Source organism: uncultured Pseudoramibacter sp., from assembly GCF_903789625.1.
GTDB classification, from domain to species: domain Bacteria; phylum Bacillota; class Clostridia; order Eubacteriales; family Eubacteriaceae; genus Pseudoramibacter; species Pseudoramibacter fermentans.
This window is the reverse complement of sequence record NZ_CAIFFF010000014.1, coordinates 1-50,584: the sequence shown is the minus strand read 5'-3', so window position 1 is coordinate 50,584 and position 50,584 is coordinate 1. Positions and strand designations below refer to the sequence as shown.

General features: G+C 54.8%; 56 protein-coding genes. 46 read left to right on the top strand and 10 right to left on the bottom strand.

The window, feature by feature from the left end; genetic code table 11:
* Window positions 1-80 precede the first annotated feature (80 nt).
* Window positions 81-272 carry a hypothetical protein gene (locus tag QZX60_RS07940; RefSeq protein WP_295363403.1) on the bottom strand — a complete coding sequence of 64 codons (192 nt, stop codon included), beginning with the start codon at window positions 270-272 and terminating at the stop codon, window positions 81-83.
* Between the two features lie 116 nt (window positions 273-388).
* Between QZX60_RS07940 and QZX60_RS07935 the strand changes: the two genes are divergently transcribed.
* From QZX60_RS07935 to QZX60_RS07905, 7 genes are all read left to right on the top strand, one after another.
* A complete protein-coding gene (locus QZX60_RS07935) occupies window positions 389-826 on the top strand; it encodes a helix-turn-helix domain-containing protein (protein ID WP_295363400.1) in 438 nt (145 codons plus the stop codon).
* Complete coding sequence (locus tag QZX60_RS07930) at window positions 813-2,054, top strand: PBSX family phage terminase large subunit (RefSeq protein WP_295363397.1); 1,242 nt, start codon at window positions 813-815, stop codon at window positions 2,052-2,054. The genes QZX60_RS07935 and QZX60_RS07930 overlap by 14 nt, the downstream gene beginning before the upstream one ends.
* A gap of 48 nt (window positions 2,055-2,102) precedes the next feature.
* Complete coding sequence (locus tag QZX60_RS07925) at window positions 2,103-3,524, top strand: phage portal protein (protein WP_295363394.1); 1,422 nt, start codon at window positions 2,103-2,105, stop codon at window positions 3,522-3,524.
* Window positions 3,524-5,335, top strand: a complete 1,812-nt coding sequence (locus QZX60_RS07920) for a phage minor capsid protein (RefSeq protein ID WP_295363391.1) — start codon at window positions 3,524-3,526, stop codon at window positions 5,333-5,335. The genes QZX60_RS07925 and QZX60_RS07920 overlap by 1 nt, the downstream gene beginning before the upstream one ends.
* Window positions 5,332-5,550 (top strand): hypothetical protein, encoded by a 219-nt coding sequence (locus QZX60_RS07915; protein ID WP_295363388.1) that lies wholly within the window; start codon window positions 5,332-5,334, stop codon window positions 5,548-5,550. Before QZX60_RS07920 ends, QZX60_RS07915 begins: the two co-directional genes overlap by 4 nt.
* A gap of 103 nt (window positions 5,551-5,653) precedes the next feature.
* A complete protein-coding gene (locus QZX60_RS07910; protein ID WP_295363386.1) occupies window positions 5,654-5,839 on the top strand; it encodes a hypothetical protein in 186 nt (61 codons plus the stop codon).
* A gap of 202 nt (window positions 5,840-6,041) precedes the next feature.
* Entirely contained in the window at window positions 6,042-6,233 is a 192-nt protein-coding gene (locus QZX60_RS07905) for a hypothetical protein (RefSeq protein WP_295363382.1), read from the top strand.
* Here QZX60_RS07905 and QZX60_RS07900 read toward each other — a convergent pair.
* Entirely contained in the window at window positions 6,217-6,417 is a 201-nt protein-coding gene (locus QZX60_RS07900; RefSeq protein ID WP_295363413.1) for a KTSC domain-containing protein, read from the bottom strand. The genes QZX60_RS07905 and QZX60_RS07900 overlap by 17 nt on opposite strands.
* 176 nt (window positions 6,418-6,593) lie before the next feature.
* On the opposite strand from QZX60_RS07900, the gene QZX60_RS07895 reads away from it, so the two are divergent.
* The 4 genes from QZX60_RS07895 (at window position 6,594) to QZX60_RS07880 (ending at window position 8,760) form a co-directional block, all read left to right on the top strand.
* Window positions 6,594-6,842: a crAss001_48 related protein gene (locus QZX60_RS07895; RefSeq protein ID WP_295363379.1), complete on the top strand. Its 249-nt coding sequence runs from the start codon at window positions 6,594-6,596 to the stop codon at window positions 6,840-6,842.
* 178 nt (window positions 6,843-7,020) lie between these two features.
* The gene (locus QZX60_RS07890) at window positions 7,021-7,359 is read left to right on the top strand and encodes a hypothetical protein (RefSeq protein WP_295363376.1); all 339 of its coding nucleotides are present in this window, start codon (window positions 7,021-7,023) and stop codon (window positions 7,357-7,359) included.
* A 275-nt stretch (window positions 7,360-7,634) separates the two neighbouring features.
* A complete protein-coding gene (locus QZX60_RS07885; protein WP_295363374.1) occupies window positions 7,635-7,832 on the top strand; it encodes a hypothetical protein in 198 nt (65 codons plus the stop codon).
* A 730-nt stretch (window positions 7,833-8,562) separates the two neighbouring features.
* Window positions 8,563-8,760, top strand: a complete 198-nt coding sequence (locus QZX60_RS07880) for a hypothetical protein (RefSeq protein ID WP_295363371.1) — start codon at window positions 8,563-8,565, stop codon at window positions 8,758-8,760.
* 276 nt (window positions 8,761-9,036) lie between these two features.
* Here the strand turns inward: QZX60_RS07880 and QZX60_RS07875 are convergent, their stop codons facing one another.
* Complete coding sequence (locus QZX60_RS07875; protein ID WP_295363368.1) at window positions 9,037-9,279, bottom strand: hypothetical protein; 243 nt, start codon at window positions 9,277-9,279, stop codon at window positions 9,037-9,039.
* A gap of 106 nt (window positions 9,280-9,385) precedes the next feature.
* Window positions 9,386-9,784, bottom strand: a complete 399-nt coding sequence (locus QZX60_RS07870) for a helix-turn-helix domain-containing protein (RefSeq protein WP_295363366.1) — start codon at window positions 9,782-9,784, stop codon at window positions 9,386-9,388.
* 287 nt (window positions 9,785-10,071) lie between these two features.
* Between QZX60_RS07870 and QZX60_RS07865 the strand changes: the two genes are divergently transcribed.
* The 3 genes from QZX60_RS07865 to QZX60_RS07855 all read left to right on the top strand — a co-directional run bounded on the left by QZX60_RS07865 (window position 10,072) and on the right by QZX60_RS07855 (window position 12,227).
* Window positions 10,072-10,839, top strand: a complete 768-nt coding sequence (locus QZX60_RS07865; protein WP_295363363.1) for a hypothetical protein — start codon at window positions 10,072-10,074, stop codon at window positions 10,837-10,839.
* A 23-nt stretch (window positions 10,840-10,862) separates the two neighbouring features.
* Window positions 10,863-11,357, top strand: coding sequence for a replicative helicase loader/inhibitor (locus QZX60_RS07860; RefSeq protein ID WP_295363361.1), 495 nt, complete (start codon window positions 10,863-10,865; stop codon window positions 11,355-11,357).
* A gap of 84 nt (window positions 11,358-11,441) precedes the next feature.
* Entirely contained in the window at window positions 11,442-12,227 is a 786-nt protein-coding gene (locus tag QZX60_RS07855) for a hypothetical protein (RefSeq protein WP_295363358.1), read from the top strand.
* A 12-nt stretch (window positions 12,228-12,239) separates the two neighbouring features.
* On the opposite strand, the gene QZX60_RS07850 is transcribed toward QZX60_RS07855, so the two are convergent.
* On the bottom strand, window positions 12,240-13,628 hold the full coding sequence (locus tag QZX60_RS07850; RefSeq protein ID WP_295363355.1) for a M48 family metalloprotease: 1,389 nt from the start codon (window positions 13,626-13,628) through the stop codon (window positions 12,240-12,242).
* A gap of 192 nt (window positions 13,629-13,820) precedes the next feature.
* Between QZX60_RS07850 and QZX60_RS07845 the strand changes: the two genes are divergently transcribed.
* The 13 genes from QZX60_RS07845 (at window position 13,821) to QZX60_RS07785 (ending at window position 26,576) form a co-directional block, all read left to right on the top strand.
* On the top strand, window positions 13,821-15,281 hold the full coding sequence (locus tag QZX60_RS07845) for a chromate transporter (protein ID WP_295363352.1): 1,461 nt from the start codon (window positions 13,821-13,823) through the stop codon (window positions 15,279-15,281).
* Between the two features lie 48 nt (window positions 15,282-15,329).
* Window positions 15,330-16,982, top strand: coding sequence for an adenylyl-sulfate reductase subunit alpha (locus QZX60_RS07840; protein ID WP_295363348.1), 1,653 nt, complete (start codon window positions 15,330-15,332; stop codon window positions 16,980-16,982).
* A gap of 3 nt (window positions 16,983-16,985) precedes the next feature.
* On the top strand, window positions 16,986-17,300 hold the full coding sequence (locus QZX60_RS07835; protein ID WP_295363346.1) for a ferredoxin family protein: 315 nt from the start codon (window positions 16,986-16,988) through the stop codon (window positions 17,298-17,300).
* Window positions 17,301-17,322: 22 nt separating this feature from the next.
* On the top strand, window positions 17,323-18,222 hold the full coding sequence (gene cysD, locus QZX60_RS07830) for a sulfate adenylyltransferase subunit CysD (protein ID WP_295363343.1): 900 nt from the start codon (window positions 17,323-17,325) through the stop codon (window positions 18,220-18,222).
* Window position 18,223: 1 nt separating this feature from the next.
* A complete protein-coding gene (locus QZX60_RS07825) occupies window positions 18,224-19,876 on the top strand; it encodes a sulfate adenylyltransferase subunit 1 (RefSeq protein ID WP_295363340.1) in 1,653 nt (550 codons plus the stop codon).
* Window positions 19,877-19,880: 4 nt separating this feature from the next.
* Complete coding sequence (locus QZX60_RS07820) at window positions 19,881-20,798, top strand: LysR family transcriptional regulator (protein ID WP_295363337.1); 918 nt, start codon at window positions 19,881-19,883, stop codon at window positions 20,796-20,798.
* Between the two features lie 306 nt (window positions 20,799-21,104).
* Window positions 21,105-22,121: a 4-hydroxythreonine-4-phosphate dehydrogenase PdxA gene (pdxA, locus tag QZX60_RS07815; protein WP_295363335.1), complete on the top strand. Its 1,017-nt coding sequence runs from the start codon at window positions 21,105-21,107 to the stop codon at window positions 22,119-22,121.
* 27 nt (window positions 22,122-22,148) lie between these two features.
* Window positions 22,149-23,495, top strand: coding sequence for a four-carbon acid sugar kinase family protein (locus tag QZX60_RS07810; protein ID WP_295363332.1), 1,347 nt, complete (start codon window positions 22,149-22,151; stop codon window positions 23,493-23,495).
* A 61-nt stretch (window positions 23,496-23,556) separates the two neighbouring features.
* The gene (locus QZX60_RS07805) at window positions 23,557-24,639 is read left to right on the top strand and encodes a 2-keto-3-deoxygluconate permease (protein WP_363174791.1); all 1,083 of its coding nucleotides are present in this window, start codon (window positions 23,557-23,559) and stop codon (window positions 24,637-24,639) included.
* 26 nt (window positions 24,640-24,665) lie between these two features.
* Window positions 24,666-25,223 (top strand): YcxB family protein, encoded by a 558-nt coding sequence (locus QZX60_RS07800; RefSeq protein ID WP_295363329.1) that lies wholly within the window; start codon window positions 24,666-24,668, stop codon window positions 25,221-25,223.
* A 28-nt stretch (window positions 25,224-25,251) separates the two neighbouring features.
* The gene (locus QZX60_RS07795) at window positions 25,252-26,034 is read left to right on the top strand and encodes a DeoR/GlpR family DNA-binding transcription regulator (RefSeq protein WP_295363326.1); all 783 of its coding nucleotides are present in this window, start codon (window positions 25,252-25,254) and stop codon (window positions 26,032-26,034) included.
* Between the two features lie 90 nt (window positions 26,035-26,124).
* A complete protein-coding gene (locus QZX60_RS07790; RefSeq protein WP_295363323.1) occupies window positions 26,125-26,325 on the top strand; it encodes a hypothetical protein in 201 nt (66 codons plus the stop codon).
* Between the two features lie 74 nt (window positions 26,326-26,399).
* Window positions 26,400-26,576 (top strand): hypothetical protein, encoded by a 177-nt coding sequence (locus QZX60_RS07785; protein ID WP_295363321.1) that lies wholly within the window; start codon window positions 26,400-26,402, stop codon window positions 26,574-26,576.
* Window positions 26,577-26,618: 42 nt separating this feature from the next.
* Here the strand turns inward: QZX60_RS07785 and QZX60_RS07780 are convergent, their stop codons facing one another.
* On the bottom strand, window positions 26,619-26,903 hold the full coding sequence (locus QZX60_RS07780) for a hypothetical protein (RefSeq protein WP_295363318.1): 285 nt from the start codon (window positions 26,901-26,903) through the stop codon (window positions 26,619-26,621).
* Window positions 26,904-27,396: 493 nt separating this feature from the next.
* Here QZX60_RS07780 and QZX60_RS07775 point away from each other — a divergent pair, with 493 nt between their 5' ends.
* From QZX60_RS07775 to QZX60_RS07735, 9 genes are all read left to right on the top strand, one after another.
* Window positions 27,397-28,863, top strand: coding sequence for an anthranilate synthase component I family protein (locus QZX60_RS07775; protein WP_295363315.1), 1,467 nt, complete (start codon window positions 27,397-27,399; stop codon window positions 28,861-28,863).
* Window positions 28,860-29,435 (top strand): aminodeoxychorismate/anthranilate synthase component II, encoded by a 576-nt coding sequence (locus QZX60_RS07770; protein ID WP_295363313.1) that lies wholly within the window; start codon window positions 28,860-28,862, stop codon window positions 29,433-29,435. The genes QZX60_RS07775 and QZX60_RS07770 overlap by 4 nt, the downstream gene beginning before the upstream one ends.
* Window positions 29,436-29,445: 10 nt before the next feature.
* Entirely contained in the window at window positions 29,446-30,465 is a 1,020-nt protein-coding gene (gene trpD / locus QZX60_RS07765) for an anthranilate phosphoribosyltransferase (protein ID WP_295363312.1), read from the top strand.
* 1 nt (window position 30,466) lies between these two features.
* Window positions 30,467-31,252, top strand: a complete 786-nt coding sequence (trpC, locus tag QZX60_RS07760) for an indole-3-glycerol phosphate synthase TrpC (RefSeq protein WP_295363309.1) — start codon at window positions 30,467-30,469, stop codon at window positions 31,250-31,252.
* The gene (locus QZX60_RS07755) at window positions 31,252-31,884 is read left to right on the top strand and encodes a phosphoribosylanthranilate isomerase (RefSeq protein WP_295363306.1); all 633 of its coding nucleotides are present in this window, start codon (window positions 31,252-31,254) and stop codon (window positions 31,882-31,884) included. Before trpC ends, QZX60_RS07755 begins: the two co-directional genes overlap by 1 nt.
* Before the next feature lie 52 nt (window positions 31,885-31,936).
* On the top strand, window positions 31,937-33,127 hold the full coding sequence (gene trpB / locus QZX60_RS07750) for a tryptophan synthase subunit beta (RefSeq protein ID WP_295363303.1): 1,191 nt from the start codon (window positions 31,937-31,939) through the stop codon (window positions 33,125-33,127).
* Window positions 33,120-33,911, top strand: a complete 792-nt coding sequence (trpA, locus tag QZX60_RS07745) for a tryptophan synthase subunit alpha (RefSeq protein ID WP_295363301.1) — start codon at window positions 33,120-33,122, stop codon at window positions 33,909-33,911. Before trpB ends, trpA begins: the two co-directional genes overlap by 8 nt.
* 111 nt (window positions 33,912-34,022) lie before the next feature.
* Window positions 34,023-35,189 carry an Mbeg1-like protein gene (locus tag QZX60_RS07740; protein WP_295363299.1) on the top strand — a complete coding sequence of 389 codons (1,167 nt, stop codon included), beginning with the start codon at window positions 34,023-34,025 and terminating at the stop codon, window positions 35,187-35,189.
* Between the two features lie 109 nt (window positions 35,190-35,298).
* Entirely contained in the window at window positions 35,299-35,574 is a 276-nt protein-coding gene (locus QZX60_RS07735; RefSeq protein WP_295363296.1) for a helix-turn-helix domain-containing protein, read from the top strand.
* An 88-nt stretch (window positions 35,575-35,662) separates the two neighbouring features.
* Here QZX60_RS07735 and QZX60_RS07730 read toward each other — a convergent pair whose 3' ends face one another.
* A complete protein-coding gene (locus QZX60_RS07730) occupies window positions 35,663-35,887 on the bottom strand; it encodes a hypothetical protein (protein ID WP_295363294.1) in 225 nt (74 codons plus the stop codon).
* A gap of 303 nt (window positions 35,888-36,190) precedes the next feature.
* Between QZX60_RS07730 and QZX60_RS07725 the strand changes: the two genes are divergently transcribed.
* The 6 genes from QZX60_RS07725 to QZX60_RS07700 all read left to right on the top strand — a co-directional run bounded on the left by QZX60_RS07725 (window position 36,191) and on the right by QZX60_RS07700 (window position 40,390).
* Window positions 36,191-36,412, top strand: coding sequence for a FeoA family protein (locus tag QZX60_RS07725; RefSeq protein ID WP_295363291.1), 222 nt, complete (start codon window positions 36,191-36,193; stop codon window positions 36,410-36,412).
* Between the two features lie 21 nt (window positions 36,413-36,433).
* Window positions 36,434-38,599 (top strand): ferrous iron transport protein B, encoded by a 2,166-nt coding sequence (gene feoB / locus QZX60_RS07720; RefSeq protein ID WP_295363288.1) that lies wholly within the window; start codon window positions 36,434-36,436, stop codon window positions 38,597-38,599.
* A gap of 46 nt (window positions 38,600-38,645) precedes the next feature.
* The gene (locus tag QZX60_RS07715; RefSeq protein WP_295363285.1) at window positions 38,646-38,858 is read left to right on the top strand and encodes a FeoB-associated Cys-rich membrane protein; all 213 of its coding nucleotides are present in this window, start codon (window positions 38,646-38,648) and stop codon (window positions 38,856-38,858) included.
* A 389-nt stretch (window positions 38,859-39,247) separates the two neighbouring features.
* Window positions 39,248-39,457, top strand: a complete 210-nt coding sequence (locus tag QZX60_RS07710) for a FeoA family protein (RefSeq protein WP_295363283.1) — start codon at window positions 39,248-39,250, stop codon at window positions 39,455-39,457.
* Between the two features lie 39 nt (window positions 39,458-39,496).
* On the top strand, window positions 39,497-39,826 hold the full coding sequence (locus QZX60_RS07705) for a flavodoxin (RefSeq protein ID WP_295363406.1): 330 nt from the start codon (window positions 39,497-39,499) through the stop codon (window positions 39,824-39,826).
* 18 nt (window positions 39,827-39,844) lie between these two features.
* The gene (locus tag QZX60_RS07700) at window positions 39,845-40,390 is read left to right on the top strand and encodes a DUF3793 family protein (protein ID WP_295363280.1); all 546 of its coding nucleotides are present in this window, start codon (window positions 39,845-39,847) and stop codon (window positions 40,388-40,390) included.
* 58 nt (window positions 40,391-40,448) lie between these two features.
* Here QZX60_RS07700 and QZX60_RS07695 read toward each other — a convergent pair whose 3' ends face one another.
* Window positions 40,449-41,906, bottom strand: a complete 1,458-nt coding sequence (locus tag QZX60_RS07695) for a hypothetical protein (protein WP_295363277.1) — start codon at window positions 41,904-41,906, stop codon at window positions 40,449-40,451.
* Window positions 41,907-42,074: 168 nt separating this feature from the next.
* Here QZX60_RS07695 and QZX60_RS07690 point away from each other — a divergent pair, with 168 nt between their 5' ends.
* Window positions 42,075-43,073 carry a glycosyltransferase family 2 protein gene (locus QZX60_RS07690; RefSeq protein ID WP_295363275.1) on the top strand — a complete coding sequence of 333 codons (999 nt, stop codon included), beginning with the start codon at window positions 42,075-42,077 and terminating at the stop codon, window positions 43,071-43,073.
* Window positions 43,074-43,125: 52 nt separating this feature from the next.
* Here the strand turns inward: QZX60_RS07690 and QZX60_RS07685 are convergent, their stop codons facing one another.
* Entirely contained in the window at window positions 43,126-44,727 is a 1,602-nt protein-coding gene (locus tag QZX60_RS07685) for an LCP family protein (RefSeq protein ID WP_295363272.1), read from the bottom strand.
* Between the two features lie 169 nt (window positions 44,728-44,896).
* Here QZX60_RS07685 and QZX60_RS07680 point away from each other — a divergent pair, with 169 nt between their 5' ends.
* Window positions 44,897-46,396: a hypothetical protein gene (locus QZX60_RS07680; RefSeq protein ID WP_295363268.1), complete on the top strand. Its 1,500-nt coding sequence runs from the start codon at window positions 44,897-44,899 to the stop codon at window positions 46,394-46,396.
* Between the two features lie 167 nt (window positions 46,397-46,563).
* On the opposite strand, the gene QZX60_RS07675 is transcribed toward QZX60_RS07680, so the two are convergent.
* Window positions 46,564-47,841, bottom strand: a complete 1,278-nt coding sequence (locus QZX60_RS07675; protein WP_295363266.1) for a glycosyltransferase family 2 protein — start codon at window positions 47,839-47,841, stop codon at window positions 46,564-46,566.
* Window positions 47,842-48,081: 240 nt separating this feature from the next.
* Here QZX60_RS07675 and QZX60_RS07670 point away from each other — a divergent pair, with 240 nt between their 5' ends.
* On the top strand, window positions 48,082-48,717 hold the full coding sequence (locus QZX60_RS07670) for an ECF transporter S component (RefSeq protein WP_295363263.1): 636 nt from the start codon (window positions 48,082-48,084) through the stop codon (window positions 48,715-48,717).
* Between the two features lie 68 nt (window positions 48,718-48,785).
* Window positions 48,786-50,516 (top strand): DEAD/DEAH box helicase, encoded by a 1,731-nt coding sequence (locus tag QZX60_RS07665; RefSeq protein ID WP_295363260.1) that lies wholly within the window; start codon window positions 48,786-48,788, stop codon window positions 50,514-50,516.
* Window positions 50,517-50,584: the final 68 nt, after the last annotated feature.

Here is a 50,584-nt window from a genome sequence, read left to right as displayed (position 1 = left end):
GCAGCAGGATGAAAGAATTTCTTCTCTGTCTTGCTACACTTTTATGGTACTAAAAGCCGCCCGTTAAGGCGGCGAAAGCGTTATAGAAGTGTTATGAGACGATGGATATATTCAGAGTCTTCAACGGCAATCACATTGTTTCGTTCTAGTGAATCGAGCGCTTTGTCAAAAGACTGTGGATTAGCACCAATGGCGGACATACAGTTCACATCTAACGCTTCATTGCCGTGCGATTTGAGATAATCGCAGATCAGTTGTTCGGTATGGTTCATAACCTTCTCCTTTCCATTTGGTTTCACTATGGGGATAGTGATGAAATCATTGTAGCACAGGAGAAATTCAAGCACTCGGGAACGGGTGCTTTTTTGTATTCAAAAATGGGTGAAATATGGCCAAATCAATCATGAAAGAATGGACAGACGAAGCCCATTTAACACTTTTAAAAGAGTGCAAACGTAAGGGCATGACGGATGCCCAAATTGCAAAAGAGATTATTGGGATCAGTAACACGACTTTATACAGTTGGAAAAAGAAGAATGTGAAGATTCTGAATGCCTTAAAAAAGGGCAAAGACTTTTACGAAGCCGAAGCGGTTTTCACGCTGATCGACACCTTCAAAGGGCATTACGTCGACGAAGAGCGCGAAGAAATCTGGGCAGACGGCGAGGGCAAGCTTACATCCAAACATAAAGTGGTGACCAAGCGATGGATTGAACCCAACATGACCGCCATCATCTTCTATCTCAAAAGTCAGGCCGGGTGGCGGGATAAAGACCTGGTACAAGTAGATGATAATGAGGAGGTGCAGATCGTTGACGATATCTAAGCTGAGACTGAGCGAAATGATCAGCCCCGCTTTTTACGACATGCACCGCGACATCAAGAAACACGGCCATCAGGAGTATGTACTCTATGGCGGCAGAGGATCCACCAAATCATCTTTCATTTCGATCGAAGTGGTCCTGCTGATCAAAAAGTATGAAAACCTGCACGCCGTCATCTTAAGAAAAGTCGGCAGCACCATCAGGACCTCAGTATTTAATCAATACTTGTGGGCCATTGATGAGCTCGGCCTCACATCAGAATTTAAAGTCACTAAAGCCCCGCCGGAGCTTACGCGGCTGAAAACCGGCCAGAAAATTATGTTTTTGGGGTTGGACGATCCGCAGAAACTAAAATCGCTTAAAGTGCCATTCGGGTACGTCGGCATCCTGCACTTTGAAGAACTGGATCAATACGCCGGGCCGGAAGAAGTGAGAAACGTCGAGCAGTCCGTTTTGAGGGGCGGCAATACCTTTTACTCCTTTAAAAGCTTTAACCCGCCCATTACGATGAGCAATTGGGCCAATCAATACGTGCAAACACCAAAACCGGACTGCATGCTCAATCATTCCACCTATCTCACCACACCGGCGCAATGGCTCGGGCAAAAATTCATCGATGACGCGGAATACCTTAAAAAACAAAACGAGCGGGCATACAAGCACGAGTATTTAGGCATCCCGACCGGGACCGGGGGCAATGTGTTTGAAAATGTGGAAATCAAGGCGATTACTGACGACGAGATCAAAGGATTCGACCGCATTTTCAAGGGCATTGACTGGGGATGGTATCCCGATCCAACCGCTTTTGACGAAATGTATTTCTCAAGCGCAAAGCGAGAACTCTATATCTTTAAAGAGCTGCATGTGAATAAGATGCGCTCAACCGATGTAGCAGCTAACCTCGAAAAGATCGGCGTCAACAAGTACGAGCGGATCACAGCCGATAAAGAGATGGAGACCATAGCCGACTTCAGATCGTGGGGGTGGAACATGCGCCCAGCGGTAAAAGGGCCGGGGTCCATCACGTACGGGATGAAATGGCTGCAATCCCTCAATAAAATTGTCATCGATCCGGTAAGATGCCCACACACCAAAGAAGAATTTATTAAGTACGAATACGAGCGCGATCGGAATGGCGACGTCATCTCAGGTTATCCCGATAAGGACAATCACCACATCGACGCCGTCCGCTATGCGCTCGAACAATATTGGAGCAGGCGAGGACAATAGACCATGTTTGACAGGTTAAAATCATTGATACAGGGGGTATTTGGAAATATGATCGGTCGGCAGGATATTAAAGACGCGTTTCATATCGACGCGGCCATGACCACAGAAATGGAAAACGCCATTGCATTATGGGCCGCCGCTTATCGCGGCGAAGCACCTTGGCAGCTGGAAAGCAACGCTAAATCCCTGAACTTACCCGTCAGCATCTCAAAAGAAATCGCGCGGCTTGTCACTGTTGAATTCTCTTCAGAAGTCTCGAATGATCCATGGCTGAACGAACAATATCAAAAGGTCACCGCGCAGCTGAGAAATCGCATTCAGCGCGGCATTGCCTTAGGCGGAATGATTTTCAAGCCTTATCTGGTCGACGGTGAAATCGCCATCGATTATGTGCCGGAAGGCTATTTTGTGCCGACGCGTTACAGATCGACCGGTGAGATCACAGGGCTTGTGCTGCCAGAGTATAAAACCATCGGCGAATATACCTTTACACGGCTTGAACATCACGAATTTGACAAACAAGCCAAAACGTACACCATTGAAAACCGGGCATACAAAAAGTATCAAACCGCAGCAGATCACATTTTAGGGACGCCGTGCCCGTTAACCGACGTTGAAGGCTGGGAAGATTTGCAGCCCAAAAGCACGTATACCAATATTTATGCTCCGTTATTTTCGTACTTCCGGATGCCGGGAGACAACATCATCGACAGCGTAACCCCACTCGGCGTGTCGATTTACGCCGACGCGCTGCCGCTTATTGAAGATGCAGACCAGCAATATTCCAGAATTGATTGGGAATACACCGCAAAAGAAGCCGCCATCGACGTCGACCGTTCAGCGATCATGCAGGATCCAAAAGGACGTCCCATTTATCCTACTGGAAAAGAGCGGCTGTTTAGAACGCTGGACTTTGGAACTGGTATCGGCGATACCTATCACGTATACGATCCGCCGATCCGCGACGCCTCTTTATACAACGGACTCAACGAAATATTAAGACGCATTGAATTTTCCTGCTGCCTGGCTTACGGAACACTTTCAGATCCAAACGACATTGAACGGACGGCGACCGAAATCAACTCCAGCAGACAGCGTTCGTTCTCTCTGGTCAAAGACACACAGATGGCTTTACAGCGCGCACTTGAAGGGCTGATTGAGGCCATCAACTGTTGGGCGCAGATCGGCGGTATTCAACGATACAATCCCAAACCAGAGATCACATTTAACTGGGATGATTCCATTGTCATCGACAAGCAAACCGAATTGGCCGCCATGCAGGCCGATGTCGCCGCGGGGATTTTGAAACCGGAGCTGTATCTCATGAAAAAATATGGCGTCAGCGAAAAAGAAGCCCTCGACATGATGCCGAAAAAAGAAAACCCGATTGAGACCCTCTTACAAGGTGCGGCGGCGGAGCCTGAAGGCAAGCCGCCCGACGAAAACAAAACGAACGGTTCTGAAGCCTGATGTTATACCCAAAAGATTTAGACCGCCTGACCGAAAGCATCTACGATGAGAGCTTTGAGGATTACTGTCTGAAGAAATATGCAAAAGTCCTCTCACAGGCCGACACCATTACAGATGAGCAGATCATGCAGGCTGCCAACGAAGTCAAAGCCGAAGCCGACCGGAGAAAAAGACAAACCGAGCGCAACACATTATCCACCTTGTGTGCGCTTTTTTTGTTGTCCAAAAAACGGGACAAGAAAATCTATCAGGCAGCAGAAAAGGCGGGCACCATCACTAAAGTTGGCGGACAGTACAAGAAAGTCCTGGCACAGGATGAGCTTGTGGGCACCGTCACAGGTGAGACGATCCCTTCAAACTTCAGCCGCATTACTAAACAAGAGCTCAGGACGGTTATCGCCCCTTCATATAAAACCGCCCAAAAAGGGATTGAAGCTGCATATCAAAACGTGGGGTATCAATCCCATGTGCGTTATGGGAAGGTGGAATATAAGCCCGTATACAAGGCATACGCGGACGCCGTAGCCATTGCCAGAAGACAGGTACAATCCGGGGCGAAGGCGTACGAGCAGGCCATCAGCGAGGCGATCGATGCGTGTGAAGGACTTAAGGCTATTCAATACGATTCCGGCGTGAATACATCCATCGAAGCGGCGGTGCGCCGGGCTGTCATGACCGGCGCCAATCAAATGGCCCAGGACATGAATGACAAGAGCATTGAAGCCCTTGGCGCGGAGTACGTTGAAGTGTCCGCCCACGAAGGCGCAAGACCGTCCCACGCTGAATGGCAGGGGAAAGTTTACAAGATTCACGGACGGGACAAGAAGCATAGGAACCTCTATGAGGCCACCGGCCTCGGCACCGTCACCGGTTTGCTCGGTGCTAATTGCCGGCACACCTATTATCCGTTCTTTCCAGGCATTTCGGAGCCGGCATACTCTAAAGAAGAATTAGCGAGTCTTGATCCGCCACCGGTTACATATAACGGCAAAACCTACTCTTATTACGAAGTCACCCAGCGCCAGCGGGCCTATGAGCGTGCGATCCGCAAGACCCGCAAGCGGATCATGATGAAAGAAGAAGCCGGGCTCGATCTGACAAAAGATAAAGCGCTGCTGCAGAAGCAGATGAAAAATTATAAAGTCTTCTCCAAGGCCACAGGGCAGTGGGCGAAATGGGGAAGGACGAGGGTAGGGAAGAACAATACAAAGAACACTATAAGTGTGAATATGCCAGCTTATTTAAATCAAGTCAGAGGATCGAAGAAATTCCAAGGCGATTTCACGCAGTATTTTAAAAGCGAATTGAGCAAAATTCCAAAATTACATGCCGATGCGCTTCAGAATTATGTCAAGGAGATTCAAGTTGTCGACGGCGTTGATCAGCATTCGTGCTATAATAGAGCCACAAGGGTTATTCAAATCAAATCAACCGCAGGAGAAGGCGAATTGATTCATGAAATGGGCCATGCACTTGAAACAATGCTCGAACTTTATTACGACCCTGAATATCAGAATGTTAGAAATCAGGGCCTTGAAAAAATAAGTGTTTTCTCGAAGAATATTGTAAGGGAAAAACGCGAAGGGCTTGTTAATTCATATTTGAGAAATGATAAATTTGTTTCGGATTATCAGGGCTATATCAGCGAGTTTGACGCTTACGGAAAAGGCGAAATGTCTAAGGATGGTTATTTAAATACAAATTCTTTAATTGAGTACTTTTCAGAAGGATATCGTTGTTATTGTATTGAACCAAACAAGCTAAAGAATAAGGATAAAAAATTATTTGATTTTATTGAGAGGTTGTTTTGAAAAAGGAAATGATTGAAAAGGTGTTAGAAGCTGATACAGCTTTTGACATATACAAAATCATGCACAAAGAAGGTTATGAGTGTACCGAAGAAGGGATAAGCAAATGGCCCAAGGAAGCAAGAGAAAAGTTGGAACAATTACATGCTGAAGCATCAGCACGTGCTGACTTTAATATAGCAGTTGATGATTTTGATCTGTGGCGGGATTTGATGTGATTTTTGAACGGGATGTACGTTTTTATGATCAAACATTATATTACAAAGTACTGGGAAAAGGACAAAGCATTATTTGATTATATTGAGAAGTTGGCGTAATTCTATGAAAAAAGAAGTATATGAAAAAGCATTGCAGATTGATTCCGGATTAGAACTTGCGCGTTTTATGTTTAGGAATGGATATAAGCTGTCAGAAATTAATAAATGGCCAGAAGATCTGCGAAAGAAGTATTATGATTTAAGCGGAGACGATGAATTCGATTTTGACATTTGTGTTGATTATTTTTAAGATACACGATAAAGGCCAAGTCATAAAGATATTTAGTTGAATTTGAGGAGAAAAGGTTATGTTGATTATAGACGAATAAAAGTATAATCCGAGGCGATTGAGCTTGATAAAAAAGCAGAAAGTGACGGCAAGCATCTGAATGGCGGTGGTGGTCCATTTAACGATTTGTCTAAAAAATATATTGAGAAGGTGCGAGAAGTCATTGAAAAATACAAATGATAACATGCGGGGCGAAAGCTTTTTCCCGCCGGAAAGCAGAAAGATTTTAGAATTGTCCCGGCAAATCGCGGCGGAACTTAGGAAAAATTATCATCCACATATGGCGGTCGTGATTGAATCAGACCGTATGTGGATGACAGAAATGATATTATACGACATTATAGACGATGAGTAATATAATGGCCTTTGATAAATCGGCTAAAATGTTTACCCTTGGATGGTGCATTTAATAACGCGTAGTAGACAGATTCAGGGACATTATCATAATCGTACGTGCCGTTATGGAATTGAACGCGCAATGTTCTTCTCTGCGAATCATAACCAACGGCCACAATATTGCTTGAGGTAACAGAAATCATATTCATAAAGCGGTCTCCTTTCTAAATATTTCATCTGTGGAGGATGATATTTTATTATAGCATGGAGATGGTTTTCAGCATCGCTTAGGCGGTGCTTTTTTAGTGCTTGAAAGGGCTTACTAAGGGCTTACTAAGGGCTTGGCAAGGGGTTAGTAAGAGGTTGAAAGGAAGGATCCATGAAAGAATTAAAAGAAACAATTGCGGACATGACCAGCACAGATTATAAGAGACGCATGGCAGCAGAATACAATCAGTTGAAAATCCGAGTAGAGAAGCTTGAGAACATGCTTGATGATTTGGACGCTGGGACACTGCCATTTATGCCAAGATGTCCACGCAGTCTGTTAGACTGTCAGTACCGCGCTATGTTGAAATATCTGAACGCACTGGAACTCCGCGCAGCGATAGAAGGCATTATGCTATAACAAGGCAGGATAACAGGAGAATCATGAAACTATTCTTTACAATTGTCGGCGCAATTCTAGCGGCCGACGCGATTAAATCGCTCGTTGCGCTGGCTATTGCCGCAATTGTCGCATTAAAAGATTGAAATTTCACAACGCTGAAAGGCGTTTTTTTATTGTTTACAAATAAGGAGACAACATGATGAAATTGAGCCCAGGCCGAATTTGTGCTGCTATGAGTTGTTTTTCGTTCAAAGGATTAACCGATGGCATGAGAGGATATGCTTTAGAGCAGAAACAAGCCAATACTCGATTAAAAAATGTATTTGATGAAGGAAAGATCGTAAAGCCGCGTACAGTAAAAAAGATCAAGAGGCAAAATGTATATCAAAAGTCTTGCGAGAGAAAACGTGAGAATAAGGTATTTGACACCATCACAGATTATACACGACTAAAGAAGGAGCGGGAATATGGGTACCTAAAAGAAGCCGGGTTAGGAGACTTGGCAGACTATTTTGATTGTGATCCACGGCGATAAGGAACTCAGTAAGAAAAATGATAGAGAAGTAAACATAACCATCTTAACCCTGACGATTTTAATTAAATCGTCACAGTTACGAATTTAACCACGACGAAATTAACCAAAAAGTCGTGGTTTTTTATTGCCCCGAGCATGGCGGTTAAAAGGCTTCGTCCTGTCGCATGACGTTAAACCGTGTCACATTTTCGGCTTGGCGCAAGCCGGTTAACATGCGCTCCGATAAGTTGTGGAGTGAACCACGTTTAAAAAATCGATTCGGGAAAGGAAGATTTATGGCATTAAAGGACATCTTAACTAAAGCATTTGACGGCCAGGCATTGACGCAGGATCAGTTTGAAAAGGCACTCGAAAAACAGCATGCGAAGCTGTTTGATTTGAATGACGGTGAATTTATCGCAAAAGATAAATACGATCGCAAAGTCAATGAGCTGAAAGACACGCAGAAAGAAACACAAGTACCCTCGCCGTAAAGCTCAGCCAGGCGGAAACCCGCGCCCTTTCAGAAGGGTCGGTCTTCATCCAAGCCAAGATCAAGATGGATTCAGACAATGTCTTGGTGACTGATATTGTCAAGCAGAGAATCGGAGAAGACATTGACGGAAAGGAAATCTGATGAGTGTAAAGCCTGGCATAAAAACAGAGCGGCCGGTAAAGCTTAAAGTGGGTTTTACGATCGGCTCCACAACTGTTTTTCGATGCACCAGCGAGCGGGATGCGAAGCGTCATCATCTGTTTGAATAGCTTTGATCGGTGTTGGTTCTGGATTCAGATCGCCGCTTTCTTAAGCCTCCTAAAACCAAAGATTTAATACGTATATATTTGTTGAACAAGCTTAATAAACTATTGATATATCCTTGATATCATGCTGTAATATATACAGAAGTTGAGATAAGACTTCTAAATCAAAAGAAAGGAGGAATCACATGAGTAAGAAAAAGAAAAAGCCAATTCCGAAATGGCTTGAAGTCACAATTCAAGCCGGAATTGACTTAATCATTGGTCTGCTAGTCGCATGGCTGAGCAGAAAGTTTTAATTCAGAGGGGCCTTGCCCCTCTTGTTAAGACCATTATATAACCTTACTCATGAAAAAGCAATGAAAGAATTTTTGTTAATGATTGCGGCGGTACTTATCGCCCTCGGTATTGATCACGGTATTAAAGCCCTGATTTTGTGGGCAAGAAACAGAAAGGGAGAATAACATGGCCGAAGAACTTATCAGCCTCACAGAATACGCGAAACTTCACGGCAAATCTCCCAGGACGATTCGGCAGAAAGCGCAGGCGGGCGGCTTCAAAACCGCCCGCAAGATCGGCCGAAACTGGGTGATCGACAAGAACGAACCCTACACGGATTTGAGAGTAAAATCTGGGAAGTACAGGGATTGGCGGAAGAAATAGGCGGGATTCATTCGTATATTTTTCGCAAATTGAAAAAATAGCCTATAATGTGGGTGTTCTCGAATCCTCGGTATCTTTATAGGAATAGATGATTCTAAAATTGCGGTTTGAAGTCTTTAGCTTAATACGGAATGATGCCTTATTATCTTTTTTAATAATATAACTTATAGGTGGTAGACGTCAATCTAATACGACAAATTTTAGATTTAGTCTTTAATAACTTATTCTTTGTTTCTGCAAAATAAGAGGATTTTCGCGCAAAGAAAAAAGGCGGCGTCATACCGCCGCCTCGTGCCGTTCCCGTTCGATTCGGTCCGCGGAGCCCGCGGCCCCGTAGTCCAAATCCCCGCGCCTGAAGTGGTTAAGCTCGTGCTCCAGGCACGCCCGCTTCATCTCGAGGGACAGGGCCTCGTTGATGAAAATCGCCACGTCGCCCTCGTCGTTCTTTGAAATCAAGCTGTGAATCCGCGGCGGCAGGGCCACCACGTGCACAGGAATATCTTCTTCCCAAATCGTCATGCATCTCATGTCCTTTCGTGAAAAAATTGATCTATATTCAAGGGCAGGGGCGGATCGTGGGACATCCTTTGGCCCGTATTTGACTTGATTAAAATTCTACTTGATATTATTTCTTTTTGTTGCGTTCGGTCAGCCGGCGGATCATCTCGGCAGCCATCTGAATGTCTTCGGGGGCCGCGCCGCGGCTCGCGTCGAAGAGCATCCGCAGGTTGTCGTCCTCGTAGACCTGCTGGGCGATCTTCCGGGTGCCCGGGTCGATGTAGTACACGTCGTCGTCGGGTTCGTTGTTTTCCGGATCGGCGAAATCGTGGCTGATCAGGTCGTCCAGCGTGACGCCGAAGATGTCGGCCAGGCCCTCGAGGGTGCGCACGTTGGGCTCCGAGTCGCCGGATTCCCATTTTTGCACCGTCGTGAAGGAACGGTAGCCGAGCATATCGGCGATATCGTCCTGAGTCAGGCCGCATTCGTGGCGCAGAAACCGTATGTTTTTGGATAAGGTGGACATGGTCACCACTCACTTTCTAGGTTCTTATTTTTTGAGTTGCACTTATTTTACACTATTTCAGATCGCCTTTCAAGCCAAATTTTGAAATTTTTTCGAAAAAACTTCAAGAAAAGTCTTGACACATGAATTGTATTCTCGTATAATGAACGATGTTAAACTGCATTTGTCTGAGACATTGAATATTCTGCAAGTCCAACTTGCTGAAAGGGGGGCGCGATTTTTTTTGGCTGACGGCTTGAATGGTTATCAAGTCATAATAGGAAAAGTACATGATAAGGAGGCATTTTTTGGCAAATAAACGCGGGAGGCCCCGGAAAATGGGGCTGGATTGGTTTCCCTTCGACGTGACCCTGCTCACCGACCGCAAGCTCAGGCGGCCCCGGGCGGAGTTCGGCAGCGCGGCGGTGCTGACCAGCCGCCGCATCCAGCGGACGTATTACAACGCGGTTTCCAGACGAAAATGCGCGTGCATCGACTGGGACATCTGGCTTTTATCCGAGGATGAAATGCGGGAAATCAAGCCCAGTCACGAGATATTATCCGCCTATCTGAAACGTCAATCTCATGGAGACATTTCTGCAACATTAAGTCCAATTAATGCGGAAAAAAATACACAGAGTAGAGTAGAGAAGAGTAGAGTAGAAAAGAGTAGAGAAGAGGAGACTCTCTCCCCGGCTGACGCCGGGGCCTGCCGCGCTGACGCGCCGAGGGAGGATCTCAAAATGTACGCGGATGACTGGAATCACCATGTGGCTGAGCCCAACGGCCTGCCGAAGGTTCGTGAGTGCTCGAAATGGAGCGCGGCTCGCAAGAAAAATCTGCGGGCGCGCATTCGCGAAGAGGGCGCTCAGGGCGTCCTCGATGTGTTCGGCAAAGTCGCCCGTTCGGATTATCTCTGCGGTAAAGTCGACAACTGGCACGCGGATTTCGACTGGGTGATCGTGAATAAAAATTTTCAGAAAATTGCCGAAGGCCGCTTCGACAACTACAAATCGAAGGCCAAGGAAGCATCCAGTATGACGTATTACGAAAAATTAGCGAGAGGTGAAATATGAATCTAAACGATACAGCGCGGATTATGCAAATGATTAAAGCGGCTTACCCGAATTTTGACAAGAACGGTGACGCCAAGGACATCGCGGCGCTGTGGGCGTGGCGCTTCAAGGAGACCGATTTCAAGACCGTCCTCGAGGCCGTGGGCGCCTACATCGATGGCGATCACGCCTTCGCGCCTACGGTGGGGCAGATCAAGGCGGTGATCCGCGCTGCCCAGCCCAAGCTCTCCGCCGCCGACGGCTGGGCTGAGATCGCCCGCGCCTTGAAGGATTCCCTGGCCAACGCCGAGGCCGAGTTTAAGAAGCTCTCGCCGCCGGTGCGCGACTACGTGAAAAGCCCCCAGACCCTCAGGAGCCTGGCCGGCTGCGACATGGCCAGCCGGTTCTTCACCGACTACCAGGCGCAGTTTTTCGCGCGCTTCGCCGCCGCCCAGGCCGACGAGACGGAGGACTTCGCCGCCCTTAATTCCCCGGGAAATAATCAGAAGGCAATCGAAAGCGGGGAAGATAAGGGGTGAAATCCGATTGATTTGCGGCGTGAATTCCGTTATAATGAGACAAATTTAAGATAGATGAACGAATTGATACAGAATTAACACATTATGATAGAAAGGAACGCTATGAAACACAACAAAATCCTGATGCACATCGCCATCGCCCTGTTCGCCCTGTCGGCGGCGATCTACGCGGCCCAGATTCTGATCTTCCGCGACCCACGCACCGCCTTCTACATCTTTCAGGACTTCGCCTTCCTGCCGGCGTCCATCGCCATCGCCACCGTCGCCGTCGGGGCCATCCTCGACGAGCACGACCGCCAGGAGGCCCTGGCCTCGACCCGGATGCTTAGGAGCCAGTTCTTCACCAGCGTCGGCGCCCCGATGCTCAAGGCAATCACGTACTGCGCCAAATGCGGGACAAATATGGGCCAGCTCACGGCCATCGACGGGCCCGTCGACACGATCCGCCAGCGCCGTAAGCTTCAGCGGGAAATCGAAGCCCGCCAGGAGCAGATCGAGGGCGTCGACCTGCGGGTCAACCTGACAAAATCCGCCTACGACGGCATCCGGGACATCCTGATGGCAAACCGCCTGGACCTGCTCATCCTCGGCTCGACCCACAATTTGAACGAGGCCGAGCGCTTCTCCGAGATGCTCTGGGGGATCTTCCACCTGATGGACGAGTACCGGCTCCGGGGCGACTGGGAACAGCTCAGTCCCGCGGACATCGCCCACCTCGAGGCGGATTTCGCCGAGGTGCTCAGGCTGATGCTCGCCAACAGCGTCGCCAACAATTTCTACCGGAAGACCACCTACCCGAATTTCTACGGCGCCGCCCAGGAGAAACTCCTGGCCCACCGCGCCGAAAATCGGGAGGACGACGGGGAATAAGCATTAAAAGAATTAAAATGATTGGACTGATTTGAATAACCTGCGGTTCGCCCGCGGGTTTTTATTTTTATTAGAAGGCATTGATTTCGGGTTGATTTTTTGACCTAAATGATCCGCCTGATCCGCCATCGCTTTCTCAATATAGGCGATCCGGGCGGCCATGCCCGGGTGGTCGTAGGTCAGGGCCTCCACCGTCGGGTCGGGGTTGACGTCCACCAGCTGATCCCGGGAAAGCCGCTTGAAGGTCGCGATGAGCTCGGCGCCGTAGCCGTTGCCCACCGCCTCCATGTCCGCCTCTTTTTCCTCGCGGCGGCTCCGGAAATTGTGCCAGACCGAAAGGGCCGCGGCCGCAGGGCTCGCGACGAGCTTAATCAGCGCGAAATCCAACATCAAATTGGTGTGGGCGAGGCCGTAGCAGCGCCGGGCCCAGAAGTCGAAGGCGCGGGGCAGGCCAGGCCTCGCGCAGCAGAGCGCCAGCAGCAGCACGCCCGCCGCCGCCAGTATCGCGGGCACGAAATTGGCCAGCGTGCGCTTGTGCTTCAAATGGCCGATCTCGTGGCTGAGCACCGCCAGGAGCTCCCGCTCCGAATTGCCCGACAGGAAATTGTCGGCGATGCCGAAGGCCTTGAAGCCGAAAAACCGGAACATGAAGGCGTTCTTCCGGGTCGATTTGGCCGACTCGTTGTACACCAAAATGCGGGTGATCGGCCGCTTGACCCCGGCCTGGAGGGCCATGATCTGATCCCGAAGGGGTCCCTCGGGCAGGGGCGTGAGCCTGTACTGCCGGGTGAGGACGAAGAGCTCCAGCCCCGCCGCGGCGAGCATCCCGGCGAAGAGGATGGCCGCGACGATCCCGGCGGCGAGCACCGCCCGGCCAGCGCTTAGGCCGCCGCCGGTCCAGGCGGAAAGGCGCGAGAGCAGCCAGGTGGTAAACATCAGCCCGCCCCCTCCGACCGCCAGGGATTCCGCGGCGTCCAGGGCCGTGTCCTTGGCGAAGGCCCGCCGGGTGCGCCGGTTCTGACCGTAGCGCGCCTCGATCACAAAGACGTCGTAATAAGAAAAAATCGTCTCCGCGGTGGTTTTCACCACCCAAATGAGCGCGTAAGACCAAAAGGCCAGGGCGTAGGGGCGGGCGCCGAGGGCCTGATCCATCCATTTAAAATAGGGCGCGACCAGCGCGGCCAGGGTGATGGCCACCCCCGCCAGCGCCGACGCCCGGGACAAGCGCTCGTGCTCGGCGTGGTAGGCGCGGAAGTCGGCGTAGCGGTCCCGGTCGTAGACGTCCGCCACCGCCGGCGGCAGCGGCCTGTGGAACTGACGCTCGCTGCGCCGGGACAGCCAGGCGTCCCAGGCGAGCCCAGCGGCGGTGAGAACAATGACAATGAGTTGTGCGGTGTGCATGGCAGCCTCCTAAAATGCGTGTTGAGATTGGCTTTATTGTAGCACGGCTATAATCTTTCGGCATAACCGATTCTATCAAATCCATATAACCTATTTTATAAATAGGAATTGACAGCATTGTCCTTCGGCGTTAAAATGGGGACATAATCATACTAAACATACAGACACACTATGTATTCAAAGGAGTTCACCATGAAAAATCGCACCCAGTCACCATCGGCTCACACCGCCCGCCAAGCGGGGAAAGGGGCGTTTTTCATGTGTATGCTCAAGATCGGCGCCATCGGCTTCGGCGGGGGCACGGCCCTCATCCCGGTGATCGAGGACGCCGTCACCCGGGAACACCCCTTCGTCTCCAAAGAAGACTACGACCGGGATGTGGTCGCCGCGGCGATCACCCCGGGCGCCCTGCCGGTGGAAATCGCGGCGGGCCTGGGTAAATCCGTCGCCGGCCCCGGGGGGATGCTCCTCTCGGCGCTTTTAATGGCCCTGCCCGGCTGCCTGCTGACTTTAGTGATCCTGGCCGTCCTCTCCGGCGTCAACAAAGCGGTGCTGACCCTGACCGACTGCCTGTCCATCGGGATCACTGCCTTCATCCTCACATTGCTGATCGCCTACGTCGTCCGGACCTATCGGGAAGGCGGGGGGGACCGCCGCACCGCCGCGGTCATCGCCGGGGTCTTCGCGCTGACCTGCGGGAAAAACCTGTTCACAATCTTTGGGATTAAAGGCGTCCCGGCCGTGTCCCTCGACACGCTGTCCGTCCTGGGGCTGGCCTTCTTCGTGATCTTCTTCACAAAAGGCAAATTCGATTTAAAGAAGGGATTGGCCGTCGCCGGCGTCGCCGCCACCTTTTTATTCGGCAAAGGGGCCCTGCGCCTCATCGCTATCGCTGCGATGGCCGCTCTCGGCGGCTGGGGCCTGATCTCGGATATCCGATCGGCTAAGGGCGCGATCGCCAAGCCCGGCCAGTTCGGCCGCAAATGGGCCATGGAAATGGCCATCTGGGGCAGCCTGATCGCCGTCGCCGCGGCCCTGACCTTCATCGTCACCGGCCGCTCGCCCCTCTTTGTGCTCCGGGGGCTGCTCTCGTCGCTGATCTCCTTCGGCGGCGGCGACGCCTACCTGTCGGTGGCCGAGGGGATGTTCGTCCAGACAGGGACCCTCTCCGCCGGCCATTTCTACGGCAATTTGATCCCGGTGGCCAACCTGCTGCCCGGGTCGATCCTCTGCAAAGTCCTCGCCGGCACCGGCTACTACGTCGGCTGGGGCGTGCGCCACTCGCTGCTCGACGCGGGGCTCCTCTGGCTCGCCGGCTTTCTCGTCGCGGTGGCCGGCAGCGGCATGACCTTCGGCACCGTCCGCCTGATTTACGACGCCCTGGAACGGCTGGACACCTTCGCCTGCCTGTCCCGGTGGATTAGACCCATCGTCGCCGGGCTGCTGCTCAACATCTGCTTATCACTCATCAGCCAGAATCTGACCACCGGCGTCACTTTGGGCCTCTCCACCGGCGCCGCCGCGGGCATCACCGCCGCGATCCTCGCCGTCAACCTGGTGCTGCTCTACAGCCGCCGGGCCAAATCCGGCGCGATGATCGCCTTCTCGGCCCTGGCCAGCGTCCTCACCGCCGGCTCCCTGGTCTTATTGTAAAAAGGACAACCTGCAATGGCATATGCTTTTAGATAGAAAGGAAAATCGATGACTGAACCCAACCCGATTTCATGGCAGACGCTCACGACCGACGTGCTGATCGTCGGCGGGGGCACCGCCGGCTGCTTCGCGGCCGCCACCCTCGGCGCAAATCCCGACGTGTCGGTGCTGATCGCCGAAAAAGCCAACATCACCCGCAGCGGCTGCCTCGCCGCCGGGGTCAACGCCCTCAACGCCTACATCACCGAGGGCCACGACCCTGAATTTTACGTCGATTACTGCCTGCGCGACGCCGACGGCATCGCCCGGCGCGACCTGCTCACCACGATGGCCGAGCGCCTCAACGCCGTGACCGCCGACCTGGAGGATGCCGGCCTCGTCATTTTAAGGGATGCAGACGGCAAAATCGTCAACCGCGGCCCCCGGAACATTAAAATCAACGGGGAAAACATCAAGCCGCTGCTGGCCGCCCAGGCGGAAGCCCAGCCCAATGTCACAGTACTCAATCACGTGAACATCACCGATTTGATGATCCATGACGGCCGGGTCGTCGGCGCCTACGGCTTCTCGGTTGGCGCGCCGGTGGCCTACGCGATCTGCGCCCGGGCCGTCTTCGTCGCCACCGGCGGCGCCGCCGGGCTCTACCGCCCCAACAACCCGGGCTTCTCCCGGCACAAAATGTGGTACCCGCCCTTTAACACCGGGGCCGGCTACGCGATGGGCATCCGGGCGGGAGCGGAAATGACCACCTTCGAGATGCGCTTCATCGCCCTGCGCTGCAAGGATACCATCGCCCCGACGGGCACCATCGCCCAGGGGGTCGGCGCGCCCCAGCACAACGCGCGCGGCGAGGCATACGAGGCGAAATACGGCCACACCACCTCGGAGCGGCTCTACGGCACGGTCTCGGAAAACCGCGCCGGCCGCGGCCCCTGCGTCCTCGCAACCCGCGGCATCGGGGCAGCTGCCGAGCAGGATCTCTACAAGGCCTACCTGAACATGGCGCCGAGCCAGACCCTGCGCTGGCTGGAAAACGGCCAGGGGCCCGACGCCGAGGACGTCGAGATCGAGGGCACCGAGCCCTACCTCGTCGGCGGCCACACCGCCTCGGGCTACTGGATCGACGCCGGACGCCGCACGACCCTGCCGGGGCTTTACGCCGGCGGCGACGTCGCCGGGGGCGCCCCCCAGAAATACGTCACCGGGGCCCTCGCCGAGGGGCAGATCGCCGCGGAATCGATCCTCAAGGATTTAGATCATCTGGATTTTGCGGATGAAGACGAATCCGCCCGGCCCGACTACGGCGCCTATTTCGCGCGGGGTCCTGAACACGTGGACACCGAGCAGCTCGAGGAAGCGATGCAGAAGGTGATGGACGAGTACGCCGGGGGCATCTCCCAGGGCTACCAGTACAACGAAGCGCGCCTTGAAACCGCGAAACGCCGCATCGCCGAGCTCACCGATCTCTCCGCCACTTTGTCGGCGGAGTCGATGGACGATCTGCTTCGGATCTACGAGCTCACCGACCGGCTCACCGTCTGTCCGGTGCTCATCGCCCATTTGGAAGCCCGGAAGGAAACCCGGTGGCACAGCTTCGCCGAGAACGCCGACTACCCGGACAAAGACGACGCCTACGCCTGCTACATCAATTCCATCACCCGAGACGGCAAGACCCAAATCATCAAACGGAAGCTGAGGTAAATCATGAGCATTGCAATTAACACCAACAAATGCGTCGGCTGCGGCCGGTGCGTCGAGGTCTGCCCGGGCAATCTGATCAAAATGGACGGCGGGGGACACGCCCGCCAGATGCACCCCCGGGACTGCTGGGGCTGCACCGCCTGCCTGAAGGCCTGCCCGGCCGGGGCCGTGGATTTCTTCCTCGGCGCCGACATCGGCGGCCGGGGCGCCACCTTGAGCTATCGGGAGGACGGGCCCATCGTCACCTGGACGGTCCATCAGCCCGACGGCACCACACGCGCCATCACCCTAAACAAGCAAGACGCCAACCGCTACTAGAACAACAGAGAAGGAGAACATTATGGCGAAATTATCACATCTAGACGCCCTCGAGGCGGAAGCCATTTACATCATCCGGGAAGTCGCCGCGGAATGCGAAAACCCGGTGATGCTTTATTCGATTGGAAAGGACAGCTCGGTGATGCTGCATTTGGCCCTCAAAGCCTTTTATCCCGAAAAGCCGCCCTTCCCGTTCCTGCACATCGACACCACGTGGAAATTCCACGAAATGATCGAATTCAGAGACCGCATGGCCAAGGAAAACGGCATCAAGATGCTCACTTACACCAACATGGACGGGGTGAGAAAAGGCGTGAATCCCTTTGACTACGGCAGCGCCTACACCGACATCATGAAGACCCAGGCCTTAAAAGCGGCCTTAAAGAAATACGGCTTCACCGCAGCCTTCGGCGGCGGGCGCCGGGACGAAGAAAAATCCCGGGCCAAAGAACGGATCTTCTCGTTCAGAAACGAAGCCCAGGCCTGGGACCCGAAGAACCAGCGCCCGGAAATGTGGAAGCTCTACAACACGCGCCTTCACAAAGGGGAATCCATCCGGGTTTTCCCGATTTCAAACTGGACCGAAAAGGACATCTGGGAATACATTCGCCGGGAAAACATCGAAATCGTCGATCTGTACTTCGCGAAGGAACGCCCGGTGGTCTACCGGGACGGCAACATCATCATGGTCGACGACGACCGGATGCGCTTAGAACCTGGCGAAAAGCCGGAAATGAAGAAGATCCGCTTCAGAACCCTTGGGTGTTATCCGCTGACCGGCGGCATCGAATCCGACGCCGATACCTTGGACAAAATCATCGACGAAACACTCGCCGCGGTGGAATCCGAACGGACGAGCCGGGTCATCGACCACGAAGAAACCGGCAGCATGGAAAGACGGAAGAAAGAGGGCTATTTCTAAAATGAACGATTTACTCAAATTTATCACCTGCGGCAGCGTTGACGACGGCAAGTCCACGCTGATCGGCCACATCCTGTACGACTCGAAACTGCTCTACGCCGACCAGGAACGGGCGCTGGAACTGGATTCCAAAGTCGGCTCCCGGGGCGGGGCCATCGACTATTCGCTGTTGCTCGACGGGCTCACCGAAGAACGGGAACAAGGCATCACCATCGACGTGGCCTACCGCTATTTCACCACCGATGCGAGAAGCTTCATCGTCGCCGACACCCCGGGCCACGAAGAATACACCCGGAACATGGCCGTCGGCGCGTCTTTCGCCGACCTCGCCGTGATCCTGTGCGACGCGACCCAAGGCGTGCTGATCCAGACCAAGCGCCACGCGCGCATCTGCGCCCTCATGGGCATCCGCTGGTTCGTCTTCGCCGTGAACAAAATGGACCTCGCGGACTACAGCGAAGCGCGTTTTAAAGAAATCGAAGGCCAGATTCAAGCCCTGTCCGATGAACTCGGCCTCGAACACGTGGTCATCATCCCCGTGTCCGCCACCGAAGGGGACAACGTCACCAAGGAAAGCGCCAACATGCCGTGGTACACAGGGGTGCCGATCTTAAAATACTTAGAAACCGTCGACGTCAGCGGGGGAGATCAGGAAACGGGCTTCTATATGCCCGTGCAGCGGGTCTGCCGCCCGAACCACGCCTTCCGGGGCTTCCAGGGTCAGATCGAAGCCGGGAAAGTCGCCGTCGGCGACGCCGTCGAAACCCTGCCGTCCAAGGAAAAGGCGAAGATCAAGACGATTTTAGTCGGGGACAAAGAAGTGGAATCCGCCCAGGCCGGCCAGCCGGTGACCCTGTGTCTCGACAAGGAAGTGGACGTGTCCCGGGGCTGTGTCCTCGCCGATGAAGCCGCCGATCTCAAGATCTCTTCCGGCGTCACCGTGGAACTTCTGTGGATGGACGACGCGCCCCTGACCCCGGGCACCGGCTTCTTTGTGAAACTCGGGACGAAGATGATCCCGGGAGAAGTGGCCGCCATCGACTACAAAATCGACATCAACACCGGGGAACACCAGGACACCGACACCTTAAAGAAAAACGAAATGGCCGTGTGCAGCCTTCGCTTCGCTGATAACGTGGTCGTCGACACCTTTGACGCCCACCAGACCATGGGCTCACTGATTTTAATCGACCGGGTCACCAACGCCACCTCCGCCTGCGGGGTCGTGCGCAAAGTCGCCAAGGAAGCCTGGAAAGAAACGACCATCAACCCGGATTTAAGAAAGCTCCAGAAGGGCCAGAACGCCGTGACCATCGCCTTCCCGCTGCGCAAGGACGGCATCACTGAAGGGCTGATTCAGGACGTGGAAAAACGCCTGTATCACGCCGGCCGCCACACCTATCTCTACAAGCCGAACTTCGAAGACGCCCCGAACGTCGTGCGCCATCTGAACCGCGCCGGGATCATCGTGCTTTTGGCTTTGGATACCGAGAGCGTTCCAACCGAAAAATTCGCGGAAATCAACGGCTTCTACGCCGGCTGGGAAGACGAAGTGGAACTGAACGCCGCCGCCATCGCCGACTTCATCCTGGAAAAATCCGACCTCGACCTGTCCACCAGCGCCGCCTACCGCGAACCCGCGATTTTGATCTAAGCTCATGACGCTTCAGCAAATGCATTACCTGCTCGAGGTGGCCAAGAGCGGCTCGATGAACAAGGCGGCGGAGCAGCTCTTCATCTCCCAGCCGACCCTGACCAAAGCGATCAAGGAGGCGGAGGAGGAGCTGGGCTTCACGATTTTCATCCGCAACAACCGCGGCGTCACCCTGACCAAGCGGGGGGACGACTTCGTGGCCGATATCCGCCGGGTATACCAGCAGTACCAGGCGCTGATGGACAAGTACGCCGACCCGGACAGCCTGAACCGCAAGCGCTTCGGCGTCTCGACCCAGCACTACTCCTTTGCGGCCAAGGCCTTCGTCGAGATGGTGCGCCAGTTCGGCACCCTGAACTACGACTTCGCCTACCGCGAAACCACCACCGCCCGGGTCATCGAGGACGTCGCGACGGGGAAGAGCGAGCTGGGCATTCTCTACCGCTCGCCCTACAACGAGCGGGTCATCGACCGCCACCTGGTGGAGCACAACTTGAAATTCACGCCGATCGTCAAGAGCCAGGCCTACGTCTACCTGTGGAAGGGCCACCCGCTGGCAGGCAAAGACGCGATCCGCTTCGCCGATCTGGAGGACTACCCGTGCCTGTGCTTCGAGCAGGACGGGGACGACACCTCCTACATGGCCGAAGAGATCTTAAGCGACAGGCTCTACCCGAGACGGGTCGTCGTCCGGGACCGCGGCTCGATGCTCAATTTGATGGTGGGCTTAAACGGCTACACCCTGTGCTCCGGCATCATCCACGAGGCCTACAACGGGGAGGACTACCGCTGCATCCCCTTTAAGCCCGAGCCGGGATTCCCCAACCAGGACATGGAAATCGGGCTGATCGCGCGCATCGACAATGTGCCCAGCGAGTCGGCAGAGGTCTTCGTGAAGACCATCAAGAACTACTTTAAATAATCCATTCTTTTATATTTTTTATTTTTTAATCTCACTTTGACCTAAATCTTTTATCACGAAAGCTGATGCTGAGCATCGGCTTTATTTTTTTGTTTCATCTTCGTAAGCTGCTTTAACTAACTTTCGTTTGCTTTTCTTTTAAGCGACAAAAAGAAAATAAAAAAGAAAGAATAAGAAAGAAATTAGTAAAAAATAAATAAAAATAGCTTGACAAACGTTATGAAACGCTTTACTATAGACACACAAAGCAAGTTACACACAAACAAAAGAAAACATAACGAAAATAAACGAAAGGGATTTATTATTATGGAAGCACAATTCAAACCAGTTATGGCCATCACGATGGGCGACCCGGCAGGGATCGGACCGGAAACCGTCATCGGCACGATGCTCGCAGACGAAATTCACGCCTGCTGCAAGCCCTTTGTCATCGGCAGCGAAGCCATCCTTCAGAGAGCCGCGGACGTCTTGAAGAAGGACGTTTCGTTCCATCAAATTTCCGACCCGTCGGAAGCGAAATACGAAAAGGGCGTCATCGACGTGATGGAAACCGGCGACTACGACACCGACTCCATCGAATGGGGCAAGGTCCAGAAGCTGGCTGGCCAGATGGCCGTCGATTTCATCATGAAATCCATCGAACTGGGCATGGCCGGCAAGGTCGACGCGGTGTCCACCACCCCGATCAACAAACAGGCCATCAAGCTCATCGGCGTCAAGGAACCGGGCCACACTGAAATCTATCAGCACGCGACCAACTCGCCCTACGCGCTGACCATGTTCTCCTGCCACAAGCTGCGCGTCTTCTTTGTCAGCCGCCACATGTCACTGATCGACGCGGTGCACTACGCGACCAAGGACGTCGTCCTCGACTACATCCGCAACATCGACAAGGAACTCCGCGGCGTCGGCATCGACAATCCGCTGATCGCGGTCGCCGGCATCAACCCGCACAACGGCGACAACGGCCTCTTCGGCAGAGAAGAAATCGACGAAATCGAACCGGCGGTCAAGGCGGCTCAGGCGGAAGGCATCAACGCCGTCGGCCCAATCCCAGCGGACTCGATCTTCAACATCGGCAAGAGCGGCAAATTCGACGCCATTCTGTCTGAATACCACGATCAGGGCCACATCGCCTGCAAGACCTTAGACTTTGAAAAATCCGTCACCATCACCTGGGGCCTGCCGTTCATCCGCGGCTCGGTCGACCACGGCACCGCCTTCGACATCGCGGGCAAGGGCATCGCGAACGACGTCAGCCTGATCGAATCCACCAAGGTCTGCGCCGAATACGCGATCCGCAAGCACAACATGAACAAGTAATTCATCCGTGAGAATAAAGGGGGAAATATGGCAAAGATAGGAGTAGTCGCCGACGATTTAACCGGCGCGACGACCACGGGCGTGCTGCTCGCGAGATCCAAGGCCAAGACGGCCGTGTTCTTCGACGATACCGCGGCGGCCCAGTACGAAGGCTTAAAGGATCTGGACGCGGTTTTGATCAGCAGCAACTCGCGCCCGCTGTCCAAGGAAGACGCGTACCAGCGCGTCAGCAAGGCGACCTCGGTGCTCAAGGGCGCCGGCGTTCAGTATTTTTCTAAGCGCATCGACACGACCCTGCGCGGCAACGTCGGCACCGAAATCGACGCGATGCTCGACACCATCGGCGACAACGCCATCGCGGTGATGGTCCCGGCGATGCCCCAGTCCCGCCGCATTTTGGTCGGCGGCTATTCGGTCATCGACAACGTCGCGCTGATCCGCACACCGGTGGCCCAGGACGTGCGCACACCGGTTAAGGAAAATTACATCCCGAAACTGATCCAGTCCCAGAGCAAGCGCAAGGTCGCGCTGATCGAGCTCGAAGACGTGCTGGACGGGGAAGCCCAGATCGCCGGCGCGATGCGCAGGGCCATCGACGGCGGTGCCGAAATCCTCGTCGTCGACGCGATTTCCATCGACGACGTCGAGCTCATCGCCAAAGCGGCCATCAGCTTAGGCCGCACGATGATCGCCGTCGACCCAGGTCCCTTCACCGCGAAGGTGGCCTTCTGCCACGGCTTAATCGAAACCGAACAGCCGAACATCCCGGACGTCAAGCCGGTGACCGGCAAAACCGTGCTCATCGCGGCCGGCAGCGCCACGCCAGTGACCAAGCGCCAGATGGAAGTGCTGTGTGAAGACGACCAGGTCCGCCGCATCGAAGTCGATCCGCTGGCCCTGATCCACGGCGCCGATTCCGCCAACGCGGAAATCGACCGCACCGTCAAACAGGCGGTGGCCATGCTCGGCGAAACGCCGCAGCCCAAGGCCATTCTGATGGAAACCGCCCTCCACGGCGATCTCCTCGATTTGGACGAAGAAGACAAGCGCCACGGCTACGCCAAGGGCATGAGCGCTGAAAGCATCAACGGCGGTCTCGGCGCCATCGTCGCCGCCGTCATCGAAAAAGTCGGGCGGGACAAGATCGCCGGACTTTACGCCACAGGGGGCGACACGATGGTCAACGTCTGCTACCACCTGGGCGTCGGCTGCCTGGAAATGATCGATTACGTCATTCCGCAGACAGACTTAAGCTTCATCACCGGCAAATACGCGGGTCTGCCCATCGTCGGCAAGGGCGGCCTGACCGGGGACGATCACATTGCCGAAAAAATTATCGAACGCCTGTGCCTCGAAGCCGCGCGGGAACGGTAAACCAACCGGGTTAACAAACATGTTGTTAAAATATAATCATTATTTAGGAGAGTAGGAGAAAATGAACGAAAACGAAGTGAAAACACCGGCAAACGGCGAGCAGTCGCCGGAAACAGAAACGAAAAGAAGGGATTTCCCAATCCTTCAGAAGATGAGCGAGCTGCCAGGGGGCCTCGTCATCATCCCATTGGTCATCGCCGTGGTCATGTCCACATTGGTGCCGCAGTTCTTCCAGATCGGCGGCTACGTCACCGCGTTGTTCTACGAAGGCAACGCCTGCATGATGGGCTTCTTCCTGATCGTCTGCGGGTCCATGATCGACATTAAGCAAGTCGGGATGCCGCTGTACAAAGGGGTTGCGATGACCGGTGTCAAATTTGTACTCGGCGTCGTCGTCGGGCTCATCGTCGGCAAGCTCGCTGGCCCAGCCGGCTTCCTCGGCATCGCGCCATTCGTATGGATCGCTGCGATCACCAACTCCAACGGTTCACTGTACATCTCATTGTCCTCTCAGTTTGGGAACGCCACCGATACCGGCGCCATTTCCATCCTGTCCTTGAACGACGGCCCGTTCTTCACGCTGGTCGCCCTCGGCGCCACCGGCCTGGCGAGCATTCCGTTTATGTCCTTGGTAGCCGTCATCATTCCAATCTTAGTCGGCTTTGTCTGGGGCAACCTCGACAGCCACTTCAGAGCAGCCTGCAAGACTGCACAGCCAATCGTCACCTTCTTCATGACGATTTCCATTGGTGCGAAAACCGACCTGAAGACCATTTTGACCGCCGGCGCTTCCGGGATCGTCCTCGGTCTCGTCTCCGCCGCAACCGCCGTCATCTTCTTCTTTGTCATCAACCTGCTTCTGCCGAAGAAGGAAAGAAACGCCATGGGTGCTGCCATCGGGACCACCGCGCTGAATTCCGCGATGACACCGGCAGCCGTCGCCGAAGCCGACCCGACCATGAAGAAATACACCGGCATGGCCACCGCACAGTGCGCCACCGCGTCGATTATCACCCTGTTCATCTGCCCGTTCATCACCGCAGCCTTTGACCGCTACATGATGAAACACCAGAAGGGCATCTACAGTCCGGAAGGCTGGGCCTACGAAAAAGGCATCGAAACCCTCGCGGATTTGGCTAAATAATTCACCAACTAAAGGAATATCCAATCATGAAATCATCTCCCACCGGAAAGAACGCGGATCAGATTCCCATCCCCGAACACATCGAAGACGTGACCTTTACCGTCAAGATGGAAGAACAGTATCTATTCGATTTCTTTCTGTACCATGCCTATTCCAAGCTCAGCGGCTTCTTAGTCAACCTGCTGGGCCTGGCCGTGGGCTTCACCGGCCTGTTTCAGTACGCGAATCACCGCATCTCCCCCCTCGCTTGCGTGATTTACGTCGCGGCCGCCGTCGTCTTCCTCGGCTACACGCCGCTGACCCTAAAACTGCGCGCGAAAAAAGCCATGAAGGCGATGGCCCAAACAGAAACCCAGGTGACACTTTCGGAAAAATGTGGTATGATAAAAAAACAAGGTGAAGAAGAAAAACAATATCAGTGGGACGAAATGGAACGGGCTGTGGTCACCCCGAAGACCATCGGCATTTACCTAAAGAACGATGAGGCCATCATCATTCCGAAGCCGAGTTTTGGGGACCAGTTCGTGCCGGCATTCATGATGATCACCAAACAATTGGGACTCAAGAATGTCAGAATGAGATAGGAAGGCTTAACAAGCGGCAGAGGTGGATTTGGACGACAAGAAATTAAGCATCATGCGTCAATTGGAAAAAGCGGGCCGCGTCAGTGTCAACGACCTCAGCGAACAGCTGGGGTGCTCCAAGGTCACAATTCGCACGAAGATCCGGGAGCTGGCAGACGAAGGCAAGCTGGAACGGGTCCGCGGCGGCGCCGTTCTCAAATCCGAATCGACCATCAGCAGCTTTCAAACCAAATACAACAGCCCGCATCTGGATCAGAATGTGGACGAAAAAAAGGCCATCGCGATACAAGCCTATCAGCATATCGCGGACCGGGACGTTGTCCTCCTCGACGATTCGACCACAAGCTTCTATTTGGCCGTGTACATCAAAAATCATCCGGAAAAGCGCATCGTGGCGGTGACCAATTCGCTGCCGGCAGCCAACGAGCTGTCCAGCGCCGAACACGTTGAATTGTACATGATCGGCGGATACGTCGACGGCTTCCTTGCCGCCTCGATGGGCGACACGGCAGCGGACAGCATCCGGGGCTTCAAAATCGACAAGGCCTTTATCGGCGTCCACAGCATCAACTTCGACGTCGGCCTGACGTCCATCGCGACCCCGCAGATGCAGATCAAGCAGGCCATTCTGCAGGCCTCCAACCATGTGGTCGTATTGGCCGACAGCAGCAAATTCGAAAACGGCTACCTCGCCGTCATCTGCCCGATTAACGCGGTGGATCTGATCATCACCGATGACAAGATCCCCGAAAAGTACCGCGAGCGGGCGGAATCGGAGAGGGTTCCCTTTGAAATTGCGAAAACCGAATAATTCTGACTCAGCGCAAAAGCGGCATCTCGTTTTGAGATGCCGTTTTTTGTGTTATAATAAACAAAACGGTTCGACCGACAGGGGAGTGCTATGAAAGAATCCTTATCCGCAGACGAGATCCAAAGGCTCGTCGCCCGCGTTCGCGCCCTTTCGGACAAGACAGAAGCGCGGCTTGCCAAAAATCCATACAACTTTTTTTATCAGGGCAAATCGGTGGCCTACGCCGAGGTCCTGCGCGTTTTGGAGAAGCGCCTGGCTGCTGCCCGGGGGACAGAGCGGGAGGAAGAATGAGCGCGTCATTTTGCATTTTTGCCCCTAATCGTGTATACTAAACCAAAATACATGAGTGAGATAAAGGAGTAGCTATGCAAACAGATCCAAAAGGCATGCGCAACCTGCTCATCGTCTGCGCTGTCATCTTTGTGCTCATCATCGGGCTGGCCTGCTGGCGGCATTTTTCGTCAACCAAAAAAGCGGCGGCATCCGTGTGGATGACGCCGCCGGCCGCTGTGCAGATGGCCGATGCACAAGTCCGGGCCTAGCACGGCCGATGGGCGATCAGCCGGGAGATTCCCGGCTTTTTTTTATCCCGCGACAGCGGAAGCCAGCCCGAAGACGAGAAACACCAGCGTTAACATCAGCGACACCAGCCAGATGATCCCGCAGGTGCGGAAGACCTTGTTGTCGTCCTCGTTGCGGCTCGAGATAAAAAGCCACAGCATGCCGGCCGCGACGACGGCGGCAACGAAAATGAAGCCCAGGATGATCAGCGGGCGGTTTACCGCGCGGATCTGCGAGTAGGTAAAGGCCCCGCCGAGCACCGAGAGCACGCCCAAAAGGGCCGAAACAGGAATAGATTTCGATTTCATAACAACCTCGTTCATTTGTTTTTTAAAGGATTTGATTACAGCCATTATACACAAAAGTGGGGCGGGCGGCTTAAAAAAATTAAAATTGGCCTTTGACAAACCGAAAAATTCGTGCTATATTGTATACAAAATTAAATAAAGCAACACCAAACCGTTGAGACGGAGATAACGTCAGTGATGCTCATACAGAGACTTCGGGGAGCTGAGAGCCGAGGAGAAAACAAGCTGAACAAATGGACCGTTGAGGGCGCAGTGAAAGGCTATGCCGAGTATTCTGCGACGTGTGGGCATACGTCAGTTGCCGGGAGTATGTTGGTACTTCGCTAAGGGCACAGGGTCATACCTGTGAATCAAGGTGGCAACGCGGATAGTATATTTAGAATATCTAGAATTATTCGTCCTTGACAGATGTATCTGTCAGGGACTTTTTTATTACAAAAAAATCTTCTCGGACAGAAAGTTGATCAGAAAATACAAGAGAAGGAGAACGAACATGGAAGTTTACCCAAAGCTATCGGAAGTCAAAGCCGTCGCGGCCTCCGGGAAATACCGGGTCTGCCCGGTGAAAACGGAGATCCTCGCCGACCGCTGCACGCCCATCGAGGCGCTGAAGATCCTCAAAAACGTGTCGGCCCACTGCTACGTGCTGGAGTCGGTGGTCCACCGGGAAAACTGGGGACAATACACCTTCCTCGGATTTGACCCGAAGCTGGCCATCACCTGCAAGGACGGCCAGATGCAGGTCGGCGACGTCAGCCTGACCACCGACGACCCGTCGGCGGTGCTTCGGGACGTGCTCTCCAAATACAAAAGCCCGAAGCTCGAAGGGTTCCCGCCCTTCACCGGCGGCCTGGTCGGCTACTTCGCCTTTGAAAGCTTCGGCTACGCCGAACCGACGATCCGCACCGCCCAGGACGATCCCGAACACTTCAACGACATCGACGTGATGCTCTTCGACAAAGTCATCGCCTTCGATCACATCGCCCAGAAGATCGTGCTGATCGCCAACGCCGATTTGACCGATCCCGAAACGGGCTACCGCAAGGCCGAAATGGACGTGAAGAATCTAGCCGAGCTCATCAAGCACGGCGTCAAGAAGGAAGAGCCGGCCGGCCACCTTGCAGGCGAGCTCACCCCGATGTTCGACAAAGACAAATACTGCGCCATGGTCGAAAAAACAAAGGCCTACATCCGGGAAGGGGACATCTTCCAAGCCGTCATCGGCAACGGCCTCGTCGCCCCGTACGAAGGCAGCCTGCTCAACACCTACCGGGTGCTGCGCACCACCAACCCCTCGCCCTACATGTTTTATTTTTCCGGCACCGACGTCGAAATCGCCGGCGCCTCACCGGAAACCTTGGTCAAGCTCAAGGACGGCGTGCTGCACACCTTCCCCCTCGCCGGCACCCGTCCTAGGGGCGCGACCGATGAAGAAGATCAGGCCCTCGAGGCGGATTTAAGACAGGACGAAAAGGAATTGGCCGAGCACGACATGCTCGTCGACCTCGGCCGCAACGATTTGGGCCGCATCTCCCAGTTCGGCACTGTCCAGGTCGAAAAGCTCCACGTGATAGAGCGCTATTCCCACGTCATGCACATCGGCTCCACCGTCCGCGGCAGAATCCAGGACGGCAAGGACGCCCTGGACGCCATCTCGGCGGCCCTGCCGGCTGGCACCCTGTCGGGCGCGCCGAAAATTAGGGCCTGTCAGATCATCGGCGAGCTCGAAGGGCAGAAGCGCGGCATCTACGGCGGCGCCATCGGCTACATCGATTTTACCGGCAACATGGACGTCGGCATCGCGATCCGCTTGGCCTACAAGCGGGGCGGCAAGGTCTTCGTCAGAAGCGGCGCCGGCATCGTCGCCGATTCCGTCCCGGAAAAGGAATATCAGGAATGCTTGAACAAGGCCAAGGCGGTTGTCGAGGCCCTGAAGCTGGCTGAGGAGGTCGACGCATGATTTTACTCATCGATAATTACGACAGCTTTTCCTACAATCTGTACCAGGTGGTCGGGAGCCTCGACCCGTCGATCACCGTCATCCGCAACGACGACAAAACCGTCGCCGAGATCGAAGCGATGGCCCCGGACGCGATCATCCTCTCGCCCGGGCCGGGGCGCCCGAAAGACGCCGGCGTCATCGAGGACGTCGTGAAAAGCCTCGGCGGGCAAATCCCGATCCTCGGCATCTGCCTCGGCCATCAGGCCATCGGCGAAGCCCTCGGCGCCACCGTCACCTACGCGGCCAAGCTGATGCACGGCAAGGCCTCGGCCGTCACCTTGGATCAAGCCAGTCCGCTGTTTGCGAACTGCCCGAAGGTGATCCAGGCCGGGCGCTACCACTCGCTGGCCGTCGACCGGGACACCTTGCCGGATCACCTCAAAGTCATCGCCGAAACCGACGACGGCGAGGTCATGGCCATCGCCGACGAGGCGAAAAAAATCTACGGCATTCAATTCCATCCGGAGTCGATTTTGACCCCCAAGGGCAAACAAATTTTGAAGAATTTTTTAACGATCGCAGAACAGTAAAGGAGACCCCATGATCAAAGAAGCCATTATCAAAATCGTCAGCAAAGAAGATTTAACCTACGACGAAGCCTACGCCGTGATGAACGAAATCATGAGCGGGAAGACCACCCCGACCCAGAACGCGGCCTTCCTCGCGGCGCTGTCCACCAAGAGCACCCGGGCCGAAACCATCGCGGAAATTTCCGGCTGCGCGGCGGCGATGCGCGAACACGCCACGCCCGTCCACTTCGACGAACCGGTGCTGGAAATCGTCGGCACCGGCGGCGACAACGCCCAGAGCTTCAACATCTCGACGACGGCGGCCATCATCTCGGCGGCCGGCGGGGTCAAGGTTGCCAAGCACGGCAACCGCGCCGCCTCCTCCAAATGCGGGACGGCCGACTGCCTCGAAGCCCTCGGCGTCAACATCGAACAGGACCCGGACAAGGTGAAGGAAATGATCGCGAAGGCGAACATGTGCTTCTTCTTCGCCCAGAAATACCACACGTCGATGAAATACGTCGGTGCGATCCGCAAGGAGCTGGGCTTCCGCACCGTGTTCAATATCTTAGGGCCTTTGACCAACCCGTGCCGGCCGGACATGCAGCTTCTCGGCGTGTACGACGGCTACCTGGTCGAGCCCCTGGCCCAGGTCATGACCCAGCTGGGCGTCAAGCGGGGCATGGTGGTCTACGGCACCGACAAGCTCGACGAAATCTCGATTTCGGCGCCGACCAAGCTCTGCGAATTTAAGGACGGCTGGTACCGGACGACGACCATCGCGCCGGAAGACTTCGGCCTGAAGCGCGGCACGAAGGACGACATCCGCGGCGGCAGCCCTGAAGAAAACGCCCAGATCTTAAGAGACATCCTCGCCGGGAAGGAAAGGGGGCCGAAGCGCGGCGCGGCGGTGCTCAACGCGGCGGCCGCCCTGACCATCGCGGAAAAGACCGACACGATGGCCGACGGCGTCAAGCGCGCGGAAGAACTGATCGATTCCGGCGCGGCGGCGGCTCAGCTTGAAACCATTATCGAAACGAGCCAGGCGTAAGATGAAAAACATTCTGGACCAATTAGCGGATCACGCGCGGGAACGGGTCGCCGCGGCGAAAGCAGCAGTCAGCGCGGACGCGATGCGGGCGGCGGCCGACAGCCTGGAACCCGGCCATTTCGAATTTGAGCGGGCCCTCAAAAAGCCAGGCCTGTCCTTCATCTGCGAGTGCAAGAAGGCCTCCCCCTCAAAGGGCCTGATCGCACCGGACTTCCCGTACCTCGAAATCGCGGAGGACTACGAACGGGCCGGCGCCGACGCTATCTCCTGCTTGACCGAGCCCAAATGGTTTCTCGGAAAAGACGCCTACCTCCAGGCGATCACGAATCAGGTGCGTATTCCGGTGCTTCGGAAGGATTTCACCGTCGACACTTATATGATCGATCAGGTGAAGGTCCTCGGCGCGTCGGCGGTGCTGCTCATCGTCGCGATCACCGAGCCGGACGATCTGCGCCGTTACCTGAAGCGCTGCGACGCCCTGGGGCTCTCGGCGGTGGTCGAAGCCCACGACGCGGACGAAATCGCCACGGCCCTCTCCGCCGGGGCGCGGATCGTCGGCGTCAACAACCGCAACCTGAAGGATTTCACCGTCGACACCGGCAACAGCGCGGCGCTGCGGGATCTGGTGCCGCCAGAGGTGGTCTTCATCTCCGAATCCGGCGTCAAAACGGCGGCGGACGTCCAGGCCATCCGGAAAACCGGCGCCGACGCCGTGCTCGTCGGCGAGGCGCTGATGCGGGCAGAAGACAAGACGGCGGCGCTGAGAAGCTTGAAGGGGGAAGCCTGATGGCCACCCACATCAAGCTCTGCGGGATGATGCGCCCAGAGGATATCGAAACGGCCAACGCCCTCGGGCCTGATTTCATCGGCTTCGTGTTCGCGAAGAAGAGCAAACGGGCCGTCACCCCCGATCAGGCGGCAGCGCTCAAAGCGGCCCTTGATCATAAGATTAAAGCCGTCGGCGTCTTCGTCGATGAGGACCCGGCGGTGATCGCTAAACTGTTCGCGGACGGCGTGATCGACGCCGCCCAGCTTCACGGCAGCGAGACGGACGACGTCGTCGCTCAGGTCAAAGCCCTCACCGGCGGAAACTGCCCGGTCATTCAGGCCGTGGCGATGCGCGGGGCAGGGGACATCCCCCGGGCGGCGGCCAGCCCGGCGGACCATATCCTCCTCGACGCCAAGGGCGGCGGCACCGGCCATCCCTTCAACTGGGATCTCGCCAAGGCGGTCAGCCGGCCCTACCTCTTAGCCGGCGGCCTTTCCCCGGACAACATCGCCGAGGCCCTCGTAACGCTCCACCCCTGGGGCGTCGACGTCAGTTCCGGCATCGAAACCGACGGCAGAAAAGACAGCGAAAAGATGCGGCGCTTTGTCGAACAGGTCCGCCGCTTTGACGCTAATATATCTAATATATAAAGAAGAAAAAATATAATTTGAATTTTTGAATTTTGAAAGAAAGGACATAATCATGACGAATCCAAAGGGACGCTTCGGCATTCACGGCGGCCAGTACATTCCGGAAACGCTGATGAACGCAGTCATCGAACTCGAAGCGGCATACAATCACTACAAGGACGACCCGGAATTCAATCGCGAGCTGAACGATTTGATGGTCAACTACGCCGGCCGGCCGTCTATGCTCTACGAAGCCAAGCACATGACCGAAGACCTCGGCGGCGCGAAGATCTACCTGAAGCGGGAGGATCTGAACCACACCGGCGCCCACAAGATCAACAACGTGCTGGGGCAGGCGCTGCTGGCTAAGAAAATGGGCAAGACCCGGCTGATCGCCGAAACCGGCGCAGGCCAGCACGGCGTCGCGACGGCGACGGTAGCGGCGCTCCTCGGCATGGAATGCGTCGTCTTCATGGGCATCGAGGACACGAAGCGCCAGGCCCTCAACGTCTACCGGATGCGCCTCCTCGGCGCGGACGTCGTGCCCGTCACCTCTGGCACCGGCACCCTGAAGGACGCGGTCTCCGAAGCGATGCGCGAATGGACGAGCCGGATCGCCGACACCCATTACTGCCTCGGCTCCGTGATGGGGCCCCATCCGTTCCCGACCATCGTCCGGGATTTCCAGGCGGTGATCTCCAAGGAAACCAAGGCGCAGATCCTCGAAAAGGAAGGCCGGCTGCCCGACGCCGTCATCGCCTGTGTCGGCGGCGGCTCCAACGCCATCGGCTCCTTCTACAATTTCATCGACGACAAGGACGTCAAGCTCATCGGCTGCGAAGCGGCGGGCCGCGGCATCGACACCTTTGAAATGGCGGCGACGATCAACACCGGCCGCCTCGGCATCTTCCACGGCATGAAATCCTATTTCTGCCAGGATAAATACGGCCAGATCGCGCCGGTCTACTCCATTTCGGCAGGGCTGGACTACCCGGGCATCGGGCCGGAACACGCCCACCTGCACGACATCGGCCGCGCCCAATACGTCGCGATCACCGACGAGGAAGCCGTCGAAGCTTTCGAATACCTGTCGAAGATCGAAGGCATCATCCCGGCCATCGAATCGGCTCACGCGGTGGCCTACGCGATGAAAATCGCACCGAAGATGGACAAGGATCAGATTATCGTCGTCACGCTTTCAGGACGCGGGGACAAGGACGTCGCCGCCATTGCACGCTACAGAGGGGAGGATCTCCATGACTGAACAACACACCAACCGCATTGCCAAGGCCTTTGATCACGGCAAGGCCTTCGTCGCTTTCATCACCTGCGGCGACCCGGATCTCGAAACTACCGGCAAGGTCGTCCGCCAGGCGGCCGCGAACGGCGCCGACTTGATCGAGCTCGGCATTCCGTTCTCCGACCCGACCGCCGAAGGGCCGGTCATTCAGGGCGCCAATATCCGGGCCCTTTCCGGCGGCGTCACTACCGACAAGATCTTTGAATTTGTCAAGGATTTGAGACGTGACGTGGACATCCCGATGGTCTTCATGACCTACGCCAACGTCGTCTTTTCCTACGGCACCGAAAAATTCGTCAAAATCTGCAGCGAAATCGGCATCGACGGGCTGATCCTGCCGGACGTCCCCTACGAGGAAAAGGCGGACTTCCAGCCGACCTGCCAGAAATACGGCCTGAGCCTGATCTCGATGATCGCGCCGACCTCTCACGACCGCATCGCGATGATCGCCAAGGAAGCGGAGGGCTTTCTCTACATTGTCTCCAGCCTCGGCGTCACCGGGGAACGGCAGGCCATCACCACCGACATCGGCGCCATTGTGGACGTCGTCAGACAGAACACCGACATCCCCTGCGCCATCGGCTTCGGTATCTCGACACCGGATCAGGCCAGCACGATGGCCCAGAAGGCCGACGGCGTCATCGTCGGCTCGGCCATCGTCCGAAGACTCGCCGAGTACGGCCGCGACGCGGCGGAACCGGTGGGCGCCTACGTCAAATCGATGAAGGACGCCATCGCCGATCTCTAAATAACGCTTTCGATTCTTAAAACAAAACGCGCTTTCTGGGGAAGTGGATTCCCCGGAGGCGCTTTTTTGGTATAATGAAATCTCAAGAATGTACGCGAAAGGAGCGGCGCTGTGGGGAATGTCTTCGATTATTTGAAATGGCGGGGCGATATCCCGATGGAGGTGGACGGGTTTAACGCCGTCGACAACCTGATTTTTTCCGAGCTGGTTTACGTTGATCTCGAAAAGGCGGTGCCCGAGAGCTGGGACCCCGGCGTCACGATCGCCGAGGCGGCGGCGCGCTACCAGGCCGCCGAGGATCCGGAGCAGGCCGCGGTCTTTTCGGTCTACAAGCGCAAATCCGTGGCGCTGCTCGCGGCGTCGGCCGGGACCCGGCGGTTTCGGGACGTCAAGATGCACGCCTTCATCAGCCGGGTGAGCCATTCGGCGGAGGGGCAGATGGCGGCGGTGACCTTCGAGATGCCCCATCACCGCTATTACACAGCTTTCCGCGGCACCGACGACTCCTTTGTCGGCTGGAAAGAGGATTTCAATATTTCTTACCTCGCAGAAACCGAGGGCCAGCGCCAGTCAGCGGCCTATTTAAACCGCCACTTCGTCGGACGAAGGGGGACGCTTATGACCGGCGGCCACTCCAAGGGCGGCAATTTCGCGGTGTACGCGGCGGCGATGGCCGCACCGGGCGTTAGAGAGCGGATCCATCGGATCTACAACAACGACGGTCCGGGCTTTCGGGAGGCCTTCGTCAGCCGGGCGGGCTACCTCTCGGTGCGGGACAAAATCGTCAGCATCATTCCCGCCGGGTCGGTCATCGGCGTGTTGCTGGCCAACGTGCCGCCTCACGCCGTCGTCGCAAGCGACGCCCAGGGCATCGTCCAGCACGACGGCTTCAGCTGGCAGGTGCTGGGGACGGACTTCGTGCCAGGCGCACGCACGGCTTTAAGCCTGTACATCGAGGACACCCTGAGCCGCTGGATCGAGGGCGAGAGCGACGCCGACCGGCGCCACTTCGTCGACGGCCTTTTCGACATCTTCAACGAAGGCCTCGACCAGATGGACGATCTGTCCAACAAGCGCCTCGTCTCCCTGGCCAAATGCGTGCGGGCGCTGAAAAACCTGCCCCTCGACGAGCGCCAGCAGTTCATCAAGGTGACCCTCGACCTGCTGCGCCAGGGCGGCGCCGTGGCCGGCGAAAAATCCGAGACTTGGCTCAAAGGAATCGAGGAAAAACTCCCGGAAATCAAGCTTTCCCTGCCCGATAAACTTAAAAAATTATAAAAATAAAGGGCAAGATATTGTCTTTTTACGATAAAATTAATATAATATATAACAAGATCATGAAAAAATAACGGTTGAGTCATTAAGGAAACTACAAAGGAAGCGCAACATGAAAACAAGTGAAACAATAGATTGGACACTGAGTGATGAATGGCCGGGATTGATCGAACAAATCAGCCAGGGCATTATCAACAGTCGGCACGCACTGGGAATGACCCAGAAGGAGCTCTCAAAATTAACCGGCATTTCGCAGAGCGATATCAGCCGGATCGAAAACGGCAATGCGAACCCGTCAGCGAAGACCTTGATGCGGCTCGCGAAGGCATTGAACCGGGATATCCGCCTGACTTTCGAACTGAAGACAGACGACGGCGACATGCACTGAGAACGCAGACAGCAAAACCCACCTCGCAAGCGAACAGCTTATGCGAAGCGGGTTTATTTTTTTGCTTAATTTTCGGATGATCAAGGGCTTATCCCTTGACGGTGCCGCCGCGGATGGCCATGTTGATTTCGGCGATTTCCTTTTCACCCGCGAAATAAGGCTCGTACATCGCCTCAAGGCGTCCGCTTCCGAGGCTGCCGCAGCCGCTGCAGAAATTGCAGGATCCGCCGCAGACGCTCAAAGCCTGCGCGACAATGCGCTCCCGTTCCTCGCGGGTCGTATCTTTGATCAAAATCGATTTAGGTTGATTCATTGAGAGGGACCTCCTTAAGAATTCTATTTTCAATTATACCAGCTTTTCAGTAGGGTATAAAGATTTAAACGATTTTATTTTATATGTCAAAACTTAATTTATAGCAATTATAAACTAGAAAAAATAAGTTTGATAATTCAAACAAAAATGTTTGTTATGCCTTGACAAACAAAATAAGGGGTGATAAACTCTCATTGCCGTTAGGGAAAACGAACATAGTTCTGATTAACAAATTGTGTTTGTGAAGCCAAACGACTGGACTTATATTTTTAAATTTAAACATCTGATGAAGGAGGCATGTCAATGGCAACGCTCAAAGACGCCAAGGTAGGGAGCACCGTAAAGATTAAAAAGATTCACGGCGCCGGCCCGATCAAAAAGCGGATCATGGATATGGGCCTGACGAAGGGTCAGGACATTTATATCCGCAAGGTCGCACCCCTTGGTGATCCGATTGAAATCACGGTACGCAATTACGAACTGAGTCTTCGAAAAGAAGACGCGGGGATGGTCGAAGTGGAATAAAGAGGAAAAAAGGGAGAAATCATGTCAAAGATTATTGCCTTGGCCGGCAACCCGAACTGTGGGAAGACGACGCTGTTCAACTCACTGACAGGGGCGAACCAGTACGTCGGGAACTGGCCAGGAGTTACGGTTGAAAAGAAAGAAGGCCGACTGAAGGGCCACAAGGATATCACAATCACCGACCTGCCGGGGATTTATTCACTGTCTCCGTACACGTTGGAAGAAGTGGTTGCCAGAGATTACATCATTCAGGAAAGACCGGACGCCATCATCAACATCATCGACGGCTCCAACCTGGAACGCAACCTGTACTTGACGACACAGGTTCTGGAATGCGGCATTCCGACGGTCATCGCCGTCAACATGCTCGACTTGATCGAAAAAGCCGGCGACAAGGTGGACTACAAGAAATTGTCCAAGATCACAGGCTGCCCGGTCGTGCCAATTTCAGCGCTGAAGGGCCGCGGAGTCAACGAGCTGGTCGAAACGGCCGTGAACCTCGCCAATTCAGGCGAAACATACCTCCCGCCGCACCGCTTCTCCGGCCCGGTAGAACATTGCCTGGCCCATATCGAAGAAGCCCTGCTCCACGATATGCCGGAAGAAGAACAGCGCTGGTACGCCGTCAAGGTTTTTGAAAACGACCAAAAGGCGCTGGCCAACCTTCACCTGGATCCGAAGATGGTCGCCCACGCGAGAGAAGACGTTATCGCCTGCGAAAAGGAAATGGACGACGACGCCGAATCCATTATCACCAGCGAACGCTACGACATCATCGGCGACTGGGTGAAAGATACTTACGTCAAGAAAAACGCCGGAAAGCTGTCCGTCTCCGATAAAATCGACCGCATTGTCACCAACCGAATCTTGGGGCTCCCGATTTTCGTTGGCATCATGTTTTTAGTTTACTACATCTCCATTACGACAATCGGGACGATGGCCACAGACTGGGTCAACGACGTGCTCGTTGGGGACTGGATCACCAACGGGGTCCGCGGCGCGATGGAAGCCGCCTCGGTTGCCCCATGGCTGACAGGCCTCGTCGTCGATGGGATCATCGCCGGGGTCGGCGCGGTCATCGGCTTTTTGCCGCAGATGATGGTATTCTTCTTCTTCCTGGCCCTGCTGGAAAGCTGCGGCTACATGGCAAGAATCGCCTTCGTCCTCGACCGTGTATTTAGAAAATTCGGCTTGTCTGGTAAATCCTTTATTCCGATTTTGATCGGGACCGGCTGCGGCGTCCCTGGGGTTATGGGGACGAGAACCATTGAAAACGAACGTGACCGCCGCATGACCATCATGACGACGACGTTCATGCCGTGTTCAGCGAAACTGCCGATCATCGCATTGATCTCAGGCGCTGTGTTCGGCGGCAGCGGCGCTGTTGCCACCTCCGCTTATTTCATGGGGATTGCGGCCATCATCTGCTCCGGGATCATTTTAAAGAAAACCAAATGGTTCGCAGGCGATCCGGCCCCATTCGTCATGGAACTGCCGGCCTATCACTGGCCGCGTCCAGTTGACGTGCTCAGATCGGTTTGGGAAAGAGCTTCTCACTTCCTGAAAAAAGCGGGCACCATTATTACGTTAGCCACCATCCTGATTTGGTTCCTCCAGGCCTTCGGCGTCGAAGGCGGATCCTTCGGCATGGTTCAAAATATCAACAACTCCATGTTGGCAGGGATTGGCAATGCCATTGCCTTCATCTTCATGCCGCTTGGCTGGGGAACATGGAAACCAGTTGTCGCAACCGTCACCGGTTTAATCGCCAAGGAAAACGTCGTCGGCACCTTCGGGATTCTGTACCACGCTGTATCTGACGCAGAAGCCGGCAGCGCACATCTGTGGGCGAGAGTCGCACAGTCCTACACCCCGATTACCGCGTACTCATTCTTAGCTTTCAACCTGCTCTGCGCACCTTGCTTCGCAGCGATCGGCGCGATCCGCACCGAAATGAACTCTGGCAAATGGACCGCAAGAGCCATCGGCTACGAATGCCTGCTCGCTTATTTAGTCGCACTGGTCATCAATCAGTTCGGCGGCTGGATTGCAGGCGAACACGGCTTCGGCATCGGCCCAGTTGTCGCCATCGTGATTATGATCGGATTTGTCTATCTGCTCGTCAGACCAGACCCGAACAAGAAGCTGATGGATGCGGCTCGGGCACAAGATGTGTCGATCAACTAAATGATTACAGCATTATTACAACACAACAGATTAGAGGTGGATTTAAATGTTAGGTTCAATCATTGTGGGTCTCATCGTCGTTCTGATCGTGGTCGCCGCGGTGAGGTCCTTACACAAATCCGTCAAAAACGGCGGCACCATTCAGTGCGGGGACTGCCCCAGCGCGGGTGCCTGCCACGGCGGTTGCCACACGGAGCCCACACCTGAACAAAAGGCGTGGATCAACACCTACAGCAGCCGAAAACACAAAGCGAATTAGCTTTCCCTGTGGATTCTCCACATGATATAAATATGCAGGCGGCTTTGCCGTCTGTCCTCCTTCTTTGATGATTATTAAAAAGGGAAAGACCGCTGAATCAACGAAAAATGCGTTTAGTGCACGCATGGTCTGGCGCGGGTTTTATTTCATCGACGTGAGTGATCACTCGATTCCTCTTCTTTCAGCTAACCGCGGCAGCCCTAGGGGTCTGAAACGTTCAAACACCTATTTGATCTATCCATAGATCCGAGACCTCAGTTGGTCCCAGCGAAGAAATGGCCGGTCTGACCTGAAATAACGCCGAAGGGAATTAGTGCCTCCCGGACGCAGTCAGGAAGATCGGTCGTTTTTTATTGGTCAATCGAATTAAAGTAAAAAAGGAGTTCAATATGCCGTTATCACTTGCAGAACTCAATCAGGAATATATGATTAAATTCATCCGCGGCAACGACAAGATCATGAAGCACATGAACGATTTAGGTTTTGTCGTCGGCGCGACGGTTAAACCGGTCCAGAAATTGGGCGGCAACCTCATCGTCTCCATCAAGGACAGCCGGATCGCCATTGACGAATCGATGGCAAATAAGATTATTGTGTAAAACGAAAAAGGTGGCAAATAAAAAGGAAGAACGGTATTGATGGCCGGCGACGGCATCAACGATTCGCCAGCCCTCTCTGAAGCGGACGTCGGCATCGCCTTCGGCTGCCCGTCAATGGGCGTTGAACAGCTGGAAGACAGCGAATTCGAACCGATGTTCGACGACGTCAAAGGGAGTCTGAAGGGCAAGCACATCGTGCTGTTTGGCTCCTACGGCTGGGGCGACGGCGAATGGATGCGCAATTGGGAAGACGACTGCGATAACATCGGCGCAAAACGCGCGGCGGATTCGGTGATCTGCAACGAAACACTGGACGACGAAGCGACCGAATCCTGCAAGGCGTTGGGCAAGGCATTGGTCGAAGCGTAATTCAAAAACGATAAAGCCATGTCTGATCTGCAGTTGATTCGAAATTGTGCGTCGACGCTGGCGGGAATGAAAATCGGAAGCCTGTTCAACGCGAGAGAAAAAGAAGAAGCTCAGGTGAACTTCTGGCTTAAGCGTTGGAACGCGCTTTTAAATGAGAAAGGGGTTTACGTCCGGTGTCTGCGTTACAACGGCCGGGCTGCGTTAATGTACGTCTACCGGGAGGCGGCGTTAAATGAACGGATGCGAGAACCAAAGGTGCAGGCGCCGATGCGGCGGCTGCGCTACCCGGCAGGCGGGATCGCGGGCAAAATCGATCATTTGTCCGCGCATCTGAATGCGCATCCCGAATTTCCCCACGAAATCGGCCTGTTTCTCGGTTATCCGCTGGAGGACGTCTGTGGCTTTATCCGGAAAAAAGGGAGAGATTACAAGTGTTCAGGATGCTGGAAGGTGTACGGTGACGCGGAAAAGGCAAAGGCGTGCTTTAAGAAGTACCACCGCTGCACCGCCCATTACGTGAAGCATTATCAAAAGGGCGGCACCCTGTGCCAGCTGACGGTTTAAGGATTTGGTGAAAGCCAGCTCTGTGTTTGATTAAAACGCAGGGTCGGCTTTTTGGCGTCTAGATGAGCGCCCACAGCGGCAGGAAGGTGACGAGGTAGCGGCTCTTCGATTCCCAGAGCAGCAGGAACAGCGCGAGAAAGAGCAGCGCAAGCTTGATCAGATCGCTGTGGCCCTTCAGCCGCTTGTCCGATCGGCCTTCTTCGATGAAGGTCCATTCCGTGGTGAAAAACACCGTGAAATACAGGATGTTAGCTAAAACGCGGAGGCTCAGATGTTGAAACACCGGGACGTAGTGGGCGCTTCTGAACATGCCGTCTCCCCAGGTTCGCCCGATCTTGACGCCCATGTGGACGATAAAGGCCGGCACGTCCTTGAGCTTCTGCCCGAGGCGGATCCAGTCGGCGTGGGTCTTTGCGGCCTGCCCGGAGTAGGATAGGGTGTAGAGGAAATCCGCTTTGTGGAAGCCGCCGTCGCCGCTGGCGCTCATCATCACCCAGTGGATCATCGGGAATTTGTACTCAGCGAGCAGTTTCTCGTTGAGATCCAGGCCCTTGACGAGGAGTGTGCCAGTAATTTTGGCGCTTAGGGCAAAGACGACAATCAGCCAGGCCATTTGGGCTGCGCGGGCTGTTTTATTCTGATGTCCGGGATTGTGGACGAGAATGTCGCACAGGTAAGCCGGCAGCAGCAGGCCGGCGCTGCCCTTGACTTTGTAGGCGATCATCAGCAGCAGCATCGAGAGCCCGAGAGTCAAAGTGGCGCGGGCAGATCGAGAGTGCAGGGTGCCGCGGTCGAGGCCCGTGCGCCAGCAGACGTAGGCGTACACCGAGGCCATCAGCCAGGGCATCGCCATCGAATCCGTGTAGAAATACGGGATGTAGGTAAACATCGGAATGAAGCACAGGCATTTGACGGCGCAGAAAAAGGCCCGCCTGCCTCCGTAGAGCTTTTCGCCGGTGGCGAAGACCAGAGCGAGGGAAAAGTTGAGGCAGAGCATATTGACGAAAATTGGGCAGGCGTCGGACAGGCCGCCGGTGAGGGTGTATTCGATTTTGTAGATCCCGGCGAGGAGCGCGAGGATCATGTGATTGTTGGGGTAGGTGTAAAAATAATGGTGGTGGTGGGCCGGCATGCCGTCGTGAATGGCCGATGGACCGTAGAGCACCAGGTTTTTCGCCGCGTGGGAGACGTAGTACAAATCGTTGTGGGGCTTGATCGGGACGTGATAGACGATAAGCAGTTGTACCCCGAGAAAGAGAAAGTCTAAGATAATAAACGCCCGAATCGGGTCGAAGGCAGCAGTATCATCAGTATCGATCTGGCCGTCAATGCACCTAAAAATCAAAAATAGAGCGAACACGCCGAGAAAGGTGAGGGTAAAGAGCACCAGCGCTTCAGGCACCGCCACGCGCAGCCGCAGGCTGTAAAAATACCAGACGCCGGCGAGGAGCAGCACACAGCCAAAATAAAGGGATAAAAACCGGTTGAACCGGCGGGAATCGTAACGTAATTTCAATTTCGTAACCTCTTTTTGCAGCGTATTGATTTCAGTCGGACCTATCTTAGCATACTGAGAAGAAAGACTTCATGTGTTTATCTAAATTTAATTTTTAATTAACTTTTTTGAAATAAAATGTTCAAAATTAAAACGGATAATCAGTAAAAAACAAATAGAGGTTGTATTGTGGAATGTATTGAAGTAAAGACAAAAGAAAACCGCGAACGGCCGAGACTGATCGTCGTCGTGCCCTGCTACAACGAAGAAGCCGTGCTGCCGATCACGTCGAAGCTGTTTCTCGACGAGCTCAACGCAATGATCGCAGATGGAAAGATCGCGGAGGACAGTCGGATTTTATTCGTCAACGACGGCAGCAAGGATCAGACGTGGCCGATCATCACAGGGTTATCCGAACAGGACACGCATTTTGCGGGGATCAGTCAGAGCCGGAACCGCGGCCATCAAAACGCCGTGCTCGCGGGTCTGATGGAAGCGAAGGACCGCTGCGACATCACCATTTCGATCGACTGCGACGGTCAGGACGACATGCACGCGATGGAAGAAATGGTCGACGCCTACCGCGGCGGCGCCGACATTGTGTACGGCGTTCGGGACAACCGCGACAGCGATTCGTGGTTCAAGCGGACGACCGCCCAGGGATTTTACAAATTTTTAAACAAAATGGGCGCGGAGGTGGTGTACAACCACGCGGACTACCGTCTGGTTTCGTCCCAGGTGCTGGACGCTTTTTCGGATTTTAAAGAGGTCAACCTCTTCCTTCGCGGGATGTTTCCGCTGGTCGGCTTCAAAAGCGCCTGCGTCTATTACACGCGGAACGCGCGCATGGCCGGCGAGAGCCATTATCCGCTGAAGAAAATGATCGGCCTCGCGGCCGACGGCATCACGAGCCTGTCGATCAAGCCAATCCAGATCATTACCAACGTCGGCATCGGGGTGAGTCTGATCGGTTTCGTTGGTGTGCTCTGGGCGCTGATCGAGGCCCTCCTCGGGCACACCGTCGGCGGCTGGGCGTCGCTGACCTGTATCGTCTGCTTCTTAGGGGGCATTCAGCTGCTCAGCCTCGGCGTCATCGGCGAATACGTCGGCAAAACTTATCTCGAGACCAAACACAGGCCTCGCTACATCATTTCGGCGTGCACAGGCAATTGGCATTCGGAAAAATAAGCGTAAAAAACGGCTTATTCCGCTCACGATTCAAGCGAGATAAGCCGTTATTTTATTGCTGCCAGACGGTGTCGATGTGATCGCTGATGTCCTGGGTCCGGCTCGACGGCGTGTAGTCGTGCTCGTAGATGAACAGGTGCAGGGTCTGCACGTTTTCGCTTAAGGACGTCGGGAAAACGTAGGACTGGCCCTGGAGATAGCCAAGGCTAAGCTGGTTCGCGTCAGGAATCTGCTGCTGCTGAAGGGTGGCGTTCCGGACCAGCGCGAGATTAAATAAGAATTTGAAAATCTTGGCGTTGGACATGTTGGTCTTGATGTAGGGCTTGACTGTCTTGTAGAGGCGGTACTGCTTCGACAGGCTCATCTTTTTGGCCTTGTTCAAAACCTTCTGCATGACGGTGCGCTGGCGCTGGGTGCGCCCGAAATCCCCGTTGCCGACGTAGCGGATGCGCGAGTAGGCCAGGGCCTGGACGCCGTTCAAATGCTTGGTGCCGCTGCCGGTCACGTGCTTCGCGTTTTTGTTGTTGGTCCGGTTAATGTTGTCGACGTAATCGTTGAGGACGCTGACTTCGTCGGACGAGAGGTCGACGTTAATACCGCCGACCGCGTTGACCACTTTAATGGTGCAGTCAAAGTTGATGGTGATGTAGTCGGTGACCGCCGTGTCGAAATTCGTGTTGATGGTCTTGAGGGCGAGGGACGGCCCGCCGTAGGCGTAGGCAGCGTTGAGCTTGCCGTAATTGTGCCCGGGAATTTGGACGTAGGTATCGCGCATCAACGACGTCGCCTTGATTTTCTTGTGCTTGTTGTCGCTGGTCACGATCATGATCGAGTCGGAACGGGCGCCCGCAACGTCGGAGCGCGAGTCGATGCCGAAGACCGCGACGTTCATGATCCGCTTGCCGCTGGCCTCACTGGCGGCCTTGAGGCTGATGCCCCGGGAGGGGCTGACGGTTACGAAAACAGGCCAGATCAGCACGACGTAGGCAGCGGAGATCAGCGCCGCGACGATGGCGATCAGCGAAATCCAGAGCTTTTTGCGGCTCTTTTTGTGAGCAGCTGGAACAGCCGGGCTGCCGGTCCGGCGTCCGGTGTTGCGCCGTGGGGTCTGTCCGGCCGGGCGGACGCGGTGCCGCTGGCTGCCATTGGACTGGCGCCGGTTTGTGCCAGAGGTGCGCCGTCTAATTGGCTGCCGGCCTTGGCCGGAAGCGTCGGGGCGTTGAATGCGGCCAGTGGTCCGGTGGACGATCCGCTGACCCTCATTTCGGGGCTGGCGTCTTTGCGGCTGGCCGTTCGTTCGACGCGCGGAGCCGGGTGACGCCGCGGTTCGCGTGGTTCTCTTCTGCGGCGGGCGGCTGACGCCCTGCGCAGAAGCTGTCCGGCGTTTTTGGGGCTGGGCCGTCCGGCTGGCAGGGCGCCTTTGAGCCTGCGACGTGCTGGGCCGCTTCGGCGGCTTCGACGAAAGGTTTCGGACAGGGCGGGCAGCACGGCTCGACGGGCGGGCTGATTGGGCCGTTCTATGGACGGTTGAAGATCTTTGAGCTGATCGGTTCGCTCGGTTCGCGCCGGAACGCTCAGCCAGCCGTCTTTGACGGGCCAGTTCAGCGCGTTCGCTTTCGGTTAAAGGTCTTCGCTGTTTTGATCGATGATTCAAGATACTTCTCCCTAACGTTAAAATTTAACTGACTTATTATATCACGACCTGTCAAGTGTGGCCCTGAATCGCAAAAAATTATATAAATTGTGAATTACAATGATAAAAAATATACATTTGAAGGAACATTTGTTATAATAACACTATCATAAACTGAGGAGTTGAATTTATGACAGATCAAAAAAGCCGGAGATGGCTTTTATATATCTTTGATTGTATCGCGCTGGCGGTCGGCAACTTCGGCATGCTGGGCGTATCCAAATTCGTCTTTAACGCGGAGGTCAGGACCGATCTGATGACGGTCGTGCTGTTCATGCTCTGCATCCGTCTGCTGATTGTGGCGCTCGGAGATTTTACGGGTTTCTGTGACAAGCTCTGGCACACCGTGGTGATCGTCGCCATTGAAGAAGCGGCCGTCGTGATCGTCGAGTACGTCATGGTCTACGGCCTGTCTCAGCGCTTTCTGATCATGACGGCGGCGGCGGACTTGATTCTCGTGATGCTGGTCCACGTTTTCTGGCAGCGCAGACAGCGCAAGGCTGTGCCGGCGGATGCGGCAGACTCCGCCCAGACCGATACAGACGGCGAAGCGCCGGAAGGGGTGCTTGAGGCTGAAGAAGAAGCGGCTGCGGACGAAGCAGCAGCAGCTGAAGATGACAAAGATCACAAGGTCAGCTGGCTGCTCAGAGGCAGCGTATTGGATGACGCTGACGAAGCAGACGAAGCTTCCGAAGCATCAGACGCGGCGGATCAAACCGAGGCATCGGGCAGCGGCACAGCCCTCGATTGGCTGGACGACGACGATGAGGATTTTGGATCGGAAGGGTCCGGCCTGTTCACATCGGAAGACGATGACCTCGAAGAAGAGGAAGATATTGAAGATGCTGAAGCCATTCAACAAACTCAAGAAGAAGTGCCTGAAGCGGTGCCCGAACAGGAAGTAAATCCAGCTCAAGAGACAACACCTGAACAAGAAGCAGCGCCGGCGTCCGACGACGGTGAAGGCGAAGCGGCATCAGAGACCGCTGAGATCGAAGACACCGAGCAGGAAGAACCGGTTTCTGAACCGACAACCGAATCCGAGGCTGAAGCACCGGCGGCAGAGACAGCAGAAGCGCCAGAACGCGAAGAAGTGCTTGATGAAGCCGAACCCGCCGTACCAGAAACGGCAGCGCCTGAGGCTGAAGCGGCGGCTGAGTCTGAAGACCAGACAGCGCAGCGGGACGTTGAAGACGACCTCAACGATTTTATCGACGTGTTAAGCGCAGAGGTTTCCGACGACGTGTACACCGAAGTGTCCGCCCGTCTCAAGGCCTCCCTTGAAAGGCTTCTCGCCTTCAGGACAGACGAACCCTTTGTGACGACGAGCCGCGAGCTGATCGGTCAGCTGGACGGCACCAAAAGCAAAGGCGATTTGACCACTGCGGCGATCGACAACGTCATTGCTGTAGCCCAGCAGATCGAATCCATTGACCAAGTCGAAAACGTGATTGAAGCGCCGGCGGCGACGGCCGAAAAGCCGGTCGAAGCGCACCGCGTGAAAAAGTCGGACTACAACATTCAGGACGACGAAATCCTCCTCGACAGCGGCGATTCGGAAATCATCATCTCAAAGGAAGATCTCGAACACATCCGCAATTACATGAAAAACCACCGCAAATCGAAGTAAATCTTTATAGCGTCTATCTTCTCTCTTGAATAAAAGGGAATAGGCGCTTTTTTAATGCTTAAACGCGCCTCACTGTAAATAATGCAAATAAAATAATACGATAAAAAAGGCACAGCCGATTGATTTAGCTGTGCCTTTGAACTTGTCAATAGATATTTTTAGAAGATTTAATTAGAAGAATTTTCGATCTGCAGATTCGATTTAAGCTGCGACAAGGTGAAACTTTCAGTGTGTGCGATCGGTTCCCAGGTAGTCAGCGGCTTGAGGATGCAGGCGAAATTGATGACCGTCCACGATACGATAAAGAACCACCAGGTGAAATAAGACGACGTCTTGACCGAGCTGTTTTTGTGATGTTCGTGGCGGACGAGCCAGTGGGTGAACTGGATGGTCAGCAGAATGCCCACAGCGCTTCCGGCGATTGAGAGGTAATTCTGCGTCTGCGGAATCTGCAGGTTGATCGAAATCATCATGATGATAATAAACGACACAAAGCTGTAAATCGTGGAAATGACCTGGAGCAGCGGCGCCGACAGGTAGAGAATCATGTCGATGCAGCCGAGGCGGTGCGTTTCTTTAAAGCTCTGCCAGAGCTTCGGCGTGTAGTAGGAGAAGCACTGGATCGTGCCGGTGGACCAGCGTTTGCGCTGCTTCCACGAGGTCTTGAAATCGATCGGGTGTTCGTCGTAGGTCCGGGCGTCCGGCACCCAGGAGACGTACTGCCCTTTGATGATGTTCTGCGTGGTGAATTCGATGTCTTCGGTCAGGCTGAAGGTTCTGAAGCCCGAATTGTCTTTCTTTAAGACCTTGGCCGAAACCATGAAGCCCGTGCCGTTGAGGGCGGCGGAAAGGCCGACATTTTGGCGGGCCTGGTTGATGAACCGGTTGACCGTGTAGTAGAAAATCGTCTGGCAGCCCGAAACCCACGAGGTTTTCGGGTTCTTGCTTTCGCGGTAGCCCTGACCGATTTCGACGCCGGCGCACATCGCGTTGTTCATCGCTTGGAAGAAATCCTGCTGAACGAGATTATCGGCATCGAAGATGCAGAAGCCGTCGTAAATGTCGTTGTGAGCGAAGGTGTCGTCGAAAAATTCTTCGAGGGCGCCGCCCTTTGAATGCACCGCCGAGGAGCAGTGGAACGTTTTAGCGCCGTGGGCCAGGGCCACTTTTTCAGTGTTGTCGGTGCAGTTGTTCGGCAGCACGTAAATGTCGTAGAGTTCCTTCGGGTAATGCTGTTCCTTGAGGGAGTCGATCAAATTACCGACGACTCCGGCTTCGTTGCGCGCGGCGATGACCGCGGCAAATTTCTTCTGCGGCGGCGCCTGAGGATATTCCTTTGATTTGAACAATCCCATGACGCCGATGATGACGTAATACACACCGTAAATCGTAAAAGGCAGACCCAGAATGATTAACGCAGTCTGGATCGCATCTTGTACCATCATAGACAACCTTCCTTTTATTTCCTTATTTTATTTATACAAAAAATCGTAAATCATTGGTAAAATCGTATTTCTCAAAATTCCGGTGTTATTTTATCATCATTTCCGGATTTTGACAAGAAAGCCGGCAAAATCTAGGGAAAACATTAAGATTGACAGAAGGGGCGCCGTGTGATAAAATAGACCTGTTTTTAAAATACACACTTTATTCGGAGAGACCGAAAAGGTAGTGAGGAGTTTAATATGAAAAAACAGAATAGTTCAAAGCAGAAGACCCGTTGGCTGGTCACGTTGGCAATGTTTGCCGCAATCATCGTATTGCTGGCTTTCACGCCGTTGGGATTGATCCCGCTTCCGTTTATCAAGGCGACGACGATTCAAATACCGGTCGTCATCGGTGCCATTCTGCTGGGGCCCTTGGCCGGCGCCATTTTAGGCGGCGTCTTTGGCATTTGCTCGATGGTCAACGCAACTGTTGCGCCGACACCGATGAGCTTTGCCTTTTCTCCGGCACTCGCGATGAACGCGGCCGGTGCGGTCAAGGCCGTTTGGATCGCTCTCGGATGCCGGATCTGCATCGGTATCGTCGCCGGATGGCTCTGGCGCGGACTGAAAAAGGTCAAGATGAATGACATCCCGGCGCTCGCGATCACCGGCGCGGCCGGCGCGATGACGAACACTGCCCTTGTGATGGGCAGCATTTACCTGCTGCTGGCTCAGGAATATGCCAAGAGCATCGGCAGTTCCATGAGCGCGGTGTTCAAGGTGATTATGGGCGTGGTCGCCGGCAATGGCATTCCGGAAGCCATCGTCACCGCGATTCTCGTTACCGTCATCGGCAAGGCGCTTCTGGCGCTGACGAAGCGGTCGGCAAAATAACTTCATAATATATTGGCAAGGCGTCAGGCGTTTGTCTGGCGTCTATTTTTTTAATTTAAAGGAGATTTATGAAATTCAGCACATTGGCTATTCGGGAAACGACCCTTCAGGCGGTCGATCAAATGGGAATTGTGGAGATGACGCCGATTCAGGAACGGGCGATTCCCGTATTATTAGAGGGAAAAGACGTCATCGGCCGTTCGCAGACCGGGACGGGCAAGACTCTCGCTTTCGCGGTCCCCGCTGTTACGGCAATCGACGCAGCACAAAGACATCCCCAGGTGCTCGTGCTGCTGCCGACCCGGGAGCTGGCTATTCAGGTCGCCGGCGAATTCGACAAGCTTACAGCTTTTGACGACGCCCTTTCCGTGGCTCTGCTTTACGGCGGCGAACGTTTTGACCGCCAGCTCGCGGCCCTGCGCGGCGGCGCGCAGATCGTCGTCGGCACGCCGGGGCGCACGCTGGACCATCTGCGCCGCGGCACCCTGAAGCTCGATCATTTAAAAATCGCCGTACTGGATGAAGCCGACGAAATGCTCGACATGGGCTTCCGGGACGACATCGAAGGGATTCTGTCCCAGATTGGCCATCCAGTTCAGACGGCGCTGTTCTCGGCGACGATGCCGAAGCCGATTCTTGAGCTGGCCAGACGTTTCCAGCGCGATCCGGCAAAAATCGAGGTGGCGCCGAAACGCATTGTTGCCTCGGGCATCGACCAGAAGGTCTTTGTCGTGAAAAAAGGGATGAAGCTTGAAGCGCTGATGCGCCTCCTCGAGGTGTTTGAGATGCAGAAGGCGCTGATATTCTGCAATACCAAACGCGCAGTCGATACCGTCGCGATGCAGCTGATCGATCAAGGGTACCCGGTGAGCAAGCTCCACGGCGATATCGACCAATCGGCTAGACAGGCGGTGCTCAGACGTTTCACCCGCTCGAAGCACGGGGCCCTCGTCGCGACGGATGTGGCCGCCCGGGGTATCGACATCGACGACATCGACCTCGTCATCAATTACGACGTGCCGGAAAACGCGGAGGATTACGTCCACCGGATCGGCCGGACTGGCCGCGCCGGGCGCAAGGGCACGTCGCTGACCCTGGCCCAGAACCGCGACCGCTTCCACCTTGAAAAGATCGAGGCCTACACAAAAAAGAAAATGACCCGGGAGACCATTCCGACGGGGTCGGAAATTCAGGTGCTCAAGAGCCGGCAGATGACCGAAAAGCTCGCTGCGGCCTGCGAAGACATGCGCACCAATCCAGAAAGCGGCGATGCGGCCGGCATTTATAACGGTATTTTGAATGCCCTCAGAGACAAGGGCTATTCAGACGCGCAGATCGCTGTGGCGCTGCTCAGGCAGTCTATGCCGATCACCGATTACGCCGAGACCGACCTCAACGACCAGATTCAGACCGTCGGCGCAGGGAAGAAAGGCGGCCGGAAGAGCCGGAAGGGCCGCGGCCATCGGGATCCGCGGTCGGGCGTGACGATTATGATCAGCGCGGGAAAGAAGGACGGCGCGAAGAAGGGCGACATTCTCGGCGCGATCTGCGGTGAATCGGGGATCTCCAGCGATGAGGTCGGGGACATCGCCGTGTTCGGGCATTTCTCGACGGCGGTGGTGGCCGACGATCAGGTGGCTAAGGTCATCGCGGGGTTGGACGGCGCGCGGATCAAGCGCACCGTCGTGTCGGCGTCGATCGCGGGCAAGAAGAAAGATAAAAAGAAAAAAGGGCATCACGCCCGAAAAAGCCAGCATCACGGTAAGAAGAAAAAAGTCGAAAAGAAAAAGTCGAAGTGAAGTTCACTTCGACTCAGACTGTCGACAAAGTCTAGAGGGAAACGCTCTAGGCTTTGTTTTTTTATAGC

Excerpts from the sequence above, each read along its gene's own strand:
- QZX60_RS07840 (WP_295363348.1), top strand. The coding sequence starts at position 15,330 with ATGACTGAACCCAACCCGATTTCATGGCAGACGCTCACGACCGACGTG.
- QZX60_RS07935 (WP_295363400.1), top strand. The coding sequence starts at position 389 with ATGGCCAAATCAATCATGAAAGAATGGACAGACGAAGCCCATTTAACA.
- QZX60_RS07845 (WP_295363352.1), top strand. The coding sequence starts at position 13,821 with ATGAAAAATCGCACCCAGTCACCATCGGCTCACACCGCCCGCCAAGCG.
- QZX60_RS07800 (WP_295363329.1), top strand. The coding sequence starts at position 24,666 with ATGAAATCATCTCCCACCGGAAAGAACGCGGATCAGATTCCCATCCCC.
- QZX60_RS07710 (WP_295363283.1), top strand. The coding sequence starts at position 39,248 with ATGCCGTTATCACTTGCAGAACTCAATCAGGAATATATGATTAAATTC.
- QZX60_RS07755 (WP_295363306.1), top strand. The coding sequence starts at position 31,252 with ATGGCCACCCACATCAAGCTCTGCGGGATGATGCGCCCAGAGGATATC.
- QZX60_RS07785 (WP_295363321.1), top strand. The coding sequence starts at position 26,400 with ATGCAAACAGATCCAAAAGGCATGCGCAACCTGCTCATCGTCTGCGCT.
- QZX60_RS07910 (WP_295363386.1), top strand. The coding sequence starts at position 5,654 with ATGAAAAAAGAAGTATATGAAAAAGCATTGCAGATTGATTCCGGATTA.
- QZX60_RS07875 (WP_295363368.1), bottom strand. The coding sequence starts at position 9,279 with ATGACGATTTGGGAAGAAGATATTCCTGTGCACGTGGTGGCCCTGCCG.
- QZX60_RS07790 (WP_295363323.1), top strand. The coding sequence starts at position 26,125 with ATGAAAGAATCCTTATCCGCAGACGAGATCCAAAGGCTCGTCGCCCGC.
- QZX60_RS07805 (WP_363174791.1), top strand. The coding sequence starts at position 23,557 with ATGAACGAAAACGAAGTGAAAACACCGGCAAACGGCGAGCAGTCGCCG.
- QZX60_RS07680 (WP_295363268.1), top strand. The coding sequence starts at position 44,897 with ATGACAGATCAAAAAAGCCGGAGATGGCTTTTATATATCTTTGATTGT.
- QZX60_RS07860 (WP_295363361.1), top strand. The coding sequence starts at position 10,863 with ATGCAAATGATTAAAGCGGCTTACCCGAATTTTGACAAGAACGGTGAC.
- QZX60_RS07870 (WP_295363366.1), bottom strand. The coding sequence starts at position 9,784 with ATGTCCACCTTATCCAAAAACATACGGTTTCTGCGCCACGAATGCGGC.
- QZX60_RS07890 (WP_295363376.1), top strand. The coding sequence starts at position 7,021 with ATGATGAAATTGAGCCCAGGCCGAATTTGTGCTGCTATGAGTTGTTTT.
- QZX60_RS07735 (WP_295363296.1), top strand. The coding sequence starts at position 35,299 with ATGAAAACAAGTGAAACAATAGATTGGACACTGAGTGATGAATGGCCG.
- QZX60_RS07920 (WP_295363391.1), top strand. The coding sequence starts at position 3,524 with ATGTTATACCCAAAAGATTTAGACCGCCTGACCGAAAGCATCTACGAT.
- QZX60_RS07705 (WP_295363406.1), top strand. The coding sequence starts at position 39,497 with ATGGCCGGCGACGGCATCAACGATTCGCCAGCCCTCTCTGAAGCGGAC.
- QZX60_RS07725 (WP_295363291.1), top strand. The coding sequence starts at position 36,191 with ATGGCAACGCTCAAAGACGCCAAGGTAGGGAGCACCGTAAAGATTAAA.
- QZX60_RS07780 (WP_295363318.1), bottom strand. The coding sequence starts at position 26,903 with ATGAAATCGAAATCTATTCCTGTTTCGGCCCTTTTGGGCGTGCTCTCG.
- QZX60_RS07715 (WP_295363285.1), top strand. The coding sequence starts at position 38,646 with ATGTTAGGTTCAATCATTGTGGGTCTCATCGTCGTTCTGATCGTGGTC.
- feoB (WP_295363288.1), top strand. The coding sequence starts at position 36,434 with ATGTCAAAGATTATTGCCTTGGCCGGCAACCCGAACTGTGGGAAGACG.
- trpB (WP_295363303.1), top strand. The coding sequence starts at position 31,937 with ATGACGAATCCAAAGGGACGCTTCGGCATTCACGGCGGCCAGTACATT.
- QZX60_RS07850 (WP_295363355.1), bottom strand. The coding sequence starts at position 13,628 with ATGCACACCGCACAACTCATTGTCATTGTTCTCACCGCCGCTGGGCTC.
- QZX60_RS07670 (WP_295363263.1), top strand. The coding sequence starts at position 48,082 with ATGAAAAAACAGAATAGTTCAAAGCAGAAGACCCGTTGGCTGGTCACG.
- QZX60_RS07885 (WP_295363374.1), top strand. The coding sequence starts at position 7,635 with ATGGCATTAAAGGACATCTTAACTAAAGCATTTGACGGCCAGGCATTG.
- QZX60_RS07700 (WP_295363280.1), top strand. The coding sequence starts at position 39,845 with ATGTCTGATCTGCAGTTGATTCGAAATTGTGCGTCGACGCTGGCGGGA.
- QZX60_RS07835 (WP_295363346.1), top strand. The coding sequence starts at position 16,986 with ATGAGCATTGCAATTAACACCAACAAATGCGTCGGCTGCGGCCGGTGC.
- trpC (WP_295363309.1), top strand. The coding sequence starts at position 30,467 with ATGAAAAACATTCTGGACCAATTAGCGGATCACGCGCGGGAACGGGTC.
- QZX60_RS07880 (WP_295363371.1), top strand. The coding sequence starts at position 8,563 with ATGGCCGAAGAACTTATCAGCCTCACAGAATACGCGAAACTTCACGGC.
- QZX60_RS07820 (WP_295363337.1), top strand. The coding sequence starts at position 19,881 with ATGACGCTTCAGCAAATGCATTACCTGCTCGAGGTGGCCAAGAGCGGC.
- QZX60_RS07665 (WP_295363260.1), top strand. The coding sequence starts at position 48,786 with ATGAAATTCAGCACATTGGCTATTCGGGAAACGACCCTTCAGGCGGTC.
- pdxA (WP_295363335.1), top strand. The coding sequence starts at position 21,105 with ATGGAAGCACAATTCAAACCAGTTATGGCCATCACGATGGGCGACCCG.
- QZX60_RS07895 (WP_295363379.1), top strand. The coding sequence starts at position 6,594 with ATGAAAGAATTAAAAGAAACAATTGCGGACATGACCAGCACAGATTAT.
- QZX60_RS07775 (WP_295363315.1), top strand. The coding sequence starts at position 27,397 with ATGGAAGTTTACCCAAAGCTATCGGAAGTCAAAGCCGTCGCGGCCTCC.
- QZX60_RS07900 (WP_295363413.1), bottom strand. The coding sequence starts at position 6,417 with ATGATTTCTGTTACCTCAAGCAATATTGTGGCCGTTGGTTATGATTCG.
- QZX60_RS07675 (WP_295363266.1), bottom strand. The coding sequence starts at position 47,841 with ATGATGGTACAAGATGCGATCCAGACTGCGTTAATCATTCTGGGTCTG.
- QZX60_RS07925 (WP_295363394.1), top strand. The coding sequence starts at position 2,103 with ATGATCGGTCGGCAGGATATTAAAGACGCGTTTCATATCGACGCGGCC.
- trpA (WP_295363301.1), top strand. The coding sequence starts at position 33,120 with ATGACTGAACAACACACCAACCGCATTGCCAAGGCCTTTGATCACGGC.
- QZX60_RS07940 (WP_295363403.1), bottom strand. The coding sequence starts at position 272 with ATGAACCATACCGAACAACTGATCTGCGATTATCTCAAATCGCACGGC.
- QZX60_RS07855 (WP_295363358.1), top strand. The coding sequence starts at position 11,442 with ATGATAGAAAGGAACGCTATGAAACACAACAAAATCCTGATGCACATC.
- QZX60_RS07825 (WP_295363340.1), top strand. The coding sequence starts at position 18,224 with ATGAACGATTTACTCAAATTTATCACCTGCGGCAGCGTTGACGACGGC.
- QZX60_RS07810 (WP_295363332.1), top strand. The coding sequence starts at position 22,149 with ATGGCAAAGATAGGAGTAGTCGCCGACGATTTAACCGGCGCGACGACC.
- QZX60_RS07770 (WP_295363313.1), top strand. The coding sequence starts at position 28,860 with ATGATTTTACTCATCGATAATTACGACAGCTTTTCCTACAATCTGTAC.
- trpD (WP_295363312.1), top strand. The coding sequence starts at position 29,446 with ATGATCAAAGAAGCCATTATCAAAATCGTCAGCAAAGAAGATTTAACC.
- cysD (WP_295363343.1), top strand. The coding sequence starts at position 17,323 with ATGGCGAAATTATCACATCTAGACGCCCTCGAGGCGGAAGCCATTTAC.
- QZX60_RS07730 (WP_295363294.1), bottom strand. The coding sequence starts at position 35,887 with ATGAATCAACCTAAATCGATTTTGATCAAAGATACGACCCGCGAGGAA.